General features: G+C 75.0%; 47 protein-coding genes and 1 riboswitch (1 of these 48 only partly in view). Of the genes, 10 read left to right on the top strand and 37 right to left on the bottom strand.

The features are described 5' to 3' along the window. From HCN08_RS12190 to HCN08_RS12175, 4 genes are all read right to left on the bottom strand, one after another. Nucleotides 1-673: the 5' portion of a nicotinamide mononucleotide transporter family protein gene (locus tag HCN08_RS12190; RefSeq protein ID WP_167983015.1), read on the bottom strand. 14 nt of this gene lie to the left of the window's left edge; 673 of the gene's 687 nt are visible here — the first part of the coding sequence; it begins with the start codon at nt 671-673; the stop codon falls past the left edge of the window. Then, entirely contained in the window at nt 670-1,290 is a 621-nt protein-coding gene (locus HCN08_RS12185) for a riboflavin synthase (RefSeq protein WP_167983014.1), read from the bottom strand. Before HCN08_RS12185 ends, HCN08_RS12190 begins: the two co-directional genes overlap by 4 nt. A gap of 1 nt (nt 1,291) precedes the next feature. Then, a complete protein-coding gene (gene ribD / locus HCN08_RS12180) occupies nt 1,292-2,359 on the bottom strand; it encodes a bifunctional diaminohydroxyphosphoribosylaminopyrimidine deaminase/5-amino-6-(5-phosphoribosylamino)uracil reductase RibD (protein ID WP_240970032.1) in 1,068 nt (355 codons plus the stop codon). A gap of 156 nt (nt 2,360-2,515) precedes the next feature. Next, a riboswitch (FMN riboswitch) is annotated at nt 2,516-2,646 on the bottom strand. Between the two features lie 137 nt (nt 2,647-2,783). Beyond that, on the bottom strand, nt 2,784-3,962 hold the full coding sequence (locus HCN08_RS12175; protein ID WP_167983012.1) for an ROK family transcriptional regulator: 1,179 nt from the start codon (nt 3,960-3,962) through the stop codon (nt 2,784-2,786). Nucleotides 3,963-4,058: 96 nt separating this feature from the next. Here HCN08_RS12175 and HCN08_RS12170 point away from each other — a divergent pair, with 96 nt between their 5' ends. Beyond that, nucleotides 4,059-5,279 carry an MFS transporter gene (locus HCN08_RS12170; RefSeq protein ID WP_167983011.1) on the top strand — a complete coding sequence of 407 codons (1,221 nt, stop codon included), beginning with the start codon at nt 4,059-4,061 and terminating at the stop codon, nt 5,277-5,279. A gap of 49 nt (nt 5,280-5,328) precedes the next feature. On the opposite strand, the gene HCN08_RS12165 is transcribed toward HCN08_RS12170, so the two are convergent. Both HCN08_RS12165 and HCN08_RS12160 read right to left on the bottom strand, forming a co-directional pair. Beyond that, nucleotides 5,329-6,756: a uracil-xanthine permease family protein gene (locus HCN08_RS12165; RefSeq protein WP_167983010.1), complete on the bottom strand. Its 1,428-nt coding sequence runs from the start codon at nt 6,754-6,756 to the stop codon at nt 5,329-5,331. A gap of 520 nt (nt 6,757-7,276) precedes the next feature. Then, entirely contained in the window at nt 7,277-8,119 is an 843-nt protein-coding gene (locus HCN08_RS12160) for a helix-turn-helix transcriptional regulator (protein ID WP_167983009.1), read from the bottom strand. Between the two features lie 136 nt (nt 8,120-8,255). Between HCN08_RS12160 and HCN08_RS12155 the strand changes: the two genes are divergently transcribed. Further along, nucleotides 8,256-9,137 carry an NAD-dependent epimerase/dehydratase family protein gene (locus tag HCN08_RS12155; RefSeq protein ID WP_167983008.1) on the top strand — a complete coding sequence of 294 codons (882 nt, stop codon included), beginning with the start codon at nt 8,256-8,258 and terminating at the stop codon, nt 9,135-9,137. A 48-nt stretch (nt 9,138-9,185) separates the two neighbouring features. Continuing rightward, complete coding sequence (locus HCN08_RS12150; protein WP_167983007.1) at nt 9,186-9,896, top strand: DUF5995 family protein; 711 nt, start codon at nt 9,186-9,188, stop codon at nt 9,894-9,896. Here HCN08_RS12150 and HCN08_RS12145 read toward each other — a convergent pair. The 5 genes from HCN08_RS12145 to HCN08_RS12125 form a co-directional block, all read right to left on the bottom strand. Then, on the bottom strand, nt 9,857-11,560 hold the full coding sequence (locus tag HCN08_RS12145; protein ID WP_167983006.1) for a flavin monoamine oxidase family protein: 1,704 nt from the start codon (nt 11,558-11,560) through the stop codon (nt 9,857-9,859). The two genes, HCN08_RS12150 and HCN08_RS12145, sit on opposite strands and share 40 nt — an antisense overlap. Continuing rightward, on the bottom strand, nt 11,557-12,342 hold the full coding sequence (locus tag HCN08_RS12140) for a carbon-nitrogen hydrolase family protein (RefSeq protein ID WP_240970017.1): 786 nt from the start codon (nt 12,340-12,342) through the stop codon (nt 11,557-11,559). Before HCN08_RS12140 ends, HCN08_RS12145 begins: the two co-directional genes overlap by 4 nt. A 687-nt stretch (nt 12,343-13,029) precedes the next feature. After that, entirely contained in the window at nt 13,030-13,977 is a 948-nt protein-coding gene (locus tag HCN08_RS12135) for a PRC and DUF2382 domain-containing protein (protein ID WP_167983004.1), read from the bottom strand. A gap of 131 nt (nt 13,978-14,108) precedes the next feature. Beyond that, nucleotides 14,109-14,564 carry an Lrp/AsnC family transcriptional regulator gene (locus HCN08_RS12130; RefSeq protein ID WP_167983003.1) on the bottom strand — a complete coding sequence of 152 codons (456 nt, stop codon included), beginning with the start codon at nt 14,562-14,564 and terminating at the stop codon, nt 14,109-14,111. 21 nt (nt 14,565-14,585) lie between these two features. Then, nucleotides 14,586-16,025, bottom strand: a complete 1,440-nt coding sequence (locus HCN08_RS12125) for a GuaB1 family IMP dehydrogenase-related protein (RefSeq protein WP_167983002.1) — start codon at nt 16,023-16,025, stop codon at nt 14,586-14,588. 332 nt (nt 16,026-16,357) lie between these two features. Here HCN08_RS12125 and HCN08_RS12120 point away from each other — a divergent pair, with 332 nt between their 5' ends. Then, complete coding sequence (locus tag HCN08_RS12120) at nt 16,358-18,895, top strand: CATRA conflict system CASPASE/TPR repeat-associated protein (RefSeq protein WP_167983001.1); 2,538 nt, start codon at nt 16,358-16,360, stop codon at nt 18,893-18,895. Between the two features lie 270 nt (nt 18,896-19,165). Next, a complete protein-coding gene (locus tag HCN08_RS12115) occupies nt 19,166-21,613 on the top strand; it encodes an ATP-binding protein (RefSeq protein ID WP_206318673.1) in 2,448 nt (815 codons plus the stop codon). A gap of 33 nt (nt 21,614-21,646) precedes the next feature. Here HCN08_RS12115 and HCN08_RS12110 read toward each other — a convergent pair whose 3' ends face one another. Next, a complete protein-coding gene (locus tag HCN08_RS12110; RefSeq protein WP_167983000.1) occupies nt 21,647-22,585 on the bottom strand; it encodes a helix-turn-helix domain-containing protein in 939 nt (312 codons plus the stop codon). Between the two features lie 261 nt (nt 22,586-22,846). Here HCN08_RS12110 and HCN08_RS12105 point away from each other — a divergent pair, with 261 nt between their 5' ends. From HCN08_RS12105 to HCN08_RS12095, 3 genes are read left to right on the top strand one after another with little or no spacing between them, the layout of a single operon-like run. Further along, nucleotides 22,847-23,566, top strand: a complete 720-nt coding sequence (locus HCN08_RS12105; RefSeq protein ID WP_167982999.1) for a hypothetical protein — start codon at nt 22,847-22,849, stop codon at nt 23,564-23,566. A 33-nt stretch (nt 23,567-23,599) separates the two neighbouring features. Beyond that, on the top strand, nt 23,600-23,773 hold the full coding sequence (locus HCN08_RS12100) for a hypothetical protein (protein ID WP_167982998.1): 174 nt from the start codon (nt 23,600-23,602) through the stop codon (nt 23,771-23,773). A gap of 49 nt (nt 23,774-23,822) precedes the next feature. Continuing rightward, nucleotides 23,823-24,206: a hypothetical protein gene (locus HCN08_RS12095; protein ID WP_167982997.1), complete on the top strand. Its 384-nt coding sequence runs from the start codon at nt 23,823-23,825 to the stop codon at nt 24,204-24,206. A gap of 140 nt (nt 24,207-24,346) precedes the next feature. Here HCN08_RS12095 and HCN08_RS12090 read toward each other — a convergent pair whose 3' ends face one another. The 8 genes from HCN08_RS12090 to rpe form a co-directional block, all read right to left on the bottom strand. Next, nucleotides 24,347-25,051 (bottom strand): hypothetical protein, encoded by a 705-nt coding sequence (locus HCN08_RS12090; RefSeq protein ID WP_167982996.1) that lies wholly within the window; start codon nt 25,049-25,051, stop codon nt 24,347-24,349. Between the two features lie 123 nt (nt 25,052-25,174). Next, complete coding sequence (locus HCN08_RS12085) at nt 25,175-25,561, bottom strand: CATRA system-associated protein (RefSeq protein ID WP_167982995.1); 387 nt, start codon at nt 25,559-25,561, stop codon at nt 25,175-25,177. Between the two features lie 55 nt (nt 25,562-25,616). After that, a complete protein-coding gene (locus HCN08_RS12080; protein WP_167982994.1) occupies nt 25,617-29,402 on the bottom strand; it encodes a CHAT domain-containing protein in 3,786 nt (1,261 codons plus the stop codon). Nucleotides 29,403-29,503: 101 nt separating this feature from the next. Further along, nucleotides 29,504-30,400: an alpha/beta fold hydrolase gene (locus HCN08_RS12075; protein ID WP_167982993.1), complete on the bottom strand. Its 897-nt coding sequence runs from the start codon at nt 30,398-30,400 to the stop codon at nt 29,504-29,506. 9 nt (nt 30,401-30,409) lie between these two features. Beyond that, nucleotides 30,410-30,808 (bottom strand): nuclear transport factor 2 family protein, encoded by a 399-nt coding sequence (locus tag HCN08_RS12070; RefSeq protein ID WP_167982992.1) that lies wholly within the window; start codon nt 30,806-30,808, stop codon nt 30,410-30,412. A 178-nt stretch (nt 30,809-30,986) separates the two neighbouring features. After that, nucleotides 30,987-31,307, bottom strand: a complete 321-nt coding sequence (locus HCN08_RS12065; protein WP_167982991.1) for a barstar family protein — start codon at nt 31,305-31,307, stop codon at nt 30,987-30,989. Between the two features lie 76 nt (nt 31,308-31,383). Continuing rightward, nucleotides 31,384-32,397, bottom strand: a complete 1,014-nt coding sequence (locus HCN08_RS12060) for a sugar-binding transcriptional regulator (RefSeq protein ID WP_167982990.1) — start codon at nt 32,395-32,397, stop codon at nt 31,384-31,386. A gap of 116 nt (nt 32,398-32,513) precedes the next feature. Continuing rightward, entirely contained in the window at nt 32,514-33,179 is a 666-nt protein-coding gene (rpe, locus tag HCN08_RS12055) for a ribulose-phosphate 3-epimerase (RefSeq protein WP_167982989.1), read from the bottom strand. Between the two features lie 134 nt (nt 33,180-33,313). Here rpe and HCN08_RS12050 point away from each other — a divergent pair, with 134 nt between their 5' ends. Continuing rightward, the gene (locus HCN08_RS12050; protein ID WP_167982988.1) at nt 33,314-35,419 is read left to right on the top strand and encodes an MMPL family transporter; all 2,106 of its coding nucleotides are present in this window, start codon (nt 33,314-33,316) and stop codon (nt 35,417-35,419) included. A 13-nt stretch (nt 35,420-35,432) separates the two neighbouring features. On the opposite strand, the gene HCN08_RS12045 is transcribed toward HCN08_RS12050, so the two are convergent. The 3 genes from HCN08_RS12045 to def form a co-directional block, all read right to left on the bottom strand. Then, on the bottom strand, nt 35,433-36,878 hold the full coding sequence (locus tag HCN08_RS12045; RefSeq protein WP_167983106.1) for an RsmB/NOP family class I SAM-dependent RNA methyltransferase: 1,446 nt from the start codon (nt 36,876-36,878) through the stop codon (nt 35,433-35,435). 137 nt (nt 36,879-37,015) lie between these two features. After that, on the bottom strand, nt 37,016-37,948 hold the full coding sequence (gene fmt / locus HCN08_RS12040) for a methionyl-tRNA formyltransferase (RefSeq protein WP_167982987.1): 933 nt from the start codon (nt 37,946-37,948) through the stop codon (nt 37,016-37,018). 28 nt (nt 37,949-37,976) lie between these two features. Further along, entirely contained in the window at nt 37,977-38,522 is a 546-nt protein-coding gene (gene def / locus HCN08_RS12035) for a peptide deformylase (RefSeq protein WP_167982986.1), read from the bottom strand. Between the two features lie 209 nt (nt 38,523-38,731). On the opposite strand from def, the gene HCN08_RS12030 reads away from it, so the two are divergent. Then, complete coding sequence (locus tag HCN08_RS12030; RefSeq protein ID WP_240970016.1) at nt 38,732-39,184, top strand: hypothetical protein; 453 nt, start codon at nt 38,732-38,734, stop codon at nt 39,182-39,184. Between the two features lie 59 nt (nt 39,185-39,243). Here HCN08_RS12030 and HCN08_RS12025 read toward each other — a convergent pair whose 3' ends face one another. From HCN08_RS12025 to pyrR, 14 genes are all read right to left on the bottom strand, one after another. Then, nucleotides 39,244-41,367, bottom strand: a complete 2,124-nt coding sequence (locus HCN08_RS12025; RefSeq protein WP_167982985.1) for a primosomal protein N' — start codon at nt 41,365-41,367, stop codon at nt 39,244-39,246. Nucleotides 41,368-42,053: 686 nt separating this feature from the next. Next, nucleotides 42,054-43,283, bottom strand: coding sequence for a methionine adenosyltransferase (metK, locus tag HCN08_RS12020; RefSeq protein ID WP_167982984.1), 1,230 nt, complete (start codon nt 43,281-43,283; stop codon nt 42,054-42,056). 268 nt (nt 43,284-43,551) lie between these two features. Then, nucleotides 43,552-44,820: a bifunctional phosphopantothenoylcysteine decarboxylase/phosphopantothenate--cysteine ligase CoaBC gene (gene coaBC, locus HCN08_RS12015; RefSeq protein WP_167982983.1), complete on the bottom strand. Its 1,269-nt coding sequence runs from the start codon at nt 44,818-44,820 to the stop codon at nt 43,552-43,554. A gap of 160 nt (nt 44,821-44,980) precedes the next feature. Then, nucleotides 44,981-45,256, bottom strand: coding sequence for a DNA-directed RNA polymerase subunit omega (gene rpoZ, locus HCN08_RS12010; protein WP_167982982.1), 276 nt, complete (start codon nt 45,254-45,256; stop codon nt 44,981-44,983). 45 nt (nt 45,257-45,301) lie between these two features. Then, nucleotides 45,302-45,925 (bottom strand): guanylate kinase, encoded by a 624-nt coding sequence (gene gmk, locus HCN08_RS12005; protein ID WP_167982981.1) that lies wholly within the window; start codon nt 45,923-45,925, stop codon nt 45,302-45,304. A gap of 37 nt (nt 45,926-45,962) precedes the next feature. Then, the gene (locus HCN08_RS12000; RefSeq protein WP_031515413.1) at nt 45,963-46,286 is read right to left on the bottom strand and encodes an integration host factor; all 324 of its coding nucleotides are present in this window, start codon (nt 46,284-46,286) and stop codon (nt 45,963-45,965) included. A gap of 337 nt (nt 46,287-46,623) precedes the next feature. After that, entirely contained in the window at nt 46,624-47,499 is an 876-nt protein-coding gene (gene pyrF / locus HCN08_RS11995) for an orotidine-5'-phosphate decarboxylase (protein WP_167982980.1), read from the bottom strand. Next, nucleotides 47,496-48,608 carry a quinone-dependent dihydroorotate dehydrogenase gene (locus tag HCN08_RS11990; RefSeq protein WP_167982979.1) on the bottom strand — a complete coding sequence of 371 codons (1,113 nt, stop codon included), beginning with the start codon at nt 48,606-48,608 and terminating at the stop codon, nt 47,496-47,498. Before HCN08_RS11990 ends, pyrF begins: the two co-directional genes overlap by 4 nt. A gap of 29 nt (nt 48,609-48,637) precedes the next feature. Continuing rightward, nucleotides 48,638-51,955: a carbamoyl-phosphate synthase large subunit gene (carB, locus tag HCN08_RS11985; RefSeq protein WP_167982978.1), complete on the bottom strand. Its 3,318-nt coding sequence runs from the start codon at nt 51,953-51,955 to the stop codon at nt 48,638-48,640. Continuing rightward, on the bottom strand, nt 51,948-53,084 hold the full coding sequence (gene carA, locus HCN08_RS11980) for a glutamine-hydrolyzing carbamoyl-phosphate synthase small subunit (RefSeq protein ID WP_167982977.1): 1,137 nt from the start codon (nt 53,082-53,084) through the stop codon (nt 51,948-51,950). The genes carB and carA overlap by 8 nt, the downstream gene beginning before the upstream one ends. Continuing rightward, the gene (locus HCN08_RS11975) at nt 53,081-53,740 is read right to left on the bottom strand and encodes a PH-like domain-containing protein (protein WP_167982976.1); all 660 of its coding nucleotides are present in this window, start codon (nt 53,738-53,740) and stop codon (nt 53,081-53,083) included. Before HCN08_RS11975 ends, carA begins: the two co-directional genes overlap by 4 nt. Next, the gene (locus tag HCN08_RS11970; protein WP_167982975.1) at nt 53,737-55,029 is read right to left on the bottom strand and encodes a dihydroorotase; all 1,293 of its coding nucleotides are present in this window, start codon (nt 55,027-55,029) and stop codon (nt 53,737-53,739) included. Before HCN08_RS11970 ends, HCN08_RS11975 begins: the two co-directional genes overlap by 4 nt. Before the next feature lie 2 nt (nt 55,030-55,031). Further along, a complete protein-coding gene (locus HCN08_RS11965; RefSeq protein ID WP_167982974.1) occupies nt 55,032-56,036 on the bottom strand; it encodes an aspartate carbamoyltransferase catalytic subunit in 1,005 nt (334 codons plus the stop codon). 96 nt (nt 56,037-56,132) lie between these two features. Beyond that, nucleotides 56,133-56,786 (bottom strand): bifunctional pyr operon transcriptional regulator/uracil phosphoribosyltransferase PyrR, encoded by a 654-nt coding sequence (gene pyrR, locus HCN08_RS11960; RefSeq protein WP_167982973.1) that lies wholly within the window; start codon nt 56,784-56,786, stop codon nt 56,133-56,135. Nucleotides 56,787-56,972 lie beyond the last annotated feature (186 nt).

Below are 56,972 nucleotides of genomic sequence, written 5' to 3'. Positions count from 1 at the left end.
CTTCCGCGACGGAGGTGCTTGGCTGGGCCTGCGGCTGCCGGTCCGCGCGAGCCGCTGCGGCTCGGCGGGTCTGCTGCCACCAGGCGTACATCCCGGCGATGACCAGGACGAAGTAGATGATGTAGACCAGGCCGGAGAAGGGCAGGCCGCTGTGGAAGTTCAGCGGCACCCCGACCAGGTCGACGGCGAGCCAGGCGAACCAGAACTCCACCCAGCCGCGCGCCTGGGCGTACATCGCGGCGAGCGTGCCGGTGAAGATGTACGCGTCCGGCCAGGGGTTCCACGACAGCGACGGGTAGGCCAGGAACAGCGCGGCGACGGCGGCGGTGCCGGCGCCGGTGGCGGCCACCAGGACGGCGCGCTCGCGCCAGGTGGCGAAGCGGACGGCGACCTGCCCGGCGTCGGCCCGGCCGCGCCGCCAGCGGTACCAGCCCCATACGGCGACGGTGATCACCACGAACTGCTTGCCGACGCCGCCGCCGAGGTCGGCCGACCAGAAGGCGGCGACGAGGACCACGCCGGACAGCAGCTGCACCGGCCAGGTCAGCAGCGCCCGCCGCCAGCCGAGCGCGAGCGCGGCCAGGCCCAGCAGGTTGCCGATCATGTCCGACCACATGACGTGCTGGTCGAAGGCGGTGAACGCCTCGCTGTCCAGCCAGTGCAGGGCGCTCATCGCCGGTCCCCGGGTGCCGGTACGGCCGCCCGGTCGCCGAGCATGCGCTCGACGTACTTGGCGATGACGTCCACCTCCAGGTTGACCGGGTCGCCGGGCTGCTTCAGGCCCAGCGTGGTCAGCTCCAACGTGGTGGGGATGAGGCTGACGGTGAAGTGGTCGGCGGCGGCATCCACGACGGTCAGGCTGATGCCGTCCACCGTGATGGAGCCCTTCCCGACGACGTAGCGGGACAGTTCCGCGGGCAGCGAGATCTTCACGATCTCCCAGTGCTCGCCGGGGACGCGCTCCAGCACCGTGCCGGTGCCGTCCACATGGCCCTGGACCAGGTGCCCGCCGAGCCGCCCGCCGAGCGCCATGGGGCGCTCCAGGTTGACCCGGGAGCCCGGGCGCAGGGCGCCGAGGCTGGAGCGCTTGAGGGTCTCGTCCATGACGTCGGCGGTGAAGCTGCCGTCGCCGAGCTCCACGACGGTCAGGCACACCCCGTTGACGGCGATCGAGTCGCCGTGCCCGGCTCCCTCGGTCACGACGGGCCCGCGCACGGTGAAGCGGGCGGAGTCCGACTGCTCCTCGATCGCGGTGATCTCACCCAGTTCTTCGACGATTCCGGTGAACACGTCACTTCTCCTGTAGGGCAGCGGGGACGGCGGTGACGCGCAGGTCGGGCCCGAGGCGGGCGACGTCGGTCACGTCGAGCCGCAACGCCTGCGCGATGGTGCTGATTCCTGCCGGGCCGAGGGCGCCTGGCCCGGCGCCGAGCAGCGCGGGGGCCAGGTAGCCGACGACGGTGTCGACGGCGCCGGCGGCGACGAACGCGCCGGCGAGCGTCGGTCCGCCCTCCAGCAGCACGGAGCGGACGCCGCGGGCGTGCAGTTCGGCGAGCAGCGCGGCGACGTCGAGTCCCGGGCGGCCGTCGGCGGCCGGGAGGCGGACGGTGTCCACGCCGGTGAGGTGGGAGGTGTCGGCGTCCTTGCCGACCGCGACCAGCGTCGGGGCCGCGTCGTCCAGGACCCGCGCGCCGGGGGCGGTACGGGCCCGGGAGTCGACGACCACCCGCAGCGGCTGGACGGCGCCGGGGATGCCGCGGACGGCGAGCTGCGGGTCGTCGGCGCGCAGCGTGCCGGAGCCGACGACGACGGCGTCGGCCTCGGCGCGCAGCCGGTGCACGTCGGCGCGGGAGTGCTCGGAGGTGATCCAGCGGCTGGTGCCGTCGGCGGCGGCGATCCGCCCGTCGAGGGTGGCCGCGTACTTCCAGCGCACGTACGGGCGCCCGCGGCGTACCGAGGTCAGCCAGGCGATGTTGACGGCCTCGGCCTCGGCGGCCAGCAGTCCGCTCTCGACGTCGACGCCCGCGGCGCGCAGGGTGGCGGCGCCGCCGGCGGCGGCCGGGCTGGGGTCGGCCACGGCGTGCACGACGCGGGCGACGCCGGCCTCGATGAGCGCCTGGGCGCAGGGGCCGGTCCTGCCGGTGTGGTTGCAGGGTTCGAGGGTGACGACGGCGGTGCCGCCGCGGGCGGCCGGTCCTGCCGCGCGCAGCGCGTGCACCTCGGCGTGCGGGCCGCCGGCCGTGTGGTGCCAGCCCTCGCCGGCGATCCCGCCGGCCGTGTCGAGGATCACACAGCCCACGACGGGGTTGGGGGCGGTCGCGCCGAGGGCGCGGGCGGAGAGCGCGATGGCTCGGCGCATCGCGTCGGTTTCCGTGGTGGTGGCCACCGGGTCCTCCTGCCGCATCGGGCACGGACTCCGGGGCGAGCGGGACACGCACGCCGGGGGCGCCTCGCACTGCGGCCGGCAGGTCCGGGGGGACCCGCCGCCATGGCGGCGCACCGTCGTGAACGCCCGCCGCGCACTGCCTCCCATCCGGACTTTCACCGTCGGTCCAGGAATTTCACCTGGTCAACCGGCCACTGGAGGTGGCCGGGTCGCGGACTGTAACCGCCGGTTCGGAATTACACCGACCCCGGAGTGCGCAAACGTCACTGGTACGGGATCTATTTTGCCACGCCTGCCGGGCGTGTCTCCAGGGGGTTTTCCGGCGGCGGGCTCCCGGGGCGCCGGAGCGGGTGCCGGTTCGGGCCGGTTGGGGCCAATTCGGGGCGGTTGGCGGGATTCAGGGCTGCGGGCTGAAGAGAGCGTCCTGGGCGCGGTCCATCGCCGTGATGACGGCCCCGCGCAGGATCGGCCCGGAGGGCACGGCGGTGGCGAGCACCCGGGTGCGCAGCGGCGACAGCAGCGCGAGGCGGCCGGCGACCCGCTCGGCGAGGTCGGTGCCGCCGGCCGCGCCGACCTCGCCGGCGAGCACGACGGTGCCGGGGTCGAGGACGGCGCAGATCGCCGCGGCGCCCACCGCGATCCGGCCGGCCAGCTCGTCGAGGAAGGCCGGGCTGCCGGCGCGTACGGCGTCGGCTGCCGCGGCGGCGTCGGCGAGCGGGCCGGCGGGGATGCCGTGGGCGCGGGCCAGGGCGCACACCGCGTGGCTGCCGGCCAGGCCGTGGAAGCCGTCGTCGCAGTTGGTGGCGGTGGGCAGCCGGCCGCCGGCGGCGACCGGCAGGAAGCCGACCTCGCCGGCGCCGCCGGAGGTGCCGCGGCGCAGCCGGCCCTCCAGCATGAGCGCGGCGCCGACGCCGCCGCCGATCCACAGCAGGACGAACGTCTCGTCGGGGGCGCCGCCGCGCAGCCGCTGCTCGGCGACCGCGGCGAGGTTGACCTCGTTCTCCAGCAGCACCGGCACACCGGTCCTGCGGCGTACCTCGTCGACGAGGTCGGCGTGCCAGGCGGGCAGTTCGCCGGTGGCGGCGAGCCGTCCGGTGCCGGGGTCGACCAGGCCGGGCGCGCCGCAGGCGACGGTGTGCAGCGGTTTGCCGCCGGCCGCGTCGAGCAGCAGCCGTACGCCGGACTCGATGGTGGCGGCGGGGTCGGCGCCGTCGGGGACGGTGAGCCCGGCGCGGGTCAGGGTGGTGCCGAGCAGGTCGGCGATCTCCACGCCGATGCTGTCGACGCGTACGTCGAGCCCGGCGACGTACGCGCGGCCGGCGACGATGCCGTAGACCCGGGCGTTGGGGCCGCGGCGGGCGGCGCCGGACTCGCCGACGACCTCGATCAGCCCGGACTCCTGGAGGCGCTCGACGAGGTCGGCGACGCTGGGCCGGGAAAGGCCGGTCAGCTCCTTGAGCTGGGCGGCGGTCAGGGGGCCTTCCCGGTGGAGCAGGTGCAGGGCCAGCCGGTCGTTGATGGCCCTGGCCGTACGCGGCGAGGCGTTCCGGCCGGGCTGCGGGCGGGTGGCGGTCATGCGGGCGATCCTTCCAGACCGGCGGGCGGGGTTCGGACGCCGTCGGTGATGCCGGGGGCTTAACTTTCAGGCAGGCTTCCTGATAGTTTACGCGCCATGACGACGCCCGCTTCCGACGCCGCCCCCTGGTCACCGGCCAGGGTCCGGCGCTTCCACCTGGCCATCGCCACGGTCTTCGCCGTGCACGGCGCGGTGGCCGGCACGTTCGCCACCCGCATCCCCTGGATCAAGGACCATCTGGGCCTGAGCGCGGGCGAGTTGGGCGCCGCCCTGATGTTCCCGGCGATCGGCTCGGTGCTGATGATGCCGCTGGCGGGCCGGCTGATGCACCGGCTGGGCTCGCGCACCGCGCTGCGGCTGCTGCTCGCGCTGTGGTGCGCGGTGCTCGCGCTGCCGCCGCTCGTACCGGGGCTGCCGTGGCTGTGCCTGGCGCTGCTGGCGTTCGGCGCGAGCGCCGGCATGGCGGATGTCGTGATGAATGCCGTCGGGGTGTCCGTCGAGGAGCACAAGGGCAAGTCGATCATGTCCGGGCTGCACGGCATGTGGAGCGTGGGCACCCTGGTCGGCGCCGCGATCGGCGTGCCGGCCGCGCACGCCGGCCTCGACGGGCGGATCCACCTCGGGGCGGTCGCCGGGGCGCTGGTGCTGGTCGCGCTCGTGCTGTGCTCGCAGGTGCCCGACATCCACCCGGCCGAGGACCAGGAGGCGCCGCCGCGGTTCGCGCTGCCGCCGCGCTCGGCGCTGGTGATCGGGGCGGTCGGCTTCTGCGGGGTCTTCGCCGAGGGCGGCACCGCCGACTGGTGCGCGGTCTTCCTGCGGGACATCGCGCACGCCTCGCCGGCGATAGCGGCGCTGGCCTACACCGCGTTCTCCTGCACGATGGCCGCCGCCCGGCTGATGGGCGACCTCGCGGTGCGCCGGCTCGGCGCGGTCACGGCGGTCAGGACCGGAGGTGTGGTGGCGACCGGGGGCGGGCTGCTGGTGGTGCTCGCGCACTCCCCCGCGCCGGCGATCGCCGGGTTCGCGCTCATCGGGATCGGCATCTCGGTCGTGGTGCCGCTGTGCTTCGCCGCCGCCGGCCGCAGCGGCTCCAACCCCAGCCAGACCATCGCCGGTGTCGCGACCGTCACGTACACCTCGGGGCTGGTGGCGCCGGCGGCGATCGGCGGCATCGCCAGTGCCACGTCGCTGACGGTGTCCTTCGCGCTGGTCACGGCGCTTACGCTGGGTCTGGTGGCCGGCGCCGGCGTCGTCAGGACGCGCGGCACCACGCAGGTCGGGGGCGCCGCCGCGCCCGCGCCGGTGGCCGCCGAATAAGCCCGCCGGGGGACGGGCGGCCCCGACCGGAGTGGGAGCCGGCCCGGTGTCACCCGTCCCCCGGCGCTTCCTTCTTCTCCCGCCTTACGTCCCCGGGTCCGCCCTCCTGCTCCACGTCCCCGGATCCGCCCCTGGGTGTGTCGGCGGCCTCGCGCAGGGCGGCGGGCGCGACCAGCCGCAGCCCGTGGTAGCCGGCCAGCACCACGATGGTGCCGAACGCGATGCCGCTGAGCGAGAAGCTGCCGGTGACGTCCAGCGTGACGTTGCCGATGCCGGCGACCACTCCGCCGGCGATCGGCACCAGGTTCAGCGGGTTGGCGAGGTCCACCCGGTTCTCCACCCAGATCCTGGCGCCGAGCAGCCCGATCATGCCGTAGAGGATGACCGTGATGCCGCCGAGCACCCCGCCGGGGATCGCCGCGACGACGGCGCCGAACTTGGGGCACAGGCCGAAGAGGATCGCGAAGCCGGCGGCGGCCCAGTAGGCGGCGGTGGAGTAGACCCGGGTCGCCGCCATCACCCCGATGTTCTCGGCGTACGTGGTGGTGGCCGGGCCGCCCAGCGCGCTGGACAGGACCGTGGTGCCGCCGTCGGCGGCGATCGCGGTGCCGAGCACCGAGTCCAGCCGGTCGCCGGTCATCTCGCCGACCGCCTTGACGTGCCCGGCGTTCTCCGCGATGAGCGCGATGACCACGGGCAGCGCCAGCACGACCGCGGACCCGTCGAAGGACGGCGCGTGCGTGGCCGGCCAGCCGAACCAGGCGGCGCCGCCCACCTCGTGCAGGTCCAGCCGCCAGTGCCCGCCGGTGTGCCCGGTGGGGGTGTGCTTGACGCCGAGCCGGCCGAAGACCCGGTCGAAGAGCCAGGAGACGCCGTAGCCGAACAGCAGCCCGAGGAAGATGGCGATCCGGCCCCAGAAGCCGCGCAGCGCCACCAGGGCGAAGCCGGTGAAGGCCAGGGTGAGCAGCGCCGTCCACTGGTCCTGCGGCCAGTACGTGCCGGCGGCGACCGGCGCGAGGTTGAAGCCGATCAGCAGCACCACCGCGCCGGTCACCGGCGGCGGCAGCACCGCGTGCACCACATGCGCGCCCAGGCCCCGTACCGCGAGCCCGCACGCGCACAGCACCGCGCCGGTCACCAGCAGCGCGCCGGTGAGCGTCGCGCTGTCGCCGCCCTGCGCGCGGACGGCCGCGGCCACGCCGACGAAGGACAGGCTGCTGCCGAGGTAGCTGGGCACCCGGCCGCCGGTGGCGAGCAGGAACAGCACGGTGGCCACCCCCGACATCAGCACCGCGAGGTTGGGGTCCAGGCCCATCAGGACCGGCGCGACGAAGGTGGCGCCGAACATCGCGACCACGTGCTGGGCGCCGAGCCCGGCGGTGCGGCCCCAGCTCAGCCGCTCGCCGGGGCGGACCACCGCGCCGGGCTGCGGGCTGCGGCCGTCCCCGTGCACCGTCCAGCCGACCCCGCGCACCATCAGCCCCGCTCCTCCCCGCCGTCCCGTGGGTTTTCACACCGTAGGTGGCCGCCGATGAGCCGCGGGGGCGCGCGGACCGGCCGGGCCGGGGGTTCACGCGGTCGGCGCACACGGGGCGGGGGGTGCCGGTGGAGAGGTCACATCACGGCAGGTGGGGGGGTTCGGCGGACGCGCACGGGGGAATCGCGCCCGCCGAACCGAGCATTACGTTACCGGCGCATGGCGCCCCGGCGGGAGGGCGCAACGGGCAATTCATTCCGCGGGATTACGCCATGGCACAGGCGCGCCCTCACCAACCGTGCGCTGTACGGCAGTTGGGCGGTCCCGGGACGGCGGGCGGGCGAACACGGGTGCGGTTCCGCTTGCGCTTGCGGCACGGGCGCCGGTAGGCAACCCGCGGGCGCCCGCGGCCGGTTCCGGCGCGGGCGGCGGTACGGGCGCGGTGCCGGCGCCAGTTGAGGTGCCGGTACGGGCGCCGGTGCGGGCGACGGTGCGGGCGGCGGTGCGGGTGCCGGCGCGATCAGCCGGCCGTCAGGTCCTGGAGCCCCACGACCCGCAGCAGTTGCAGCCGCTCGTACGCCTGGCTGCCGGGCCGGGCGGTGTAGACGATCAGCCGCTGGTCGTGCTCGGTGCTCAGCAGCACCTCGCAGTCCAGCGCCATCTCCCCCACCACCGGGTGCAGGAAGCGCTTGGCGTCCGAGCGCCGCACCGCGACCTCGTGCTCGTCCCACAGCCGGGCGAAGTGCGCGCTGGTGGAGCGCAGTTCGGCGACCAGCGCGGCCGGGCGCGGGTCGTCGGGGCGGGCGGCGAGGACCGCGCGCAGGTTCGCCACATGGCCGCGGGCCAGCGCCTCGCGGTCCTCGGCGGGGAAGATGGCGGCGGAGCCGGGGTCGGTGAACATCCGCCGCACCACGTTGCGCATCGCCGGCGGCCGGGCCGAGACGTCCCCGACCAGGGCGGCGGCCATCGCGTTCTGCGCCAGCACGTCGCCGAAGTCGCTCACGACCTGGGCGGGTGTGTCGTGCAGCCGGTCCAGGACCAGCAGCAGCCCGGGCCGTACGTGCCCGCTGCCGGACGCCTCGCGCGGCGGCTGCTCGCCGCCGAGGTGGAACAGGTGGTCGCGCTCGTCCGCGGTCAGCCGCAGCGCCCTGGCCAGCGCGCCCAGCATCTGCCGCGAGGGGCGCGGCCCGCGGGCCTGCTCCAGCCGGGCGTAGTAGTCCGGCGACATGCCCGCGAGCTGGGCGACCTCCTCCCGGCGCAGTCCGGGGGTGCGGCGCCGGGCGCCGCCGGTCAGGCCCACGTCGGCGGGGGCGAGCCGGGCGCGGCAGCGGCGCAGGAAGTCGGCCAGTTCGGGTCGGTTCACCCGTCAAGGATGCGGTGGGCCGGCGCGGCTATCCAGGCAGTGGCGGTCCCTGGATCGGAAGGTCTCTCCCGGTGGCCGGCCCGTCGCCCCAGGGTGGGGGGCGTATACGGTCCACGTCTTCGCAGGGGAGCTGTTCATGAGGATTCTGGTCACCGGGGCCACCGGTCAGGTCGGCCGCCGGTTCGTGCCGCGGCTGCTGCGGCGCGCGGCCGGCGCCGAAGCCGGCGCCGGCGCCAGCTCCGTACGGCTGCTGGTGCGCGACGCGGGGCGGGCCGAGCCGTTCGCGCGGGCGGGTGCGGAGGTCGTCGCCGGGGAGCTGGGGGCGGCCGGGGACGTCCGGGCGGCGGTGGCGGGGGTGGACGCGGTCGTCAACATCGCGGCGTCCTTCCGCGGGGTGCCGGACGAGGAGTCCTGGGCGGTCAACCGCGATGCCGCGATCGCGCTGGGCGAGGCCGCAGCGGCGGCGGGCGTGACCCGCTTCGTACAGGTCAGCACCAACCTCGTCTACGGCGCCGGGCGCGGCCGGCCGGCCGTCGAGGACGACGACACGCTGCCGGGCTCGCCGATGTGGGGCGCCTACCCGGCGGCGAAGAAGGAGGCCGAGCTGCGGCTGCTGGCGCTGCACCGGGAGAGCGGCATGGACGTCCGGGTGGCGCGGCTGGCCTTCGTCTACGGCGAGGGCGATCCGCACCTGGCGGACTCGCTGCGCTGGGCCGCGCACTGGCCGGCGCACAAGCGGCTGCAGACCGTGCACCACGCGGACGTCGCGCAGGGCCTGCTGCGGGTGCTGTACGCGCCGGGTGTCGCCGGCCGGGTCTACAACATCGCCGACGACGCGCCGGTCTCGGCGGTGGAGCTGCACTGGCTGAACGGCGTGCCCGTCCCGCAGGACAGCGCCGGCCGGCCCTTGGACGACCCGTGGGACGGCGTGGTCTCCACCACCCGTATCCGCGACGAGCTGGGCTACCGCCCGCTCTACCCGTCGGTGTGGACCGCCCGGGACGCCGGCGTGCTGTGACGGCGTGCCGCCCGCCGCGGGCGGGGCCGGGCGGCGAGACTGCCGGGCATGACGACGGATGTGGCGGGTGTGCTGGCGCGGATGCGGGGTGCCGAGGCGGGGCTGCCGTACGAGGACGGGGTCGCCGTCTTCACCCGGGTGTACGGCTCGGTGACCGAGGAGGTCGCGGCGCGGCTCGCGGGCGGCGGCTTCGCCGACCGGGTGCTGGCCGCCGACCTCGCGGTGCGGTTCGCCGGGCGCTTCCTCGCCGCGGTCGAGGACGACACGGCGGGGCGCCGCCCGCCGGCGTGCTGGCGCCCGCTGTTCGCGATGCGCGCCCACCCGGGCATCCGCCCGCTCCAGTTCGCGCTGGCCGGCATCAATGCGCATGTCGGCCACGACCTCGCGCTCGCCGTGGTCGACACCTGCCGGGCGGCCGGCTGCGGCCTCGGCGTCCTGGAGGGCGACTTCGACCGGGTCGGCGGGGTGCTGACCTCGATCGAGGAGCGGGTCAGGGAGGAGCTGATGCCCGGCCCCGACCTGCTGGAGGCCGCCGACCCGCTCACCCACCTCGTCGGCTCCTGGTCGCTGGCCCGGGCCAGGGACGCGGCCTGGGCGGCGGCCCGGCTGCTGTGGGCGCTGCGCGGCCTGCCCGACGCGTACGACGAGGCCGAGAGCCGGCTCGACGCGGGCGTGGGGCTGGTCGGCCGGCTGCTGCTGACGCCGGTCGGGCGCGGGCGTCAGTCCTCGGGCAGCGCCACCGGCGCGATGTCGTCGTAGACGTCGCCGGGCCCGGGGTTGAGCGGGTCGGTGCCGCCGCCGAGGTGGTGCATGACGCCCCACACCGCGTTGAGCGCGGTCTGCACCGCGCCCTCGGCCCAGCCGGCCGTCCACGAGATGTCGTCGCCGGCCAGGAACAGCCCGCGCCGGTCGGCGGGCAGCGCGTCCTGCATGAAGTGGGTGAACAGCCGCCGCTGGTAGCGGTAGTGGCCGGGCAGGTTCGCCTTGAACGCGCCCATGAAGTACGGCTCGTTCTCCCAGGAGACGGTCACCGGGTTGCCGATGACGTGCTTCCTGATGTCGACGCCGGGATATATCTCGCCGAGCGACTTGAGCATGACCTCCATGCGCTCGTGCGCGCTCAGCGGCAGCCATTTGAGGCTGTCGTCGCACCAGGTGTACGACAGGCAGATCGCGGCCGGCCGGTCCGGGCCGTCCTCCAGCAGGTAGGTGCCGCGGGTCATCCGGTCGGTGAGCGTCATCGACATCACGTCCCGGCCGGTGCGCGGGTCCTTGTCGCGCCAGAACGGCCGGTCGACGGGCACGAAGAGCTTGCTGGACTCCATGTAGTGGGTGCGCTCCATCGCCGTCCAGTGGTCGATCGGGAAGAGCGCGTCGTCGCAGGCGATCTTGGACAGCAGCAGCCAGCTCTGCGCGGTGAAGACCACCGCCTTGTACGAGCGGATGTCGCCGGTGGCGTCGGTGACGGTGATCCGGTTGCCGGCGGTGCGGTGCAGGCCGGTGACGGCGGGGCGGGGCGCGCCGCCGTGCAGTGAGGCGAGCGAGGTGCCGCGCGGCCAGTGCACGGCCTTGTCCGGTGCCCGCTCCCACAGCCGGCGCGGCAGCTGCTCGCTGCCGCCGACGATGCCGCGGTGGTCGTCGTCGGCGCCGGTGTAGACGACCCGCAGGATCTCCAGGATCGAGTTGGGGAAGTCGGTGTCCCAGCCGCCGGTGCCGAAGCCGACCTGGCCGAAGATCTCCCGGTGCCGGAAGGAGCGGAAGGCCGGTGAGTCGCACAGGAAGCCGTAGAAGGTCTGGTTGTCGAGCTTTTCCACCAGCGGGTGCCACAGGGCGCGGATCGCCGGGACGTCCCGCTCGCGCAGGGCGCGCTGCATCGCGGCGAAGTCCGCGCCGTCCTCCAGGCAGCGGTTCCAGGCGTCCATCACCTGGTGGTAGACCTCGGGCAGGTCGTCCAGCGTGGTGGCGTAGTGCGACTCGCCCTTGAGGTCGACGACGGTGGAGGGGGTGCCGGGGGCGAGCGGGTTGGGGAAGGGCGCGGAGTCCAGGCCGACGAGGTCGGCGTAGTGCCAGAAGGCGGTGGAGGACGGCGGGAAGCGCATCGCGCCGAGCTCGGCGGTCAGGGCCGGGTCGCAGCCGTCGAAGCCGACGGTACGCAGCCGGCCGCCGATCCGGTCGGCCTCGTAGACCACCGGGCGCAGGCCCATCTTGAGCAGTTCGTACGCCGTGACGATGCCGGACAGGCCGCCGCCGATCACCGCGACCTCGGTGCCGTGCTCGGTGGGCGGCACCGCGCCCAGGCCCGCGGGGTGGGCGAGGAAGTCGTCGTAGGCGAAGGGGAAGTCGGGGCCGAACATGGTGATGGGCGGTTCGGTCTGCGCCTCGATGTGCTGCTCGTCGTGGACGGCGGTGGGCACGGACGTCATGTGCGGGGGCTCCTGGCGAGGTCTGCGTAGAGGTCGGGGCGGCGGTCGGTGAGGTAAGGGGTGTCGGCGCGGGCGGCGGCGACGCTGTGCCGGTCGGCGTCGCCGAACAGCAGCGCGGGGCTCGCGCCGGCCCGGGCCCGCACCTCGCCGTCGGGCCCGGCGAGGCAGCTCAGGCCCGCGAAGTCCAGGCCGCCGTGCGGGCCGCAGTGGTTGGCGTAGGCGACATGGAGCCCGTTCTCGTACGCGCGGGCCGGCACGAGCACGCGCGGGACGTTCTCGTACGGGCGCGTCAGCGCGGTGGGGACGGCGAGCACGTCGGTGCCGGCGAGCGCGTGGGCGCGGGCGGGCTCAGGGAACTCGATGTCGTAGCAGACCAGCAGGCCGATCGTGAGGTCGTCGAGGCGGGCCTGCACGAGGAGGTCGCCGCCGGGGGCGAAGGCGGCGCGCTCTTCTTCGCCGTACAGGTGCGTCTTGCGGTACGTCGCGAGGGTCTCGCCGTCCGGGCCGACGAGGGCGGTGCTGTTGTAGACCGCCGTGCCGTCGCGCTCGGGCCAGCCGTACACCACGGCGACGCCGTACCTGCGGGCGAGCGCCGCCGCGCACTGGGCCGCGGGCCCGTCCGCGGGCTCGGCCACGCGCGCGGCCTCCCGGCCCAGCACGTAGCCCGTCCACGACAGCTCGGGCGCGACCACGAGCCGCGCCCCGCCCCTGGCCGCCCCCTCCACCACCGCGCCGAGCGCCTCCTCCCCGGGCGCGATGCCCTGAGCTACAGCGATCCGCAAGAGTTCCTTCTTTCCCCAAGCCAAGTCCCCCTCGACGCTACGACCCCACCCCCGCCCCCACCACCCCCATCCCTTGCGCACCTATGCGCCATCCGTTGCGCATTTCCCCCTCCCCCCACCGATCCATTGCGCCCCGGCCCCCCAGGAGCCCCGACCTGTTCACTTCGGAACACGCGGCTGCGCCGCGGGGTGCTTTTTTCAGGAGCGCGGGGCCGTTGTCGACCTGCGGCTACCGCCGCGCGGGCGCGACCGGCGGGGGGTTGCGGCTGCGCCGCGGGGTGCCTTTCAGGGGCGCGGGGAACTGCGCGACCAGCCACATGCGGCCCGCAGGTCGTCACCGACCCAAAGGGGCTGTTCGGTCCGATCCGGACCACCGGCCGGTGACCGGTTGCGCGCGCAGTTCCCCGCGCCCCTGGTGGTCGGCGTCCGACGTAGACGCAAGCCCCCGCCGAGCGCGCCCACGCGGCGCCAGCCGCACAACAAACACAGCCCCGCGCCCTGGTTGTCACCGTCCGGCGCAGCCGCAGCCCCTGGGTGGTCGCGCCCGCGCGGCGGTAGCCGCACAGAGAACACAGCCCCGCGCCCCTGGCTTGCCGGCCCGCGGCGCAGCCGCAGGCCGGCGTCCGGGCAGGGGGGAGGGCCCGGCTTCCCCGGGGGAGGGGGAGGGCGGGCCCTCGGGGAAAAGGGTTACGCTTCGTCGCCCGGGAGGGGATCGGTCGGGGCCTGCATGTCCGTTTCGATGCGCTCCTTGCGCACCCTGCCCCGAACCTTCTTCTCCTCCACCTGCTCCTCCACCCGCATCCGGACCCGCTCCTTGGCGACGACCTCCGTCTCGACGACGGGGCTCTCCTCGTGCAGGGTCACATAGCGGTCCGCCTCGCTGATCTGCGCACCGGTGCGCAGCGCCTCGCGGTCGGCGGGGCTGAGGGGCTCGCGTTCGAGCGTGACCTCCTCGTGCCGCAGCGGCACCGTCTGCTCGACGTCCTCGACCTCGACGTACTTGTGCAGCCTGGCCTTCCCCGCGGCGTGCCGCTCGACCTTGACGTGCATCTCCTCCTCGGAGCGCGTCAGGAACTCGCCGCCCTCCCCGGCGCCCGCGGCGGAGCGTTCGGGGGCCCCGGTGCGGCCGGCCATCGCGCCGGCTCCGGCGCCGGTGCCGGCCGCCGCGGCGGACTTGTCCATGCCGCCGGCCTCACCGCCGGCACCGGTCCGCGCGGAGCGCCCCGCAGCCGCCCCGGCCGCCGCGCCCCCGGCGCCCGCCGCCCCGGCCGTACCCGCCGCTGCGGACTTGTCCGGGGACATGCCCTTCTCACCGGTGCGCTCGATCCCGTAGTAGCGGTAGAGATGCTGCTCCTCCTCCACCGACAGGTGGCCGCCGGAGTCGACGTCCACATTGGGCGCACCCTTGATCTTCTCCTTGGGGTACGGCACCTCCAGGTGGTCCTGGACCAGCCGCGCGGAACGGGTCGGCACGAACGTCTCGTTGCTGCCGAAGAACCCGGTCTTCACCGTCACCCACTCGGGGTTGCCGGTGTTGTCGTCCAGATACATGTGCTTGGCGTCGCCGATCTTCTTCCCTTCGGCATCGTGGACCGGTTGGCCCACCACCTGGGGTATCTGCTCGCGGGTGATCATGCTCGCCTCCTCGGGGCTGCCGTGACCAGGGAACGGTCACTCATCGGATTACCCCCGGAGTGCTGGCAAAACCTGCCAATTCCGACATTTTGCCCAATCGCCCGCATGACCTGGCAAAACCCCAGGTCGGCTCATGCCGGGCTGCCCGCCCCGTAGCGCCGCAGCAGCGGCGAGAGGACCAGCACCGACTTGGTCCTGGTCACGAAGGGCTCGCCGGCGATCCGCTCCAGCACCTGCTCGAAGTGCCGCACGTCCGCCGCGAAGACCTGCACCACCGCGTCCGCCTCACCGGTCACGGTCGAGGCGGACGCCACCTCCGGGTAGCGGGCCAGGCCCCGCCTGATGTCGTCCGGCGAGGTGTTGTGGCGGCAGTAGAGCTCCACCAGCGCCTCGGTCTGCCAGCCGAGCGCGGCCGGGTCCACCCGTACGGTGAAGCCGGTGATCGCGCCCGCCGCCAGCAGCCGGTCGACCCGGCGTTTGACGGCGGGCGCCGACAGCCCCACCTCGGCGCCGACGTCGGCGTAGGTGCGGCGGGCGTCGGCGGCCAGCGCGTGGACGATGCGTTCGTCGAGTTCGTTCAGCGGCACATCCGCCGACGCTACCGCCGGCTACTGCCAGCTGGCGTGCAGGGGCTTGCCCTCGGCGTATCCCGCGGCGCTCTGGATGCCGACGATCGCGTTGCGCTCGAACTCCGCGAGCGAGCCGGCGCCGGCGTACGTGCAGGCGCTGCGCACCCCGGCGATGATCGAGTCGATCAGGTCCTCCACGCCCGGCCGCGCCGGGTCCAGGAACATCCGCGAGGTGGAGATGCCCTCCTCGAACAGCCCCTTGCGGGCCCGGTCGTACGCCGACTCCTCGCTCGTGCGGTTGCGCACCGCGCGGGCCGAGGCCATGCCGTAGGACTCCTTGTACAGCCGGCCGTCCGCGGCCTGCTGGAGGTCGCCGGGCGACTCGTACGTGCCCGCGAACCACGAGCCGATCATGACGTTGGACGCGCCGGCCGCGAGCGCCATGGCCACGTCCCGCGGATGCCGCACCCCGCCGTCGGCCCATACGTGCTTGCCGTGCCGGCGGGCCTCGGCGGCGCACTCCAGGACCGCGGAGAACTGCGGCCGGCCGACGCCGGTCATCATCCGGGTGGTGCACATCGCGCCGGGGCCGACGCCGACCTTGACGATGTCGGCGCCCGCCTCGATCAGGTCCCGGGTGCCCTCGGCGGACACCACGTTGCCGGCCACGACCGGCACCGCCGGGTCGAGGGCGCGTACCGCGCGGACCGCGGCGAGCATCGACTCCTGGTGGCCGTGCGCGGTGTCCACCACCAGGGTGTCCACACCCGCCTTGAGCAGCTGGGCGGCCTTGCCCGCCACGTCGCCGTTGATGCCGACCGCGGCGGCGATCCGCAGCCGGCCTTCGGCGTCCACCGCGGGCTGGTAGAGGGTGGCGCGCAGCGCCGCGGTCCTGGTCAGGATGCCGGCGAGCCGGCCGTCGGCGTCCACCGCCGGGGCGAGCTTGCGGTGCGCGTCCTCCAGCCGGTTGAAGGCGTCCCGCGGGTCGATCCCGGCGTCCAGCACCAGCAGGTCGGCGGACATCACCTCGGACAGCTGGGTGAAGCGGTCCACCCCGGTCAGGTCGGACTCGGTGACCACGCCGACCGGCCGGCCGTCCTCGACGACCACGCCCGCGCCGTGCGCCCGCTTGGGCAGCAGCGACAGCGCGTCGGCGACGGTCTGGCCGGGGGCCAGGGTGATCGGGGTGTCCAGCACCAGGTGCCGCTGCTTGACGTAGGCGACGACATCGGCGACGACGTCGATCGGGATGTCCTGCGGGATGACGACCAGGCCGCCGCGGCGGGCCACGGTCTCGGCCATCCGGCGCCCGGCGATGGCGGTCATGTTGGCCACCACCAGCGGGATCGTGGTGCCCGTCCCGTCGGGCGAGCTGAGGTCCACGCCCTGCCGGGAGCCCACCGCGCTGCGGCTCGGCACCATGAAGACGTCGTCGTACGTGAGGTCGTACGCGGGCCTGACATCGTTGAGGAATTTCACGCGGTAGCTCCCACCTGCGGCTTTGCCATGCTGGCCAGCCGGAGTCAGCACGGAACCAGCACGGTGGCGCTGGTCGGCGCCCCGTCCATCGCACGCTGCGGCTGGGCGCCGGCGCCCGGGGTCGGGCGGTCGTGGATGTCCGTGGCGACGTCAAGTGTAGATCCCGCTGGTCAGCGGGGGGCCTGCGACCGGCGTCCGGCCGCTCCCGGGGGTGTGCGGCCGGTACGCGAGCGAGTTGCGCCATCGGGACATATGTCGGGCGCCCCGCTCGTAGAATTCCCCCGACTGCGAGGACGAGAACCGGAAGACGGACGGCGGGGGTGAACTTCCGGATGCCCGAACCGCCCGCTGCGGCGCGAAGGACCGCGGGACGAGAGGTCCCGGAGCAGGAGATCACGGAGCGGGGCGCCGGCGGGCGGGCGCCCGCCGGCCGGGAGGCCGGGGAGCAGGCGATCGGGGAGCGGGAGGCCGGGGAGCAGAGAGTCGGGGAGCAGGAGATCGCCGCGCACGTCTTCGTGCCGCTGGACGCGCCGGACGCGGCAGCCGCGCAGGAGTCGCTGTGGGCGATGTGGGACCGCTTCGGCCGGCAGCAGGGCGCGGACCGGCCGGTGCGGGCGGCCACCCCGCACCGGCGGCCGGACGCGCTGCCGCAGGCCCCGGTGCACGGCTCGGTGGCGGTCGCCGCCGCGCAGAGCCACACCGGGCTGGACCAGATGCTCGTACGCCGTGACCGCGCGGTGCTGAACCTCTCGCTGCTGCTCGGCGCCGCCCCCGGGCGGGCCTGGCCGGACCTGGAGCGGCGGATGGCCGGCGTCCTCGGCGCGCCGGACGGGACGCTCGGCGGAGGGTGCCTGGGCGGCGCGGTGCTGGCGCTGGGCAAGAGCGCGGCGGGCGCGCCCGGCACGCTGGACCTCACCGAGGCGGACCGGTCGGACGAGCCGCGCAGCCTGCGGCGGCTGCGGCTGCTGGGGCGGCCCGGTGAGGACGGCCGGCTGTCGGCGTGGGCCTGGTCGGCGAACGGCAGCATGGCGATGCCGCCCTTCGTGCGCTACCTGATGCACATGGCGGCGCTGCGCCACCAGCTGCGGGCCCATCGGCGGCTCGCGGCCGGCGGGCCGCCGGGGGCCGCGGGGCCGCGGGCCGTACTGCGTGTGCCGTACGGCGAGCGCTTCGTCGACCTGGACTCCCCCGCGGAGCGGCTGGCGGCCGTGCGGACGGCTGTGGACACCGCCTGGGACAACGCGCGGCGGGCCCTGCGGCTGTGCGAGGAGTCGCCCGGCGCCGGCGCCCTGGCGGACCGCCGGGTGCTCGACGACGACCGGGACTTCGTGGCCTGGTTCCGCCAGGATCTCGCCGACCACGCGGCCCTGCTGCGATTCGCCCCGCCCACCCCCACCGACCGCCCCCCGCACCCCGCACCGGCCCCGCCGGCCGAGCCGCAGCCGGAACCCGTACGCCCCACGGACCCGCCGCCGGAGGCCGCCGGGCCCGGGCCCGCACCTCTCGCCGATCCGCCGCCGGAGGCCGCCACGCCCGTACGCCCCGCCGACTCGCCGTTGGAAGCCACCGGGCCCGTACGCCCCGCCGACCCGCCGTCCGAAGCCGCGCCCGTGGCGCGTACGGCGAGCGGTCCGCGGGCGGCTTCCGGCGTCGCGCCGCGCGGGCCCGTGCGCGTGCTCGCCGTCGTCGACGAGTGGCTGCCGGCGCACGGCGGGGTCAGCAACCTCAACCGGGCGCTGTGCCGGGCGCTCGCGGCGGCCGGCGCCGAGGTGTACGTGCTGCTGCCGGCGGCGGGCCCGGCCGAGCAGGCGGACGCCGCGGCGGCGGGGGTGCGGCTGGTGGAGGCCGCGCGGCCCGACCTGGCCGGCCCCGCGTCGCTGATGCGGCGGGCCCGGCTGCCGGCCGGCGTCGTACCCGACCTGGTCATCGGCCACGGCAGGCTGACCGGCCCGGCGGCCCGTGCGCAGACCGAGGACCACTTCGGGGGCGTACCGCGCCGGCTGCACTTCCTGCACGTCGAGCCGGACCGCAACGAGTGGTTCAAGGACGGCCGCGGCCACGACCTGGGGGCCCGCGCGGAGGAGCGCACCCTGCTGGAGCTGGAGCTGGCGCGCGGGGCCTGGCGCATCCTGCCGGTGGGGCCGCGCCTGGAGAGCATGGTCGAGCGTGAGCGCGGGGTGCCCGCCTACCAGGACCTGCCGCCCACGCTGCGGATCGACCCCGGGTTCGACACCGGCCGCCCGGGGCCGCACCCGCCGCCGGCCGGCGTGCCGCAGATCCTGCTGATGGGCCGGATGGCCGACGACGAGGGCAAGGGGCTGAACATCGCCTGCCGGGCGCTGGGCCGGGCGGTGCCCGAGCGGTCCGCGTTCGGGCGGTGGGAGCTGCTGGTACGGGGCGCGGCCGAGGGGACGTCGCAGGCGGTGCGCGCCGAGGTGGAGGCGCTGGTCGACAACCCCGCGGTCGAGGTCACGGTGCGGCCGTACACACCGGACCCGGCCCGGATCGCCGCCGACCTGGCCCGCGCGAGCCTGGTGCTGATGCCCTCGCGGGCGGAGTCCTTCGGCCTGGTGGGCGCCGAGGCCGTGGGCGACGCGGTGCCCGCGCTGGTCAGCGGGCGCAGCGGCCTGGGCATCATGCTGGCCGGGCTGCTGCCGGCGCGGTGGGCGGAGCAGGTGGTCGTCGACGTCGCGGGCCAGCCCGCCAGGATCGAGGAGGACGTGGCGCGCTGGGCGGCGCGGATCGGCCAGGTGATGTACGACCTGCCGACGTCCTTCCGGCGTGCCGCGGAGCTCCGCCGGCATCTGGTGGAGCAGGCGGTGACCTGGGCGGACGTGGCCCGGCGGGTGCTGGCGCTGGCGGACGGCTGAGCCCGCCGGTGCCGCCCTCCCCCGCGGGGCGGTACCGGCGGGCCGCGGGGCCGCCCCGGCCCGTGCGGCTGGGGGCGGTGGGGCGGCCCGTCCGGGTCGGGCGTGGGATCAGTGGGTCTGCACGGTGTTTCTCCTCCCCGCGGGACGGCACCGGCGCGAGCGGACGCCGGCGAGGTCCACGGGACCATCCGGGACGGCCGCGCCCGGGGCCGCTCTGGAAGACACTGGAGAAGTCCGGAAACCGCCGTGGGCGGTGGCTGAGGAGCACGAGTGGACGCAACACCTGCCGTGGGCGTCGCGGACGACGCCGGGGCGCTGCGCGAGCGGCTGGCCGCGGAGTTGACGGCGGCCGTGGTGCGGGCCGAGAAGCGGCTGGGCCGCGCGGTGGACCGCGCCGAGCTGGCGCGGCGGCTCAACGTGTCGCCGAGCAGCCTGTACGCGTACCTCAACGGCACGACGCTGGCCGGGACCGCGGTCTTCGACGAGCTGCTGGCCGCGCTCGGGGTGACCGGCGCGCAGGCCGGCCGGCTGGCGACCCTGCGGGACGCGGCGGAGACGGCCCGCCGGCTGCGGCACGGCCGCCGGGGCACAGCGGGGCGGGCCGGCGACGAGCCGCCCGCGGGCCCGGCACCGGCCGCCGTACCGCGCCAGTTACCGGCGGCCTACCCGCAGTTCGTCGGCCGGGAGGCCGAACTGCGGCGCCTGGACGCGCTGTCGGCGGCGGTCGCGGATGCCGCCGGCACCCGCCCGGTGACGGTGACCGTCATCGAGGGCACCGCGGGCGTGGGCAAGACCACGCTCGCGCTGCACTGGGCGCACCGGGTGAAGGACCGCTTCCCCGACGGCCAACTCCACGTCAATCTGCGGGGTTTCGACTCCGGGGCGCCGGTGGAGGCCGGGGAGGCGCTGTACGGCTTCCTGCTGGCCCTCGGGGTGGCGCCCGGGGCGGTGCCGGCGCACGAGCGGGTGGCCGCGGCCCTGCTGCGGACCCTGCTCACCGGGCGCCGGGTGCTGCTGGTGCTGGACAACGCCCGCTCGGCCGAGCAGGTCCGGCCGCTGCTGCCGGGCACCCCCGGCTGCCTGGCGATCGTCACCAGCCGCAACCGCCTGGACGGCCTGGTGGTCCGGGAGGGCGCGCTGCGCATCACCCTGGACGTGCTGCCGCGGTACGCCGCGCGGAGCCTGCTGGAGCGGCTGGTGGGCGCCGCGCGGCTGGCCCGCGAGCCGCGCGCGGCCGACGAACTGGTGGACCTGTGCGCGCGGTTGCCGCTGGCGCTGGCCGTCGCCGCGGCCCGGGTGGCCGCCGCCCCGACCGGCTCGATGAACTTCCTGGTGACCGAGCTGCGGCAGGCGCAAGGGGAGGCGGAGCAGGGGCAGTTGGACGTGCTCGGCCAGGCGGACGCCGATCTGGACCTGCGCAGTGTCTTCCACGGCTCCTACGCCCTGCTGCCGCCGCCGGCCGCGCGGCTCTTCCGGCTGCTGGGCTGCCATCCGGGGCCGGAGATCGACGACTTCGCGTGCGCGGCGCTGGCCGGCACCGCGGGTCCCCCGCGCGCCCAGCTCGACGCGCTCACCGCCGCGCACCTGCTGCGGCAGCAGGGCCCGGGCCGGTACGCGCTGCACGACCTGCTGCGGGCCTACGCACGGGAGTTGGCCGGCGGCGGCCCGCCGGGCGAGGCGCGGGCGGCGGTGCAGCGGCTGCTGCGGCACTACCTGGCCGCGGCCCGGCTCGCCGACCGGCACCTCGAACCGTGGCATCCGGCCGCGCCGGACGCCGGCCCCGGCGACCCGGCGGACCCGGCGGACCCGGCGGACACGGCGGACACGGCGGACACGGCGCCCGCCGCGCTGCCGCCGATCGACGGGCACGCCGCCGCCACGGCGTGGTTCGACGCCGAACTCACCACGTTGCAGGCGGTGATGGCGCAGGCCGCGGCCACCGGCGGCCTGGAGCCGTACGCATGGCGCCTCGCCCGTGCGTGCGCGCTCCATCTACGCAGGTCCGGGCGGCGTTTCCAGCGCGGCCTGGTGCACGGACTGGCCCGGGAGGCGGCCGGGCGGGCCGGTGACCGGGCGGCCTGGTGCACCGCGACCCGGCAGCTGGGGGACGCGGTGTCCCGGCTCGACCGGCCCGCCGAGGCACGGGAGTTGCTGCACGAGGCGCTGCGGGCCTGCCGGGAGCGGGGCGACGACGAGGGCGTACGGGAGGTGCGGTTGTCGCTGGTGCGGATGTACGCCTCGACCGGTCACCACGAACGGGCCCTCCCGCACGCCCGGTTGGCCCTGGCCAGGGCCGCGCGCACCGGCGACCCGCTCGCGCTGGCCGATGGCCTGACCGCGGTCTCGCAGACCGAGGAGAGCCTCGGCCGCCCCGCCGAGGCGCTGGAACACGCCCGCCGGGCCCTGGAGTTGTACGAGCGGCTGCGGCATCTGGACGGGCAGGCGGGCATCCTGCTCGGTATCGGGCGCTGCGAGCAGGCGCTCGGCCGGCCCGCCGAGGCGGTCGCCGTCTACGACCGCTCCCTCGCGCTGGACCGCTCGCTCGGCGACCACTACCGCGAGGCCCACGCCCTGGACCACCTGGCGGGCGCGCACGCCGCGCTCGGCCACCACGAGGAGTCCAGGGCGCTGCGCGCCCGGGCGCTGACGGTGCTGGAGGCGCTGCGCCACCCGGACGCGGCGGCGGTCCGCGCCAAGCTGGCGGCGACCGCGGGCTGACGCCGGCTCACCGGCGGCCGGGCGGCGCCGGTTTCAGGCGTCGCGCCAGCACAGCCCGTAGCCGTACCCCACCCGCATCCCCTCGAAGTCGGCGGCGACGCAGCCGTGCCGGTCGGGGCGCAGCAGGGCGTTGCCGGGGGTGCGCTGGTAGATGACGGCGGTGGGCACATGGGTGAGGGCCCACACCGCGCGCGGCAGCCGGGCCGGGTCGAACTGCACTTCCAGGCTGAAGCGTTGGCTGCGGGTGAGCGGTACGTGCACGAAGTGCGGCGCCATGGGCTGCTTGGGCGGTATCCGCAGCCGCAGCACGAACTCGTGCCGCTCGCCGGTGCGCAGCGGCGCGGGCAGCAGCAACTGGTGCCGGAAGAAGGTCTCGTAGGGCTGCTCGCCCGCCGTCAGCCGGCCGCCGCGGCGGACGGTGACGTCCAGGCCGTGCCGCGGGGCGGCGTCGGCGGAGTGCCGCGGCACGCTGAAGGCCAGCGGGATGCGGGTCAGGCCGTCGCAGGTGGCGACGACGACCCGGCGTTCGACGGCCTCGGGCGTGGCGGTGTCGAGGCTCAGCCGGGTGCGGACGGAGTCGGTGTACCAGCCGTGCGGCTCGGTGGAGGCGCAGTTCGGCGGGCACTGCTCGTTGTGCACGCCGCCCGGCGCGGCGGCGGGGTTGCCCCACGGCGGCGGGGTGATCTCGGCCGGTCCTACGGTGTGCGGGTCGACGGCCCGGCGCACCTGGCTGTGGAAGGCCGCCCAGCGCTCGGTGTCGCCGCCGCAGGCCGCGACGATCGCGAGGGTCACCGGCCGGCTGGGCAGGATCCGGCCGCCCAGGGCGTCGCTGAGCGTGGTCTTGGCGTAACCGGTGCGGCTGATCAGGGACTTGTTGGACATCCCCTTGTCGTCGCGCAGCTCGCGCAGCCAGTACGCGAGGAGCCGGACCGGTGATCCGTCGGGGGTGATCTCCTGCTCCGGACGACCCATGGTGGTGAACTCCCGCCCGTTCCCGGTGCCTTTACGTCAAGTGTTCCACAGCGCCCGGCGGACGCCGGCGTGTTTTCCGGCGCACGCCCGGCGGGGGCAATAGCGGGCCTGCGCGTTTTCCGTCGGCCGGGGCGGGTTTTCCGGTGATGGCCCGGTGCCGTCCGGGAGGCGTTGTGCTCTTTTCCGGCCCGCTGTTAGACCGGATGTCGCCGGCCGGTGCGCATATCCCGCCCGGAGCGATCCGGCGCAGTGTCAGGAGAGATGATGTCGTTTTCCCGCAGGGACCAGGGGGCGGCCCGGCTGCCGCGCGATGTCGTGCCGCGGATGGAGCAGTTCGGGCGGTTCGAGTTCGACCCGGCCGGGTCGGAGCTGGACGGCACCGTGGTGTGGGAGGTCCTGCAGGCGCCCTTCCTGGAGTTCGCCCAGTCCGAACCGGACCGGTTCGCCGCCGCGTTGGCCGAGGCGGTGCTGCCGGCCGGCGGCTTCGCCCTCTACGGCGCCGCGCGCACGGTGTGGAATCTGCTGGGCTCGGACTTCCGGCACCCGGCGTACGACACCGTCAGGCTTGCCGCGCTGGAGTTCTTCCGGGCCGCCGGTGTGCCCAAGAACCGCCTCACCGCGGGCGACTGGCAGTTCTGGCGGCGGCACCGCGGCGACACCTGGCTGGTCGGCCGGCCCCGGCCGGCCCGCGAGGCGGTGCGGATCGCGCCGCTGGTACCGGGCGAGGTCCGCCGGGTGGCGGTGCTCACCGCCGCGCCGGACTCCAACGTGCTGTCGGTGCGGGCCGCGGGCGGCGGCTTCCAGCTGCTCGTCGAGGCGCGGGCCAGCGACACCGACCCGACGCGCTCGGTCTTCGAGTGGTTCGGCGCGCCGACCCTCTACGACCTCTACGCCCGGCTCGGCGAAACCCTCCAGGTGCCGCCGTACTGGGCCGGCGCGGACCTCGCGCCGTTCATCCCGCTGCCCGCGCCGACCCTGTGACGCGGCCCGGGCCCGAGAAAGGAAAAACCGACGATGGCCAAAGGGCGAAGCTGCGACGTGTGCCGTCAGCGCATGTCCGTGACGAATGAGCGGCGTGAGCCGATGGGGAGCTGGGTCTATTACGAATGCCGTAATCCGGCCTGCGCGAACTACATCAACAGCGGGAAGCGGTACCGCTTCACCGCGAAGGAATTCGAAAGCAAGTGACCACGCGGGCGCCGTACACGCCGGCGCCCGCAGATCAGGAGTGACGCACATGGCCAGACAACCGGTGGAGATCACCACCACGCTTCCGATGGAGGATGTCGCCGCCCTGTTCCAGCGCGCCATGCGGGTGAGCTGGTGGAGCGAGTTCCGCGGCGCCGGGACCCAGTTCGAGGAGCCGCGCGGGTCGGTCTTCGACCGGCTCTCCGGCGACCAGCCCGACTTCGTGGTGATGGCCGTGCTCGGCGGCGGCGGCACCGAGATACAGAAGTCGGCCGTCCACATGAACATGTGGGACCGCGGCTCCCACCGGGAGATCATGCTGGGCGTCGGCAAGGCGCTGGGGGCCTTCGGCGTCAAGGCGAACCGCAAGATCCGCCGGTTCGTCAACGCGCTGGCCGCGGAGGACGGCTCGCTGCGGTACACGGGCATCTGACCCGGGGGGAGAGAGAGCGGGGGGCGATCGGGGGGCGAGGGGGGAGGGGCGGACGGTGCCCCTCCCCCCTCGGCGCCTCTCCCACTCGGCGCTCCTCGCCCCCCGGCACTCCTCGCCCCCCCGGCGCTTGTCCCGTGCGTTCAGGGCCGGGTGAACGCCTCGCGGGTGACGTCCCGTTCGATGGCGGTGCGGTGGTATCCGTACGTCCCGATGTCGGAGACCTTCAGCAGCAGGCAGAACCGCGTCACGGACTCCAGCAGCGCGGCGGCCTGGGCGTACTCGCGGCGCAGGAAGTGGATCGCGGCCTGGTTGGCCAGCGAGCTCTGCCCGCACACCAGCAGCACCGGGCGGCCGGCCTCGGTCGGGGTGAACTTCGCGACCAGCGCGTACTCCTGGCGGTCGTGGTCGAACAGGTAGCGCCGGCCGCCGACTGCGAGGGCGACCGAGTCGGGCCCGGTGCCGTACGGGTGGATGGTCACGCCCGGCAGGTACGCGGCCAGGTGCCCGCCGGTCCTGAGGTTCGCCCCGCCCAGCGGGCCGCCGACGCAGAATTCGGTACGGCCGCCGTTGCTGCCCCGGTAGGAGCCGGACTCCAGCTCCACGTCGCAGCCCAATTCCGCGGCGAGCATGGCGAGTTCGACGGTCGCGCGGACGTCGCTGCGCGGCGACGTGCCGGGGGCGTCGTGCTTGTCGCCGAGCACGATCAGGCAGGTCTCCCCGGGCCGCACGCCGAAGAACGCGGCCTTGCCGTTCGCCACCCGGGCCCGCTTGCCCCGCTCCCACAGCCACACCAGCACGCCGCCGACCAGGCTGGTCGCCAGCCCGACCGCGATGTTGCCCAGCACCGAAAGAATGGTGTCCCCCTTCCACCACGCTCGCGGAACCCCCGTCCGCGGCACGCCCCGCGGCCGGGTGCCCCTGACGGGCCCCGGCCGTGCCCGCGCCTTACGGCCGGCGCGGTGCGATGATCATCCCACTCCTGCGCCGGCCCCGGCCCCGGGCGTTCCGGGCCTCCCCGGCGCCCCGGTGGGCGGGCTGCCGGCCGGGGCGTCCGGTTCGAGCGCGTGCACCAGCGCCACCACCCGGTCCCGTACCGGCCCGGGCAGCGGCACCCGCCCGTCGGCGGGCTCCGGCTCCTGGCCGGCGACCCGGCTCACCCGCCAGCCCAGCGACTCCAGTTCGGCGGTCGCCTCGACGACCCGGGCGGTGTCCGCCTCGGCGACGGCCGCGGCCAGTTCGGCCAGCAGCTCCTCGGTCGCCCGCCAGTTCTCGGGCGTCAGCATCCAGGTCCGCACGATCTCCAGGGCGAACAGCAGGTCGTCGGCGGCGTGGCGCCCGATGCGCGAGGGGGTCATGTGCGGCTCCGGTCGTCTGGTGGGGATGGCGTTCGGCAGGGATGGCGTTCACCGGTCAGCGGCCGGTGTGGACGTACGCGGCCCACGTCGCGGGGGACGAGGCGTACCGCGCCCGCAGCTCGCGGACGTCCGCGGTGACCGCGCGGCCGGCCTGGGCCGGGTCGACGCCGCCGCCGAAGCGGCGCAGCCTGCCGTAGAGGCGGTCGGCGAAGCGTACCGACACCAGGTCGGTGGCCGCCCACAGCGTGCCCACGACCTGCGGGTAGCCGGCGGTGAGGAAGGCGGAGGCGATGTGGATCGCCTCGTCGGGCAGCCGGTCGGTGCGCGCGGTGTGGCAGGCCAGGAGCACGGCGAGCTGCGCGGTCCGCAGCCGCTGCCGGGCGATCGCCGGCACTTCCAGCGGGCCGTCGGCCAGCTCCAGCCGGCTGCGCGAGGGGTCGGCGGGGTCGCTGAGGCCGTGGCAGGCGAAGTGCGCGACCCCCGCCGACTCCAGCGCGGCCAGCACCGCCGCCGCCGTCGCCTCCCCGCCGTCCAGGATCCGCGTGTCCCCGAGCCGCCGGGCGACCATGGCGATCTCGTGCGCGGACGCGCCCGCCGAGCCGTCCGCGCCGGTGGGCTGGCCGACCGCCAGATGGGAGCGGCCGTCGCCGGCCGGCACCGGCGCCTGCCGGGCGTGCCGCAGCGCCCTGACGCTGGGCGTGTACGAGGAGGCGACCCGGTCCAGCACCGAGCGCCGCACGTCCAGCCGGCCCTTGCGCTGGTAGCCGGCGGCGTGCAGCGGCAGGTGCGCCAGCGGTCCGGAGGCCGACCACCATATCCGGGGGAAGTCCTGCCAGGGGGTGTCCGGCGGCAGCGGCCGGGTCAACCCGGCGGCCTCCAGGACCGGTTCGGCCAGCGCGTCCCACAGCCACTCCAGGGTGCGGAAGACCGTCTCGCGGGCCTCTTCGGCCCGGGTGCCGCGCCGGTCCTCGACCGCGGCGGCGGCGAGGAAGTCCCGCGCCATGCGCGCCACCAGCCCCTCGGTGACGTCCTTGAGGTGCACGGGCACGATCGCGTCCGGGGTGACGACGAGCGCGTCGCAGCGCAGCTTGTCCACGTTGATCAGGGCGATCGGCCCGTGCGCGGCCTCGGCGCGGATGGCGTCGGCGGTGGGCGGCGCGAGGAAGCCGGTGAAGCCGGGGCGGGAGCGGATCTCGGCGAGCAGCCCGCGCCACTGGGCGGCGGCTGCGTCCTGCTCGTCGACGAGGGGGCCGGCGCCGGCGCCCGCCGCCGCGGTCTCGGCGCGGCTCAGCCGCTCGGCGGCGGCCGTGAACCGGGCGGCGAGCCCGGGCTCGGCGGCGGCCAGGTCGGTGAGGTCGGCCCGTGCTTCGAGGTCCTGGTTCATCAGGACGGTGCGGCCCTGCTCCAGCAGCACGGCGGCCCGGTCCACGGCGCCGACGGACACCGCCGCCGCGCAGCCGGTCCGCCCCAGGCTCGTGCCCGAGAGCCGGTCGGGCAGGTCGGCGCGGTCGCCGCGGGCGTAGGCGTCAAACGCCCGGCCGCCCAGCAGCGCGGTGCGCAGCGCCTCCTGCCGGGCGTCGCGGTCCAGCGCCCGCGAGGTGAGCAGCGGCAGCACCTCCAGGGCGGCCTCGACGGCGTCGGCGACGCCCGCCATGTCCTTGTCCTCCATCGCCCGCTCCGCGGCGCCGCGCGCCTGCGCGAAGCGTGTCGCCGGCGGCAGGGCGGCCCCGGCGGCGCGGTCCCACGGGATCTTCCTGTCGTGCGCGTCGTGGATGTCGTGGCGCAGCTCGGCGTCGAGACCGCCGACGACCGCCGCCACCTGGTCGACCAGCACGCGCAGCCGCGTGACGACGGCGGCCTGCGGCGAGCCGGGCGGGAGGCCCTGCCCCAACCGGTCCAGCAGCTGCGACGCCTCGGCCAGCAGCGCGACGGCACGGCGTGCCGCGTCGGCGTCCCGGCGGAACCTGGCGACCCCGGCGAGCGCCATGCCGTAGGAGTAGGCGCACTGCACCCACAGCGTCGATCCGGCGGGCGCGTGCTCCAGGGCCCAGCGCAAGCCGTCCTGGGCCCGCACCATCGTCGGCAGGTCCTCGGTCAGGCCGCCGAGGGCGAGGCGCTGGGTCTCCACCACGTCGAGCAGCCCGACGTAGCGCGAGCCGGCCGGGGACAGCCCGGCCAGCGCCGTGTCGCCGGTCCGTACCGCCGCCAGCAGGCGCTCCTGGCCCGGGTCTGCGGCCAGCCGCGCCGCCAGGACGTTCATGAGGACGGTCGCCGTCCAGCCGCGCTGCCCCTCGGTCAGCCCCGGCTCGGCCAGCCGGGCCCGCAACTGCCGCTCGGCGGGCTCCAGCCGGCGCGGGTCGACGGGTACGCCGGTGGAGCCGTCGAGGGCGCCGAGCACGGCGGCGGCGTCGGGCGGCATCCCGGCCGTGTCGGCCTCCTGCGGCCACGCGGGAGCCGGCCCCGGGCCGGGCACGGGCGGCCAGCTCCACCCGCCACCGGGCGGCGCCCCGGGTACGGCGCCCGGTCCCGCCGGGGCCCGGCGGTACGCGGCGGCGTCGGGCGGGCCGGAGCCGAGGTCGCCGAAGCGCTCGCGGAAGTCCGCCGGGCCCGGGCCCGGGGAGCGGTAGCCGGGGCTGGGCAGCGGCGCGAGGATCTGGATCGGCGGCAGCGCGGTCGGGATCATCAGCAGGCGCGCGTGCGGGCGCAGCAGCCGCAGCAGCCCCGAGGTGTCGAACGGCACCCGCCGCATCAGGCCCGCCAGCTTCTCGCAGGCGGCACGCTTCTGGGCGACGGGCGCGACCAGCGGATGGCCGACCGGCAGGTCCTTCTCCAGCCGGCCGAGCAGGTCCGCGGCCCGGGCGAGGTCGCCCCGCGAGCGGGTCAGGAACCCGCGGGCGGCGAGCATCGAGGCCATGTTGCCGGCGTAGATCCCGCCGTCGTCGGGCGGTCCCGCCTCCCGGAAGGCCTCCAGGTGCTCGATCGCGGCGTCGACGGTCTCACGGCTGAGGTCCCACGAGGCACGGCACATCAGCGCCTGCGCCATCGTGGAGTGCGCCACCGCGAGGTCGTAGCCGACGTACGCGGCACCGTGGTCCTGGGCGTGCCGTACCGCGGCCAGCGCCGACCGGCCGGCGCGGACACCGAGTTCGGTGGCGGCTTCGTCGTCCATGTGGGCGCGGAACCAGGCGCCGGCCAGGTGGGCGACCGCGTTGGCCACCGTATGCGCCTCGATGTGGTCGACGGCCAGGCCCTCGTAGGCGTCCCTGGCCCGCTGCCAGGCGTCGGCGAGCGCCGCCGGGTCGCCGGACTCGTGGCGGTAGGCGGCGGTCAGCGCCAGCCGCACCAGGACGCTGCGGCGGCCGGGGTCGTCGGGCGGCAGCGTGCCGGCCAGCCGGAGCGCCGCCCGCTCCACCGGCGCCACCGGGTCCCCGTGGCGGGGCAGCGGCCCGTCCGGGTACACCGCCGCCACCGCGACCGGGTCGTCCGGGGAGCGCCCTTGCGTCTGGGCGCCGAAGGTGTGCTGGATGTCCTGCGAGAGCCGGTGGTCGCCGTAGCGGAAGGACAGGGTCCGCTCGGCCAGCCACAGGTGCAGGACCCAGCGGGGGCGCATCGGGTCGTCGCGTGCGCCGGTCTCCAGCGCGGTCTCCAGCAGCGCGACCGCGGCGACCGCCGCCGACCGGCCGCCCTCGTTCCAGGAGGCGCGCAGCGCGCCCGCAGCCGCCGGCAGCAGCCGGTCGGTCCCGCCGCCCTGGGCCGCGGCGACCGCGCGTTCCACGTCGGGGGTCCAGGGTGCCTCGCAGCGCGCCAGCATCCGTGTCACATCGGCTCGTATGTCCGCCATGCGCCCAGTCTTCTCCGCGGCGCCCGGCGGCACGCCGCTTCCGGCCGACAACACCGCCGATCCGGCCATTTCCCGGACAACTCCCCGGGTGCGGCGGGGGCTCAGGTGCGCAGGAAGCCGAGCAGTTCGGCGACGATCTCCTCGTGGGCGTCCTCCTGGAGGTAGTGGCCGGCGTCGGGGAGCCGCACCACGTCGGCGTCGGGGAAGGTCCGCAGCCACTGCCCTTCGAGGATGTCCGGGGTGAAGGCCACGTCCTTCATCGCCCACACGATCTTCACGGGCCGGTCCTTGAACTCGCGGGCGAGGCCGCTTTCGAGCGCGGTCAGCAGCGGCGCCACCGGGCTGACCGGCCCGGTGGGTATCTGCCGGGGGAATTCCAGCACCGCGGTGCGGCTCGACCACGTCGGGTGGGGTGCGAGGTAGGCGCGCCGCACGTCGGGGGTGAGCCGGTCGCGGCGCATCGTGCCGGCGCCGAAGAGGAAGAGGCGGTGGAAGAGGGACAGGCCCTTGACCATGACCTCGCCCACGCCGGGCAGCCGGAACAGCCGGAGGGCGAAGGGGACGTCGAACCGCTCGGGGTTGTGCGCGGTGGTGTTCAGCAGGAAGAGCCGGTCGGCGCGCTCGGGGCGGGCGACGGCCCAGCCGAGCGCCAGGCCGCCCCAGTCCTGGACGACGACCGTGGCGTGCCTGAGGTCGAGGGAGTCCAGCAGGTCGACGAGGCGGCGGGTGTGCGCGTCGGCGCGGTAGACGGCGCGGTCCTTTGGCTTGTCGGACCGGCCGAACCCGAGGAAGTCGGGGACGACGACCCGGTGGCCGGCGGCGGTCAGCGGGCCGACGAAGTTGCGGTAGAGGAAGCCCCAGGTGGGGTTGCCGTGGACGAGGACGACGGCGTCGGCGTCGCGGGGCCCTTCGTCGATGTAGTGCAGGCGGCCCTCGGGGGTGTCGAACCACCGCGGTTGGTAGGGCCACAGACCGCCGAACGTCCAGTCCGTAGTCATCGCGGCGCGCTATCCCGCTCTCAGGGTGCGGGCGATCTTGTGGGTGTCGACGAAGTGGTCGAACCGCACGACCAGGCCGTCGCGGAGCCTGACCACATGCGCGAAGGGGAACCGCTCCTCGGGGTTGCCGAACCCCTTGGCGACGCACTCCCCCATGACCGTGACCGTCTCCCCGCCGTCGATGAACACCTCGGGGCGGAAGAGCAGCTGCTCGTACGTCCTGGGGATGTGCGGGAAGACCAGCTCGCTGACCTTGTCCCGGCCCTTGGTGAGCCCGGCGTAGGGCAGGAACTCCAGGTCGGGCTCCGCCCATTCGATGGCCGGGTCGAGGACCGCGACCACCGCGTCGCTGTCCCCCCGGACGAAGAAGTCGTCGTACATCTTCCTGACGATCTCGACATTGGACATCGCTCGGTTTCCCTCCCGGCATCGGGGCAAGAGGACGCGCACACCGTCGATCGGTGAAATGGCGCGGGGAAATCAGGCACCCGTGTACGCAGCGCGTGATGTGCTGGATACTTTACAGCCTTGATTGGATCCACGGCAGCCGTCACCGCCCCCGCGGCCGGGTGCGGGCAGTGCTCGCCTAGGGTCGGGCGTCCGGGTCCGCGCCGTCGGCGAAGTCCACGGTCAGCGGGGTGTCGGTGTCCCGCCAGAAGATCTCGGCGTCGCGCAGGACGTCCCGGACGATCCGCCCCTCGCGCGGCAGCACCTGCGCGAAGCCCGGCCAGCCGCGTACGACCAGCCGCCGGCCGCCGGGCTCGGCGGGCCACCACGACAGGTCGGTGAGGCAGTCGGCGAGGGAGTCCCAGGTGCGGGCGAACCAGCCGGGCAGCTGCAGGTCGGCGGTGCACCGGTCCATGAACGCCTGCCGGTCGCCGACGCCGGTCAGGTCGAGCACGAGCATGCGCCGATGCTGCCACAGCGCCCCGCCCGCGCCGTGGCAGCGCGCCGTCCGGGCAGGTCGGACCGGTCGCCCGGGCTCAGGGCCCGTCGGGGTCGGCGCGCTCCAGGGCCGGCCGGCGGGCGGGCTCGGTGGTGGCGAGCAGCCGGCCGGCCGCGGCGGCGTCCGTGACCAGGCTGGTGACCAGCCCCGAGCGCAGCACCGCGTCGATCGCCGCGGCCTTGCGGGTGCCGCCGGCGATGGCCAGCACCTCCGGGATGCGGCGCAGCCGGTCCGCGTCGATGGTGATGCACCGCTCCCCGAGGTCCCGGCCGACCCGGCGGCCGGCCGCGTCGAACAGGTGCGAGGACATCTCGGCGGCGGCCCCGAGGCCGGCGTAGTGCTCCCGCTCGGCGTCGGACAGGGCGTCGTGGACGGTGGAGATCCCGGCCTCCCACGAGCCGACCGACACCACCGCGACGGTCACCTTGTCGTAGTAGCCCATGACGGCGGCGATACCGCTCTGGCCGCGCAGCGCCGCGGCGGTCGCCGGGTCGCCGAGCACCATCGGCGCGTAGAGCGGGTGCGCGTCGCCGCCGGAGACGGCCGCGGCGGTGCGTACCGCCTCGACCGAGCCGCGCTCGGCGGTGCCGACGTCGTACACCCCGGTGAGCTGGACGACGGTGCAGGGGGCGAGGCGTTCCAGCGCGTTGGCCATGGTGATGATGGAGCGGCCCCACGCCAGGCCCAGTACGTCCCCGTCGGTGACCAGCTCGCCGAGCAGGCCGGCGGCGACCGCGCCCAGGTTCTCCGGGTCGGGGGCGTCGGCCTGGTCCTGCGGGGTCTGCACGACCACCGCGTGCCGCAGCCCGTAGTGGGCGCGCAGCGCGTCGGAGCGCTCGGCGTCCAGCTCGGCGGGCACCCGGATCTCGATCCGCACCAGGTCCCGCTCCAGCGCCGTCTCCAGCACCCGCGCGACCTTGAAGCGGCTCACGCCGAACTCCTCGGCGATCTGGATCTTGGATCTGCCCTCCAGGTAGAAGCGACGTGCCATCGCCGCCGCCTGGACCATCTCTCCCGGGCCCATGCGCGCGTGTGCGCGGCCTGTGCTCACGTCCGTTCTCCCCAGTCGCCCGGCCGTTCCCGCTCCTTGCCCATCCTCTGCTCATCCTCGCAGACGTGCGATGTTACGGGCGCGTAGCTCCGGTGGCCGGGACGGAGCCCGCGCGGTCAGTGCCGGTGGGCCGCGACGGCCTGCTCGCGCAGCGCCCTGACGGCCTCGGCCGGGTCGCCGGCGCCGTAGACCGCGTTGCCGGCGACGAAGTTGTCGGCGCCGGCCTCGGCGCAGCGCTCGATGGTCTCGGCGGAGACCCCGCCGTCCACCTGGAGCCAGATCTGCAGCCCGTGCCGGTCGATCAGCTCACGGGTGCGGCGGATCTTGGGCAGCATGATGTCGAGGAACCGCTGCCCGCCGAAGCCCGGCTCCACGGTCATGATCAGCAGCATGTCGAGTTCCGGCAGCAGGTCCTCGTACGGCTCGACCGGCGTCGCCGGGCGCAGCGCCATCGAGGCCCGGGCGCCCTTGGCGCGGATCTCCCGGGCGATACGGACCGGGGCCGCGGCTGCCTCGACGTGGAAGGTCACCGAGGACGCACCGGCCTCGACGTAGGCGGGCGCCCAGCGGTCGGGGTCCTCGATCATCAGATGGCAGTCGAGCGGTGTGCCGGTCGCCTTGTGCAGCGACTCCACGACCGGCAGACCCAGCGTCAGGTTGGGCACGAAGTGGTTGTCCATCACGTCGACGTGGAGCCAGTCGGCCCCTTCGACGGCCCTGGCCTCGTCGGCGAGCCGGGCGAAGTCCGCGGACAGGATGCTGGGGCTGATCTGCACGCTCATGGGCCCAGCAAACCACACGTCCGCACCGGCCCGCGGGCGGGTGGCGGGCGGTGGTGCCATGCTGGCCGTGGCCCCGGCCGCGCCCGCAGGGAGCACCGGCGGCCACCACCGGGCCGGCGACGGGGGGAGCGCAGATGGCGGGCACAGCGGGACGCTTGGCGCACCTGCCGTGCGGGCGGCGCGGCAAGTGGGTCGTGCTGGTGCTGTGGGTGCTGGTGGTGCTGGCGCTCGCACCGCTGGCGACCAGGCTGAACGGCGCCGAGAAGAACGACGCGGCGAGCTGGCTGCCGGGCCAGGCCGAATCCACCAAGGTCACGCAGGAGCAGAAGGCCTTCGTCCCGGAGACCGCGCCGGCCGTCGTCCTCTACACCAGGGCCGGCGGCCTGACCCCGGCGGACCTGGCCGCCATCGGGCGCAAGACCGGGCAGATGCGCGCGATGACCGCGCACGGCATCGTCGGCTCCCGCACCGTCGGCCCGATCCCCGACCGCCCGAAGGACCCGCGGGCCGCGCAGGTCGTCGTGCCGATCGTGGTCGAGGAGAGCGGCTGGGACTCGGTCGAGGACGCCGTGACCGCGCTGCGTGACACCGCGACACAGGGCGACGGCGGCCTCCAGGTCCACATCACCGGGCCCGGCGGTTACGCCGCCGACTCCAACAAGGCCTTCTCCGGTATCGACGGCACCCTGCTGTACGCGGCGCTCGCCGTGGTCGTGGTGATCCTGCTGGTCACCTACCGCAGCCTCACCCTGCTGGTGCTGCCGGTGGTCTCGGTGGTGGTGGCGCTCTTCAGCGCGCAGGCGCTGATCTACCTGCTGGCCCGGCACGGCGGCCTGGTCGTCAACGCGCAGAGCGCCGGCATCCTCACCGTGCTGGTCTTCGGCGCCGGTACGGACTACGCGCTGCTGCTGGTGGCCCGCTACCGCGAGGAGCTGCGCCGGCACGAGGACCGGCACGAGGCGATGGCGCTGGCCCTGCACCGCGCGGGCCCCGCGGTGATCGCGAGCGCCGCGACGGTCGCGCTGAGCATGCTGTGCCTGCTGGCCGCCGACATGAACTCCACCTCGGGGCTGGGCCCGGTCGCCGCGATCGGGGTGGCGGTGGCGCTGATCTCGATGGTCACGCTCTTCCCCGCGCTGCTGGTGATCGCCGGGCGGTGGGTGTTCTGGCCGGCGGTCCCGCACGTCGGCAGCCCCGAGCCGACCGCGACCGGGGTGTGGGCGCGGATCGGGCGGCGGATCAGCCGCCGGCCCCGGCTGGTGTGGACCGGCACGGTCGTCGTCCTGGGCGCGCTCGGCTTCGGCCTGTTCGCGCTCCAGGCGAACGGGCTGGCCGGCGCCGACACCTTCACCGACTCCCCGGACTCCGTCGTCGGGCAGCGCATCCAGGACCGCTACTTCCCGGCCGGCAGCGGCCAGCCCATGGTCGTGATCGCCGACGAGGGCGCCGCCGCCGAGGTCACCGCGGCCCTGAAGTCGCTGCCCGGCGTCGTCCCGGCGAGCGTCGGCACACCGCCGGGCGTGGCCCCGCGCAAGGGCGGCCGGGTCTACCTGGAGGCCACCCTCACCGACCAGCCGGACTCGGACGCGGCCCGCGCCACCGTGGACCGGGCGCGTAAGGAACTGCACGCGCTCCCCGGCGCCGACGCCCGGGTGGGCGGGGCGACCGCGATCCAGCAGGACACCTCGCAGGCGTCCTCCCGGGACGACGAGCTGCTGATCCCGCTGATCCTGCTGGTGGTGCTGCTCATCCTCGGCGTGCTGCTGCGGGCGGTGGTGGCGCCGCTGGTGCTGATCGGCACGGTGGTGCTGTCCTTCGCGGCGGCGCTCGGCGTCAGCGCGGTCGTCTTCCGCTACGTCTTCGACTACGCCGGGCAGGACACCGCCTTCCCGCTGTTCGTCTTCGTCTTCCTGGTGGCGCTGGGCATCGACTACAACATCTTCCTGATGACCCGTATCCGCGAGGAGAGCGCCGCGCAGGGCACCCGCAAGGGCGTGCTGACCGGGCTCGCCGCGACCGGCGGCGTCATCACCTCCGCGGGGCTGGTGCTGGCGGGCACCTTCGCGGTGCTGGGCACGCTGCCGGTCGTGGGCTTCGCCGAGATCGGCTTCGCGGTGGCCTTCGGGGTGCTGCTGGACACCTTCGTCGTCCGCTCGGTCCTGGTGTCCGCGATCGCCCTGGACCTGGGCGACCGCATCTGGTGGCCGTCCCGCCTGAGCCGGTCGGCCTCGCGTACGTGACGCGGCGCAGGGCTCAGGCGATGCGGCGGATCAGCGCCAGGAACATCGCGTCCGTGCCGTGCAGATGCGGCCACAGCTGGACGGTGGGGCCGGGGCCGAGGTCGGGGACGCCGGGGAGGAAGGGGCGGGCGTCGACCAGCTCCAGGCCGGGGGCGCCGGCCAGCACGTCGTCGACGACCGCGCGGGTCTCGGCCAGGTGCGGGGAGCAGGTGGCGTAGCCGACGACACCGCCGACCCGGACCGCCCGGACCGCCTCGGCCAGCAGGCCGCGCTGGAGCGGCGCGAAGCCGGGCACGTCCTGCTCACGGCGCCGCCAGCGGGCCTCGGGGCGGCGGCGCAGGGCGCCCAGGCCCGTACAGGGCACGTCGACCAGGACCCGGTCGAAGGAGCCGGGCGCCCACGCCGGGCGGGTGCCGTCGGCCACGACCACCTGGTACGGAGCGGGGCTGCCGGCCAGCGAGCGGGCCACCAGGCGGGCCCGGTGCGGCTGCTTCTCCGCCGCCACGACCCGGGCGCCGCGGGGCGCCGCGAGCCCGGCCAGGAGCGCCGCCTTGCCGCCGGGGCCCGCGCAGCCGTCCAGCCAGCGCGCGTCGCGGCCCTCGACGGGCACCGCCGCGAGCGCCGCGGCCACCAGCTGGCTGCCCTCGTCCTGCACGCCGGCCCGGCCCTCGGCGACCGCCGGCACCGCGGCCGGGTCGCCGCCCTCGGCGAGCCGCACCGCGTACGGCGACCAGCGGCCCGGCTCGGTGGAGCCGGCCGGCAGCGACTGCGCGACCTCCGCGGCGGTGGACCTGCCGGGGCGGGCCACCAACGTGACCTCGGGGCGCTGGTTGTCGGCGGCCAGCAGCTCCTCGATACCGGCCCGGCCGCCGCCGAGCGCGTCCCACAGCGCCGAGACGATCCACCGCGGATGCGAGTGCACGACCGCCAGATGCCCCTCGGCGTCCTCGTCGTACGGCGGCGCGACGCGCTCCAGCCAGCGGTCCCGGTCGTGCGCGGCGACCCGGCGCAGCACGGCGTTGACGAACCGCGCCCGGCCCTCCCCCAGCACCACCCGCGCCAGGTCCACGGTCGCCGAGACCGCGGCGTGCGCGGGGATGCGGGTCGCGAGCAACTGGTGGGCGCCCAGCGACAGCACGTCCAGCACGGGCGGGTCCACCTCGCGCAGCGGCCGGTCCACGCAGGCCGCCAGCACCGCGTCGTACGTGCCCTGGTTGCGCAGGGTGCCGTAGACCAGCTCGGTGGCGAGCGCGGCGTCCCGCCGGTCAAAGCCGCGGCCCCGGTCCTCGGCCTCGCGCTCGGCGGCGCGCAGCAGCGAGGGCAGCACCAGGTTGGCGTACGCGTCGCGCTCGTCGACCGCGCGCAGCGCCTCGAAGGCCAGGACGCGCACCGGGTCGCGCTGCGGGCGCCGGGCGGGGGTGGCGCCCTGCGGGCGGCGCTGCTGGTGTCTGCCGTTCACTTCGCTCTGCTTCGTGGTCTGCTGCTGGGTCTGCTTGCCGGGTGGCTGCGTCACGGACGCGTCGTCTCGTCGCGGGCGTCGGCCCTGCGGGTCGCCGGACCTGCGGGCTGCTGGCCCGATCAGCCTACGTCGTGCGCTCAGCGGCCGAGCACCGTGCCGGCGGGCAGCTGGACGCCGCGGGACCAGTCGGCGGCCGGCATGCGCTTCTTGCCCTGCGGCTGGACGTCGCCGAGCCGCACCGCGTGGCTGCCGGTGCCGACGTGCACGGCGTTCTTGGCGACCGCGAGCTCGCCGGGCGCGAGGTCGGTGCGCTCGGGCGCGAGGACGACCGGGCCGAGCTTGAGGCGCTCCCCGCCGATCAGCGTCCACGCGCCGGGGGCCGGGGTGCAACCGCGGACCAGCCGGTCGACCCGCAGCGCGGGGGCGGTCCAGTCGACGGCGGCGTCCTCGACGGTGATCTTCGGCGCGAGCGTGACCCCGTCGTCGGGCTGCGGGCGGGCGCTGAGCCGGCCGTCCTCGATGCCGTCCATCGTGGCGACCAGCAGCCCGGCGCCGCTGACCGCGAGCCGGCCGAGCAGGTCGCCGCTGGTGTCGGTGGGGCGGATCTCCTCGGTGACGACGCCGTAGACGGGCCCGGAGTCCAGGCCCTGCTCGATCAGGAAGGTGGACGCGCCGGTGACCTCGTCGCCGGCCATCACCGCGTGCTGCACGGGGGCGGCGCCGCGCCAGGCGGGCAGCAGCGAGAAGTGCAGGTTGACCCACCCGCGGGCGGGCACGTCGAGGGCGGCCTTGGGCAGCAGGGCGCCGTAGGCGACGACGGGGCAGCAGTCCGGCGCGATCTCCCGCAGCCGCGCCAGGAAGTCCTCGTCGCGGGGCTTCGCCGGCTTGAGCACCTCGATCCCGGCCGCTTCGGCGCGCTGCGCGACGGGGCTGGCCGCCAGCCTGCGGCCCCGCCCGGCGACCGCGTCGGGCCGGGTCACGACGGCGGCGACCTCATGCCGCCCGGCGGCGATCAGCGCGTCGAGCGCGGGGACGGCGGCCTCGGGGGTACCGGCGAAGACGAGCTTCATCGTGCGGGGGATGCCTTTCTCGACGGGGTCACAGGGCGCGGCCGAGGGTGCCGTGCGGGGAGATCCGGATGTCCGGCGGGGCCTGGCCCGCCCATTCGGCCTCGCGGATCGCCTGCATCGCCGCCGCCTGCTGCTCGGCGTCGAGCCGGTCGACGAACAGGATGCCGTCGAGGTGGTCGGTCTCGTGCTGGATGCAGCGGGCCAGCCGCTGCGTGCCGTTGACCACCACGGGCTCGCCGTACATGTTCCAGCCGCGCGCCACCACCTCGTACGCCCGCCGGCAGTCGTACGTCAGGCCCGGGATCGACAGGCAGCCCTCGGGGCCGTCCTGCTGCTCCTCGCCCAGCGTCAGCTCGGGGTTGACCAGGTGGCCCAGCTCGCCCTCGACGAAGTAGGTGAACACCCGCAGCGGCACGCCCAGTTGCGGCGCGGCCAGGCCCGCGCCGGGCGCGGCCTGCATGGTCTCGGTCAAGTCCTTGACCAGGGTGCGCAGTTCCGCGTCGAAGTCGGTCACCGGCTGCGCCACCCTGCGCAGCACCGGGTCGCCGAACAGGCGGATGGGTCTCACGGCCACGCGGGTCTCTCCTGACCGTAGGGCGGCGGCTGCCGGGGGGCGGCGGCTCGGATGCGGCTGCCAATTCTAGGGGGTCCTGGGCGGTCGTCCGCAGCGCATGGCGGGGGTGCGGACCAGGCCGTACGCCCCCGGGGCGTGACTCCGAGGGGCGGTGCCGCGTTGGTCAAGGCAGTTTGACCCAAGTCACCGTCGGTTGGAGAGGCCTGCTGATGCCCGACCACGCAACCCCTGACGCCCAGGCGCGGGCCAGCCTGCACCTGCTGGTGCGGGACATCGAAAGGGTCCGCCGGCAGGCGGACGCGCTGCGGACCCTCACGGCGCAACTCGGCAATGTGTACCGTCCGCGGCGCGGCGGCCCCACCGCGGGCTTCGTCGTCTACGGCCGCGCGCCGGCCCCCACCGTGCGGCTCGCGCAGGAACTGCGGGACAGCGTCGAGACGCTGGTCACCGCCGCGGTGGAGTTCGACCGCTCGCTCGGCTTCTCCTGGGACGCGGTGGGCTCGGCCCTCGGCGTCACCAAGCAGGCCGTGCACCGCCGTTACGGGGGGCGCCGGCCGGCCGTGCCCCCGCAGTCCCCGGCGCCCGACACCGCGGTGCCGGCGGTGCCGGCCGCCCGGCAGGGCCCGGCCGACGCGGTGCTGCCGAGCCCGCGCGGCGGCTGATCCGGACGCGGGCCGGGCTCTACCGGGTCGGCCATGTCGCCCGGGCCGGCCATGTCGGCTCAGCCGATGTCCGTCGGGTCGAGGCGGACGGCGACCGGGTCGCCGCCGCCGCGGGTGGCGCGGGCGATCTGCGCGGACTTCAGGGCCGCGGCGAGCGCGGCCCCGCTGCCCGGCGGCACGCGCAGCAGCAGCCGCTCGGCGCCGTTCGGCGCCGGGACGGGGCCCAGCTGGTCGGTGCCCGGCGGCAGCCGCAGCAGGGCCAGCAGTTCGGCGACCGCCGCGGCCGGGCCGGTGACCGAGGCCATCCGCGACACCGGCGGGAAGCGCAGCTCCGCCCGCTCGGCCAGCTCCCGCACCGCGTGCCCGGCCGGGTCCCAGCGGACCAGGGCCTGGACCGGCCGCAGCGTCGGCTCGGCCAGCACCAGCACGCTGCCGCCCTCCTGGGCCGGCCGCACCAGCGCCGCCGCGGCGGCCCAGCGGCGCAGCGCCTCCTCGGCCGCCCGCAGGTCCGGCCGGTTCAGCAGCGCCCAGCCGTCCAGCAGCAGCGCGGCGGCGTAACCGGGCCCGTCCGCGACGGGCTCCGCGCCCGGTGTGGCGATGACCAGCGCGGGGGCCGCGCCGACCGAGGCCAGGACGGTGTCGCGGCCGGAGGTGCGCACCGGCACCTTCGGGAAGGCCCGGCCCAGCTCCTCGGCGGTGCGCCGGGCGCCCACCACCTGGGCGCGCAGCTTGAAGCCGCCGCATTCGGGGCAGTGCCAGTCGGCCGCGGGCCGCCCGCACCAGCCGCAGTGCGGCAGGCCGCCCTGCTCGCGCAGCTCCAGCGGTCCCGAGCAGGCCGCGCAGCGGGCGGCGGCCCGGCAGTTGCCGCAGGCCAGCCGGGGGACGTATCCGCGCCGCGGCACCTGCACCAGCACCGGCCCGCGGGCCAGCGCGTCCCGGGTGACCTGCCAGGCCAGCGACGGCAGCCGGGCCGCGCGGGCGGCGGCGTCCCGGGCCTGGTCGGCGTCGCCGACGGTACGGATCAGCGGCGCGGCGGCCCGTACCTGCTCGCGGGCCGCGGCCAGCGGCAGCGCCCAGCCGCTGTCGACGAGCTGCGCGCCCTCCACGGTGCTGGTCAGGCCGCCGAGCAGGAAGCCGGTGCGCTCCTCGGCGGCGCGCAGCATCAGCACGTCGCGGGCGTGCGGATAGGGGGCGTGCGGCTCGGCGTGGCTGGAGTCGCCGTCGTCCCACAGCGCGACCAGGCCGAGGTCGGCGACGGGGGCGAACATCGCGGCGCGGGTCCCGACGACGGCGCGGACCGCGCCGCGGCTGACCGCGAGCCAGCGGCGGTAGCGCTCCTCGGGCCCCGCGTCGGCGGTGAGCATGACGTGCCGGCCCTCCCCCAGCAGCTCGGTGAGGGCGGCGTCCGCGCGGGCGACGGCCCGGCCGTCGGGCAGCACGGCGAGGGCGCCGCGCCCGGAGGCGAGCGTCGCGGCGATCGCGCGGGCCAGCTCGGCGGGCCAGTGCGGTCCGGGCAGCGCGAGCCAGACCGCCCGCGGGGTGTCGCCGCGGGCCAGGGCCTGGAGATAGCCGGGGCCCGTGCCGTACCGCGCCCAGGTGCCCGGCGCGGGCGCCGGCGGGGGGGGCGCCGGCTCGGGCGACGGCTCACGCTCGGCGCGGGCCATCCGGGGCGGCACGGCGAGCGAGACGACGTCGGCGAGGGCGCCGGCGTACCGGTCGGCGACGAGCCGGCACAGGGCCAGCAGCCGCGGGGTGAGGACCCGCTCGGTGGACAGCACCTGGGCCAGCGGCGCGAGGGGGCCGGCGAAGTCGCTCTCGGCGAGCCGCTCGACGATGAAGCCGTCGTGGAGGGTGCCGCCCTCGCGCCGTCCCTTGACGACGCGGGCGCCGAACCGCACGCGTACCCTGACGCCCGGTTGGGCGTCGGCGTCCATGGCGGCGGGCACGGCGTAGTCGAAGAACTGGTCCAGGTGCAGAAGCCCTTTGTCGACCAGCACGCGCGCGACGGGCGTCCCCTCGGCCAGGGGGGCACCGCGCCACGTCCGCGGCTTCGCCCTGCGGGCGGCCTCCCGCACGAGGCTCAGCTGCTCACCGCTGTGCTCACTCACCCGCCAATCCTGCCACCCGCTTCGGACAGTCCCCCCGTCCTGCCCCACCCTGCCGCCGCGGGATCTTCCCGCCATCCCGGCTGGTCGCGCAGTTCCCCGCGCCCCTATGCCCCCCGGGGCTGCCCCACTCTGCCCTCGCGGGACCTCCCCACCGCTGTCGCTGGTCGCGCAGTTCCCCGCGCCCCTTCCCCTGGGGGTGCCCCGTTCTGTCGTTGCGGGGCCTTCCCGCCGCCGTGGCTTGCCGCGCAGTTCCCCGCGCCCCTGTGCCCTCCGGGCTGCCCCGCTCTGCCGTCGCGGGGCCTCCCCACCGCTGTCGCTGGTCGCGCAGTTCCCCGCGCCCCTGGTTTGTTGCCCCGCGCCGCAGAAACAGGGCCCATGCGGAAGGACCCGAACAAACACCGCTGCGGACGACCCGAGCCAACCCCGATGCGGACACCCCGAGCAACACCCTCGCGGAGGACCCGAGCGAACGCCGACGCGGACGACCCGAGCCAACAGGGGCGCGGGGAACTGCGCGACCAGCCGAGATGGCGGGAAGATCCCGCAACGACAGGTGGGGGCACCCCCAGGGGAAGGGGCGCGGGGAACTGCGCGCCAAGCCACAGCGGCGGGAAGATCCCGCGACGGCAGAACGGGGCAGCCCGGAGGGCAGGGGCGCGGGGAACCCACCGCCGGCGGACGGGTGCGGGGCCAGCCCCGAGGGCAGGGGCGCGGGGGAACCCCCGCGGCGGGGGCGGGGGCCGCCCGCCGCAGGGGGTGGCTCAGATACCCGCCGCGGAGCGGAGCGCGTCGACGCGGTCCGTGCGCTCCCAGGTGAATTCGGGCAGCTCACGACCGAAGTGACCGTACGCCGCCGTCGCGGCGTAAATGGGCCGCAGCAGGTCGAGGTCGCGGATGATCGCGGCCGGCCGCAGGTCGAAGACCTGCGTAATGGCCTGCTCGATCTTCTCGACGTCGACATTCTCCGTACCGAACGTCTCGACGAAGAGCCCCACGGGCTCCGCCTTGCCGATCGCGTAAGCGACCTGCACCTCGCACCGCGCCGCCAGCCCCGCGGCCACCACGTTCTTGGCGACCCACCGCATTGCGTACGCCGCCGAGCGGTCGACCTTGGACGGGTCCTTGCCGGAGAACGCGCCGCCGCCGTGCCGCGCCATACCCCCGTACGTGTCGATGATGATCTTGCGGCCGGTGAGCCCGGCGTCCCCCATGGGCCCGCCGATCTCGAACCGCCCGGTCGGGTTGACGAGCAGCTTGTAGCCCTCGGTGTCGAGCTTGATCCCGTCCTCGATGAGCGCCTTCAGCTCGACCTCGACGACGAACTCGCGGATGTCGGGCGCGAGCAGCGACTCCAGGTCGATGTCGGAGGCGTGCTGCGAGGACACCACGACGGTGTCGAGCCGGACCGCCTTGTCGCCGTCGTACTCGATGGTGACCTGCGTCTTGCCGTCGGGCCGCAGGTAGGGGATCGTGCCGTTCTTGCGGACCTCGGTGAGCCGGCGGGAGAGCCGGTGGGCCAGCGTGATCGGCAGCGGCATCAGCTCGGGCGTCTCGTCGGAGGCGTAGCCGAACATCAGGCCCTGGTCGCCGGCGCCCTGCTTGTCCAGGTCGTCGAGCTCGGCCTCGACCCGCCCGGCGGCGGCCTCGACGCGCTTCTCGTACGCGGTGTCGACGCCCTGCGCGATGTCCGGGGACTGCGCGCCGATGGACACCGACACGCCGCAGGAGGCGCCGTCGAAGCCCTTCTTGGACGAGTCGTAGCCGATGTCGAGGATCTTGTTGCGCACCAGGGTGGCGATGTCGGCGTAGGCCGTCGTCGTCACCTCGCCCGCGATATGCACCTGACCGGTGGTGATCAGCGTCTCGACGGCGACGCGCGACGCGGGGTCGGCGGTCAGCAGGGCGTCGAGAATGGTGTCGCTGATCTGGTCAGCGATCTTGTCCGGGTGGCCCTCGGTCACGGACTCTGAGGTGAACAGGCGGCGGGACACATCGCTCCCTGGGGTTGCAGCGGCTGCTGGCTGACATTTCGGCGGAGCGCGCAGGGCTGCGCCTGGCACTCCGGCGCCAGTTTATCGTTCGCACCGCCCGGACGGACACGACATCTCGCACCTTGGATATGCCATGACCTGCGTCACCTCACCGGCCGGTAGGACCATCGGCCCGGCGGGAGACGCTTTCCGGCTGATAGGTCCGTTTTATTCCACCCGTCCGGGGGATTTACGTTTCCCCGTCCCGCCCAGGTCGGCGCTCCGCCGCTCAGCGGCCCCGCAGCTCGCCGCCCAGCCGGGCCGCCACGAGGTCCCACACCCGGTCGGCAAGCGCTTCCTTCGGCCCGAGCGGTACCGGGGTCTCGGTGCCGTCGGCACCGAGAACGACGGCCTGGTTGTCGTCGGTGCCGAAGGCGGTGTGCTCCCCCACCTCGTTGACGACCAGCAGGTCACAGCCCTTGCGGGCGAGTTTCGCGCGGCCGTTGGCGAGCACGTCGTCGGTCTCGGCGGCGAAGCCCACCACGACCAGGCCCGGGTGCGGGCGCGCCGCGGAGAGCCCCGCGAGGACATCCGGGTTCTGCTCCAGGACGAGCGGCGCGGGCCCCTCGCCGTCTCGCTTCTTGATCTTGCTGTCCACATAGCGGGCGGGCCGGAAGTCGGCGACGGCCGCCGCCATCACCACCGCGTCGGCGTCCGCCGCCGCCGCGAGCACCGCCCGGCGCAGCTGCTCGGCGCTGCCCACGGCCACGACGTCGGCCCCTGCCGGATCGGGCAGCGCGGTGTTGGCGGCGACCAGCGTCACCCGGGCGCCGCGGGCGACCGCGGTACGGGCCAGCGCGTAGCCCTGCTTGCCGGACGAGCGGTTGCCGAGGTAGCGCACCGGGTCCAGCGGCTCGCGGGTGCCGCCGGCGCTCACCACGACATGCCGGCCGGCCAGGTCGCGCGGCAGGTCGCCGCCGCGGTCCAGCACCCGCCGGCAGACCTCGAAGATCTCCGCGGGGTCGGGCAGCCGCCCCTTGCCGGTGTCCACGCCGGTGAGCCGGCCGACCGCGGGCTCGATCACCACGCTGCCGCGGCGGCGCAGCGTCGCCACGTTCTCCCGGGTGGCGGGGTGCTCCCACATCTCGGTGTGCATGGCCGGTGCGAAGACGACCGGGCAGCGGGCGGTGAGCAGGGTGTTGGTGAGCAGGTCGTCGGCCAGGCCGTGGGCGGCCCGGGCGAGCAGGTCGGCGGTGGCCGGGGCGACGACCACCAGGTCGGCGTGCTGCCCGATCCTGACGTGCGGCACCTCGTGCACCCCGTCCCACACCCTCGTGGCCACCGGCCGGCCGGACAGCGCCGCCCAGGTGGCCTCGCCGACGAAGTGCAGCGCCGCCTCGGTCGGCACCACGGTGACGTCGTGGCCGGACTCGGTGAGCCGCCGCAGCAGCTCGCAGGACTTGTACGCGGCGATGCCGCCGCTGACCCCGAGCACCACCCGGGGCCCCCGCCGCTCCGCCGCCGTACCGTCCGTGCCGCCGTCGGCCTGCCGCGCCATCGCCACTCCCGTCCGTCCGCCCCCGCCGCCGGGCCGGCCGGCCCGGCCCGTCTGCTCCCATGACACACCACCGGCCCGGCGGTCGCGCCGCCGGGCCGGTGAACGCGACCGTGCCGCCACCCCTTGCGGGGCGGCGGCACGGGACGGCGTACGTGCGCGCTCAGTGCGTGGGCGGGGGCTCCACGGCCTCGGAGGTCAGCAGACCCGCGTTGATCTCGCGCAGCGCGATCGAGAGCGGCTTCTCGTGGACGTGGGTGTCCACCAGCGGGCCGACGTACTCCAGCAGGCCCTCGCCGAGCTGGGAGTAGTACGCGTTGATCTGGCGCGCCCGCTTGGCCGCGTAGATCACCAGGCTGTACTTGGAGTCGGTCGCCTCGAGCAGTTCGTCGATCGGCGGGTTGATGATGCCCTCGGGCGTGGCAATGGAAGAGGACACGCTCTACCTACCCCTACTGACGGAAACAAGTGGATGGTGCAGAAGTCAGTCAATCTGCATCAAGGCTAGCAGCTCACGCGCTACATCCTCGACGGAGGTGTTGACAAGGGTCCGGTCGAACTCGGACTCGGCGGCCAGCTCGATCCTGGCCACGGCCAGCCGCCGCTCGATGACCTCGGGCGACTCGGTGCCGCGGCCGGTGAGCCGGCGGACCAGCTCGTCCCAGCCGGGCGGGGCGAGGAAGACCAGATGGGCCTCCGGCATGGACTCGCGGACCAGCCGGGCGCCCTGGAGGTCGATCTCCAGCAGCACCGGTTCGCCGGCCCGCAACCGGTCCAGCACCGCCTGGCGCGGGGTGCCGTAGCGGTGGCCGGCGAATTCGGCCCACTCCAGCAGTTCGCCGTTGGCGACGAGTTTGTCGAACTCGTCGTCGTCGACGAAGAAATACTGCACACCGTCCTGTTCCCCGGGGCGGGGCTTTCTCGTGGTCGCCGAGACCGACAGCCACACCTCGGGGTGCATGGTGCGCAGGTGGGCGACGACCGTGCTCTTACCGACCCCGGAGGGGCCGGAGAGCACGGTCAGTCGCGGACGTCTGACCGGGGGGGCCGGGGCGGCCCCCTGCGAAGCGAGGGGGCGGTCGGCCCCCCGGGAGACAGCAGAGCTCATGGAGCGATTATCCCTGGTTCCCGGACGTGCCGGGACCTCAGGCGGCGGTACCGCCGAACTCGCGCTCCAGGGAAGCGATCTGGTTCGAGCCAAGACCGCGCACCCGGCGGCTCTCGGAGATGCCGAGCCGCTCCATGATCTGCTTGGCGCGCACTTTCCCGACGCCGGGAAGGGATTCGAGCAGGGCGGAGACCTTCATCTTGCCGATGACGTCGTTCTCCTGGCCTTGCTTGATGACCTCGTGCAGAGACGCGCCGGAGTGCTTGAGCCGGTTCTTGACCTCGGCGCGCTCCCGGCGAGCCGCGGCGGCCTTTTCGAGCGCGGCAGCGCGCTGTTCAGGGGTAAGGGGCGGAAGAGCCACGCCTACGTCACCTCGGAAGTAGAGCAATCGGATATGGACCGTGTCGGAACACGCTCACCCCGCACCTGCGGAGTGAAGAGCTGCGCGGGTGAACTGCGCGCTCCTGTCGGAGACTAGCGGTCCGGACGGCTCAAGTCAGCGAGAACAGTCGAAAAGTCCTGGTCAGCCTTGATCCGAGGGGATATTTGGGACAAAGCGGAACGCTGCGCGGGTCCAATCCCGCAGGTGGTTGAATCCGGCCCTTTTTCCGTTCGATATTCGACCGGATTACCCGCAGGTATTACCGCACTATTGCCCCGCCCGGCGGACGCCCCCGGCCGCGCCCGCCCGGGCCCCCTCACACCGCCGCGAGGGCGGCCCGCACCTCGTCCGCGTAACGTGCCGCCGCGGCCCGCAGCGCCGCCGCGTCCGGCCCGTGCCGCAGCACCGCGCGGCTCACACTCGGCAGCACATTGCGCAGCTCCTTGCCGAAGACGGCGGGCAGGTCCGCGGGCGTGGCTCCCTGCGCGCCCACCCCGGGCGCCAGCAGCGGGCCGTTGACCGCCAGGTCCGCCCCGGCCTCGCGCAGCGTCGCGCCGACGACCGCGCCGACCGAGCCGAACGGCGCCTCGCCGGCGTTCTCCACCATGATCGCGTCCAGCACCAGCTGCGCCACCGACCGCCCGCCGGCCGCGGTGGCCCGCTGCACCTGCGCGCCCTCCGGGTTGGACGTCAGCGCCAGCACGAAGACACCCGAGCCGGAGATACGGGCCGCGTCCAGGGCCGGCCGCAGCGACTCGAAGCCCAGGTACGGGCTGACGGTGACGGCGTCGCTGAACAGCGGCGAGGACGCGTCCAGATACGTGGCGGCGTACGCGGCCATGGTCGAGCCGATGTCGCCGCGCTTGGCGTCCATCAGCACCAGCGCGCCCGCCTCCCGGGCCGCCGCGACCGCCCGCTCCAGCACCGCGACCCCGCGCGAGCCGAAGCGCTCGAAGAAGGCCGACTGCGGCTTGAACACCGCGACCTGCTCGGCCAGCGCCTCCACCACGGTCATGGTGAAGCGCTCCAGGCCCGGTACGTCGTCGGCCAGCCCCCAGCCCTCCAGCAGCGAGCCGTGCGGGTCGATGCCGACGCACAGCTGCCCGCGGGTGTCCATGGCCCGGCGCAGCCGCGCCCCGAAGGGCTCCGGCGCTCCGGTCCGCGCGTCCTGCGGCGTCCCTTGCGTGCTCATGCGGTGGTGGCCTTCCTGGTGTCGGCGCCGACCGCGTCGGCGAGGGTGGCGTACGGGCTCGCGGCCAGCCGTGCGGCCAGGCCCTGGTGGACCGCGCGCATCCAGAACGGCCCGCGGTAGACGAAGGCGCTGTAGCCCTGGACCAGCGTCGCCCCGGCCAGGATGCGCCGCCAGGCGTCCTCTGCGTCCTGCACCCCGCCGACGCCGACGAGGGTCAGCCGGTCGCCGACCCGGGCGTACAGCCGGCGCAGCACCTCCAGCGAGCGGTCGGCCAGCGGCGCCCCGGACAGGCCGCCGGTCTGCGCGACGGTCCGCGGGTCGCCGGTCAGGCCCAGGCCCTCGCGGGCGACGGTGGTGTTGGTGGCGATGATGCCGTCCAGGCCCAGGTCCAGGGCGAGGTCGGCGACGGCGTCCACGTCCTCGTCGGCCAGGTCGGGGGCGATCTTCACCAGCAGCGGCACCCGGCGCCCCGGCACCGCCCGGTCGGCCGCCGCCCTGACCCCTTCGAGCAGCGGGCGCAGCGCCGCGGTGGCCTGAAGGCTGCGCAGCCCCGGAGTGTTCGGCGACGACACATTGACAACGAGGTAGTCCGCATGGGCGGCCAGCCGCTCGGCGGAGGTGACGTAATCGCGTACGGCCTCCCCCTCGGGGACGACCTTGGTCTTGCCGATGTTGACGCCGACGGTGACCGGGAAGACCGCCCGCCGGGCCGCCAGCCGGGCGGCGACGGCGGCGCTGCCGTCGTTGTTGAAGCCCATCCGGTTGATCAGCGCCCGGTCCGGCACCAGCCGGAACAGCCGCGGCGCGGGGTTGCCCGGCTGCGGCTGCGCGGTGACGGTGCCGATCTCGACATGGTCGAAGCCCAGCATGGCCATGCCGTCGATCGCGACGGCGTTCTTGTCGAACCCGGCGGCCAGCCCGAACGGGCCGGGCATGGTCCGCCCGAACGCCGTCGTCGCCAGCCCGGCCCGGCGCGGCGCCAGCACCCGCGCGACCGCGCCGCGCACCCCGGGGATCCGGGCCGCGGCCCGGATCCACCGGAAGGCCAGGTGGTGCGCCTGCTCGGCGTCCATCCGCCGGAAGACCACCCGGAAGAACAGCTCGTACATCTCGTGCTCCCCGCCGTGCCCCGGCGCCCTCAGCCCCGGCTCTCGGCGAGCCGGGCGGCGTGCTCCTGCAGGGAGCTCACCCCGATGTCGCCGCGGCCGAGCGCGTCGATGCCCTGGACGGCGGCGGCCAGGGCCTGGACGGTGGTCAGGCACGGGATGCCGCGGGCGACCGCCGCGGTACGGATGTCGTAGCCGTCCAGCCGGCCGCCGGTGCCGAACGGGGTGTTGACGATGAGGTCGATCTCTCCCTCGTGGATGAGGGTGACGACGGTGGGCTCGCCCTCGGGGCCGACGCCCTCGCTCTGCTTGCGCACCACCCGCGCCGGGATGCCGTTGCGGCGCAGCACCTCGGCGGTGCCGGAGGTGGCCAGCAGCTCGAAGCCGTGGTCGATCAGCGCCCGCGCCGGGAAGATCAGGGCGCGCTTGTCGCGGTTGGCGACCGAGACGAAGGCGCGGCCCTTGCTGGGCAGCGCCCCGTACGCGCCGGCCTGCGACTTGGCGTAGGCGGTGCCGAAGACCGCGTCGATGCCCATGACCTCGCCGGTGGAGCGCATCTCCGGGCCGAGGATGGTGTCGACGCCGCGGCCCTGCACGTCGCGGAAGCGGCTCCAGGGCAGCACGGCCTCCTTGACCGAGATCGGCGCGTCCAGCGGCAGCGTGCCGCCGTCCCCGGAGACCGGCAGCAGCCCCTCGGCGCGCAGTTCGGCGACCGTCGCGCCGAGCGAGATCCGGGCGGCGGCCTTGGCGAGCGGGACCGCGGTGGCCTTGGAGGTGAAGGGGACGGTACGGGAGGCGCGCGGGTTGGCCTCCAGGACGTAGAGGATGTCGCCGGCGAGCGCGAACTGGATGTTGATCAGGCCGCGCACCCCGACACCGCGGGCGATGGCCTCGGTGGAGGCCCGCAGCCGCTTGATGTCGTGGCCGCCCAGCGTGATGGGGGGCAGTGCGCACGCGGAGTCGCCGGAGTGGATGCCGGCCTCCTCGATGTGCTCCATGACGCCGCCGAGGTAGAGCTCCTGGCCGTCGAAGAGCGCGTCGACGTCGATCTCGATGGCGTCGTCGAGGAAGCGGTCGACGAGGACCGGGCGGTCCGGGCCGATCTCGGTGGACTCCGCGATGTACGCCGCCAGCCGCGTCTCGTCGTAGACGATCTCCATGCCGCGCCCGCCGAGCACGTAGCTGGGCCGGACCAGGACCGGGTAGCCGATCTCGTCGGCGATGGCCTTGGCGCCGGGGAAGGAGGTCGCGGTGCCGTGCTTGGGCGCGGGCAGGCCCGCCTCGGCCAGGACCCGGCCGAAGGCGCCGCGGTCCTCGGCGAGGTGGATGGCCTCGGGCGAGGTGCCGACGACGGGCACGCCGTTGTCCTTGAGGGCCTGCGCCAGTCCCAGCGGGGTCTGGCCGCCGAGCTGCACGACGACCCCGGCGACCGGGCCCGCCTGCTGCTCGGCGTGCACGATCTCCAGCACGTCCTCCAGGGTGAGCGGCTCGAAGTAGAGCCGGTCGGAGGTGTCGTAGTCGGTGGAGACGGTCTCGGGGTTGCAGTTGACCATCACCGTCTCGTACCCGGCGTCGTGCAGCGCGAAGGAGGCGTGCACGCACGAGTAGTCGAACTCGATGCCCTGGCCGATGCGGTTGGGCCCGGAGCCGAGGATGATCACCGCCGGCCTGGTGCGCGGCGCGACCTCGCTCTCCTCGTCGTAGGAGGAGTAGAAGTACGGGGTGGCGGCGGCGAACTCGGCGGCGCAGGTGTCGACGGTCTTGTAGACCGGGCGGATGCCCAGCGCGTGCCGGACCTCGCGGACGACGTCCTCGCGCAGGCCCCGGATGCCGGCGATCTGCGCGTCGGAGAAGCCGTGCCGCTTGGCCTCGGCGAGCAGTGCGGGGTCGAGGCGGTCGGCGGCGGCGAGTTCGAGGGCGTACTCGTGGATGAGGAAGAGCTGGTCGACGAACCACGGGTCGATGCGGGTGGCGGTGAAGACCTCCGCGGGGGTGGCGCCGGCCCGGATGGCGGCCATGACGGTGTTGATCCGGCCGTCGGTGGGCACGGCGGCGCGGGCCAGCAGGTCGTCCTTGGCGCCGAGGGCGGCGGTGTCGGTGGTGAAGTCGAACTGCGAGCCCTTCTTCTCCAGCGAGCGCAGCGCCTTGTTGAGCGCCTCGGTGAAGTTGCGGCCGATGGCCATGGCCTCGCCGACGGACTTCATGGTGGTGGTGAGCGTCGGGTCGGCGGCCGGGAACTTCTCGAAGGCGAAGCGCGGCACCTTGACCACGACGTAGTCGAGGGTGGGCTCGAAGGACGCCGGGGTCTTCTCGGTGATGTCGTTGGGGATCTCGTCGAGGGTGTAGCCGACGGCGAGCCGGGCGGCGATCTTGGCGATCGGGAAGCCGGTGGCCTTGGAGGCCAGCGCCGAGGAGCGGGAGACCCGGGGGTTCATCTCGATGACGATGACCCGGCCGTCCTCGGGGTTGACGGCGAACTGGATGTTGCAGCCGCCGGTGTCCACGCCGACCTCGCGGATCACGGCGATGCCGATGTCGCGGAGGATCTGGTACTCGCGGTCGGTGAGGGTCATCGCGGGCGCGACGGTGATGGAGTCGCCGGTGTGCACGCCCATGGGGTCAAAGTTCTCGATGGAGCAGACGACCACGACGTTGTCGTGCTTGTCGCGCATCAGCTCCAGCTCGTACTCCTTCCAGCCCAGGATGGACTCCTCCAGCAGCACCTCGGTGGTGGGCGAGAGGGCCAGGCCCTGGCCGGCGATGCGGCGCAGTTCGTCCTCGTCGTGGGCGAAGCCGGAGCCGGCGCCGCCCATGGTGAAGGAGGGGCGGACGACGACGGGATAGCCGCCGAGGGCGCCGACGCCGGCGAGCACGTCGTCCATGGTGTGGCAGATGACCGAGCGGGCGGACTCGCCGTGCCCGATCTTGCCGCGGACGGCCTCGACGACGCCCTTGAACTGGTCGCGGTCCTCGCCCTTGTGGATGGCCTCGACGTTGGCGCCGATGAGCTCGACGCCGTATTCGGTCAGGGTGCCGTTGTCGTGCAGCGCGATCGCGGTGTTGAGCGCGGTCTGGCCGCCGAGGGTGGGCAGCAGGGCGTCGGGGCGCTCCTTGGCGATGATCTTCTCGACGTATTCCGGGGTGATCGGCTCGACGTACGTGGCGTCGGCGATCTCCGGGTCGGTCATGATCGTGGCGGGGTTGGAGTTGACCAGGATCACCCGCAGGCCCTCGGCCTTCAGGACGCGGCAGGCCTGGGTGCCGGAGTAGTCGAACTCGGCGGCCTGGCCGATGACGATCGGACCCGAGCCGATGACCAGAACGGACCGGATGTCGGTGCGCTTAGGCACGCTGGGCCTCCATGAGCGAAGTGAAGCGGTCGAACAGGTACGCGGCGTCGTGCGGGCCGGCGGCGGCCTCGGGGTGGTACTGCACGCTGAAGGCGGGGCGGTCCAGCAGCCGCAGGCCCTCCACGACGTTGTCGTTGAGGCACACATGGCTGACCTCGGCGCGGCCGAAGGGGGTGTCGCTGACCTCGTCGAGCGGGGCGTCCACGGCGAAGCCGTGGTTGTGCGCGGTGACCTCGACCTTGCCGGTGGCGCGGTCCTGCACCGGCTGGTTGATGCCGCGGTGGCCGTACTTGAGCTTGTAGGTGCCGAAGCCGAGGGCGCGGCCGAGGAGCTGGTTGCCGAAGCAGATGCCGAACAGCGGGGTGCCGCGGCCCAGCACCTCCTGGATGACGGTGAGGTCGGCGGTGGCGGGGTCGCCGGGGCCGTTGGACAGGAACACCCCGTCGGGGGCGAGGGCGTAGACGTCCTCGGCGGTGGCGCTCGCGGGCAGCACGTGCACCTCGATGCCGCGCTGGGCCATGCGGTGCGGGGTCATGCCCTTGATGCCGAGGTCGAGGGCGGCGACGGTGAAGCGCTTGCCGCCGAGGGCCGGGACGACGTACGGCTGCTCGGTGGCGACCTCGCCGGCGAGGTCGGCGCCGGCCATCTCGGGCGCCCGGCGGACCTTCGCGAGCAGGGTGTCGTCGTCGGCGCCGGCGGCGGGGCCGGAGAAGATGCCGACCCGCATCGCGCCGCGTTCGCGCAGGTGCCGGGTCAGGGCGCGGGTGTCGATGCCGCTGATGCCGACCACGCCCTGCGCGGCCAGCTCCTCGTCGAGGGAGCGGCGCGAGCGCCAGTTGGACGGCATACGGGCCGGGTCGCGCACGACGTAGCCGGCCACCCAGATGCGGCGGGACTCCGGGTCCTCGTCGTTGACGCCGGTGTTGCCGACGTGCGGGGCGGTCATGACGACCACCTGGCGGTGGTAGGAGGGGTCGGTGAGGGTCTCCTGGTAGCCGGTCATCCCGGTGGAGAACACGGCCTCGCCGAAGGTCTCCCCCACCGCGCCGTAGGCACGGCCGCGGAAGGTGCGGCCGTCCTCCAGGACGAGGACGGCGGGCGTGCGGTCCGCCCGGGTGGAGGTCGTCATTTCGCGCCTTCCTTCTCGTGCTGCCGGGTGTCCGGCGTGCCGGCCGGCTCGGTGGCCGGCTTGGTGTCCGTGAAGGCGACGACGCTGTCGCCACTGAGCTCGTCGATCCGGGCCACCCACGCCGGGTGCTCGGCGGCGTGGTCGAAGCGGAATCCGGAGTCGAGCAGGGTGCCGCCGTGCTCCCAGGTGACGACCAGCAGGCCGCCCTCGGTGAGGACCTTGCCGGCGATGCCCTTGTCCAGCCGGGCGCCGCGCAGCGCGGCGACGGGGACGAAGAAGCCGGGGGCGCCGGTGCGCCGCACGTCCAGGCCCTGCGCGGTGAGGGTGAGGGCGGCGCGGCTGCGTACGCCCAGGCCGTGCGCGACGATGCGGTCCAGCCACTGCCCGGCGGTGGTGCTGCCGTGGTAGCGGCCCTCGGCGCTGAGCAGCGGCTCGCCGGGGGTCTCGGGGGCCTGCGGGAGGGCAGGCAGGCCGCCCTGGAGGGTGCGGCGCCACTGCCAGCCCTGCCGCATCAGCCAGTAGACCAGGGTGACGAACAGCAGCAGGCCCACGATCCAGCCGATCCGGTCACCCCAGTGGGTGACGTGCGCCGAGTGCTTCCCCTCGGCCGGCCCGGCGGCCAGCGCGGCGCTGAACCGTGCGGTGAGGTGCGTCATACGAGCTTCCCGTCCATGACCGTCGCGCGGCCCCGCAGGAAGGTGGCGACGACGCGGCCCGGCAGCTCGCGGCCCGCGTAGGGGGTGTTGCGGCTGCGGGAGGCGAACCCCGCGGGGTTGACGGTCCCACGGTATGCGGGATCGAGCAGCACCAGGTTCGCGGGCTCGCCGGGGGCGACGGGGCGGCCGTGGCCGGCGAGCCGGCCGATCGCGGCGGGACGGGCGGACATCCGGTCGGCGACGCCGGTCCAGTCCAGCAGGCCGGTGTCGACCATGGTGTGCTGCACCACCGACAGCGCGGTCTCCAGGCCGACCATGCCCATGGCCGCCGCGGCCCACTCGCAGTCCTTGTCCTCGTGCGGGTGGGGCGCGTGGTCGGTGGCGACGCAGTCGATGGTGCCGTCGGCCAGCGCCTCGCGCAGCGCCAGCACGTCGGCCTCGGTGCGCAGCGGCGGGTTGACCTTGTAGACCGGGTCGTACGAGCGCACCAGCTCGTCGGTCAGCAGCAGGTGGTGCGGGGTGACCTCGGCGGTGACCGCCCAGCCCTTGGACTTCGCCCAGCGGACGATCTCCACCGAGCCGGCCGTCGACAGGTGGCAGATGTGCACCCGGGAGCCGACGTGCGCGGCGAGCAGCACGTCACGGGCGATGATCGACTCCTCGGCGACCGCGGGCCAGCCGGTCAGGCCCAGCTCGCCGGAGACGGCGCCCTCGTTCATCTGGGCGCCCTCGGTCAGCCGCGGCTCCTGCGCGTGCTGGGCGACGACGCCGTCGAAGGCCTTCACGTACTCCAGCGCCCTGCGCATGATGACGGCGTCGTCCACGCACTTGCCGTCGTCGGAGAAGACCCGCACCTGCGCGGCGGAGTCGGCCATCGCGCCGAGCTCGGCGAGCTGCTTGCCCTCCAGGCCCACGGTGACCGCGCCGACCGGCTGGACGTCGCAGTAGCCGGACTCCTTGCCCAGCCGCCACACCTGCTCGACGACGCCGGCGGTGTCGGCGACGGGGAAGGTGTTGGCCATGGCGTGCACGGCGGTGTAGCCGCCCGCCGCGGCGGCGCGGGTGCCGGTCAGCACGGTCTCGGAGTCCTCGCGGCCGGGCTCGCGCAGATGGGTGTGCAGGTCGACCAGGCCGGGCAGCAGCACATGGCCCGCCGCCTCGATCACCGTGGCCCCCCGCGGGGCCTCCAGGCCCCCGCCGACCGCGGTCACGGTGCCGCCGTCGATCGTCACGTCCTGCGCCGGGCCGCCGAGGATCCGTGCGCCGCGGATCAGGGTGGTGTCGCTCATGGTCACTTGCTCTCCTCGGGGCGGGCGGCGCCCGCGGTGTCGGCGGCGGGGACTTCTGCGGGGGTGCTCAGGGCCGGCTCGGACCCGCCGAGCAGCAGGTAGAGCACCGCCATACGGGTGCTGACGCCGTTGGCGACCTGCTCGACGGCGGTGCAGCGCGGCGAGTCGGCGACCTCGGCGGTGATCTCCATGCCGCGGTTCATCGGCCCGGGGTGCATGACGACGGCGTGCTCGGGCAGCGCCGCCATCCGCAGCCCGTCCAGGCCGTAGCGGCGGGCGTACTCGCGCTCGGTGGGGAAGTAGGCGGCGTTCATCCGCTCCCGCTGCACCCGCAGCATCATCACCGCGTCGCTGGTCTTGAGCACCGCGTCGAGGTCGTACGACACCTCGCACGGCCACTGCCCGACGCCGATCGGCAGCAGGGTGGGCGGGGCGACCAGGGTGACGCGGGCGCCGAGCGTGGTCAGCAGCAGGACGTTGGAGCGGGCGACCCGGCTGTGCAGGATGTCGCCGACGATCGTGACGTGCCGGCCCTCCAGGTCGCGTCCGACGCCCGACAGGTGGCGGCGCATCGTGAAGGCGTCCAGCAGCGCCTGCGTGGGGTGCTCGTGGGTGCCGTCGCCGGCGTTGAGGACCGAGGCGCTGATCCAGTCGGACGTGGCGAGCCGGTGCGGGGCGCCGGAGGAGTGGTGGCGCAGCACGACGGCGTCGGCGCCCATCGCCTCCAGGGTCAGCGCGGTGTCCTTGAGCGATTCGCCCTTGGAGACCGAGGAGCCCTTGGCGGAGAAGTTGATGACGTCGGCGGACAGCCGCTTGGCCGCCGCCTCGAAGGAGATGCGGGTGCGGGTGGAGTCCTCGAAGAACAGGTTGACGACGGTGCGTCCGCGCAGGGTGGGGAGCTTCTTGATGGGCCGGTCGGCGACCCGGGCCATCTCCTCGGCGGTGTCGAGGATCAGCAGGGCGTCGTCGCGGGTGAGGTCGGCGGCCGAGATCAGGTGGCGCTTCATCGGGGTCTCTCCGGGTGTGCTGGGGCGTGGCGGGGCGGCTTCGGGCATGCGGCGGCGCAGGTCCCCCGCGTCGGCGGGGTCCTGCGCGGGGCGGCGCTAGGCCTCTGCTGCCGTGCCGTCGCGCGGTCCGGGGTCGCGCTGGCCGAGCAGGACGCTGTCGCGTCCGTCCTGCTCGGTGAGCAGCACCCGTACGGTCTCGCGCTGCGAGGTCGGGAGGTTCTTGCCGACGTAGTCGGCCCTGATCGGCAGCTCGCGGTGGCCGCGGTCGACCAGGACGGCGAGCTGCACGGCGCGCGGGCGCCCGATGTCGTTGAGGGCGTCGAGGGCGGCGCGGATGGTGCGGCCGGAGAAGAGGACGTCGTCGACGAGGACGACGAGCTTGCCGTCGATGCCGTCGCCGGGGATCTCGGTGGCGGCCAGCGCGCGCGGCGGGCGCATCCGCAGGTCGTCGCGGTACATGGTGGTGTCCAGCGAGCCCACGGCGGCCTCGCGGCCGGTGATCCCGGCGAGCTTGCCGGCGAGCCGGCGGGCCAGGAACACGCCGCGGGTGGGGATGCCGAGCAGCACCACGTCGTCGGCGCCCTTGGCGCGTTCGACGATCTCGTGGGCGATGCGGGTGAGGACGCGGGCGATGTCGGGGGCTTCCAGGACGGGGCGGTCCTGGGCGCTTGCTTCTCCTGGTGCGGCTGCTTTTGCTGCGCCTGCCGGTCCTGCGCCTGCTGGTTCTGGTGTCGTGCGGTCGTCGACCATGGGTCGGGGACCTCCTTCCCCGCCTCACGGGACGGGCGTTAAAGGACGTCGGGGGTACCTCCTCACGGTATCAGGTGACGTTTTGCGGACGTCGCGGGGCGGGTCTCGGGGCACGTCGCAGGACAGGTCGTTGGGCACGCTGTAGGGCAGGTCGTTGGGCACGCTGTAGGGCAGGTCGTCAGGGGT

The sequence above is a fragment of the Actinacidiphila epipremni genome, assembly GCF_012034175.1.
GTDB lineage: Bacteria > Actinomycetota > Actinomycetes > Streptomycetales > Streptomycetaceae > Actinacidiphila > Actinacidiphila epipremni.
Note: the sequence above shows the minus strand (reverse complement) of the source record. Positions and strands in the feature narration are given on the sequence as shown.

Coding starts and splice junctions, on each gene's coding strand:
- ribD (WP_240970032.1), bottom strand. CDS start 2,359: ATGCGCCGAGCCATCGCGCTCTCCGCCCGCGCCCTCGGCGCGACCGCC.
- HCN08_RS12175 (WP_167983012.1), bottom strand. CDS start 3,962: ATGACCGCCACCCGCCCGCAGCCCGGCCGGAACGCCTCGCCGCGTACG.
- HCN08_RS12170 (WP_167983011.1), top strand. CDS start 4,059: ATGACGACGCCCGCTTCCGACGCCGCCCCCTGGTCACCGGCCAGGGTC.
- HCN08_RS12165 (WP_167983010.1), bottom strand. CDS start 6,756: ATGGTGCGCGGGGTCGGCTGGACGGTGCACGGGGACGGCCGCAGCCCG.
- HCN08_RS12155 (WP_167983008.1), top strand. CDS start 8,256: ATGAGGATTCTGGTCACCGGGGCCACCGGTCAGGTCGGCCGCCGGTTC.
- HCN08_RS12150 (WP_167983007.1), top strand. CDS start 9,186: ATGACGACGGATGTGGCGGGTGTGCTGGCGCGGATGCGGGGTGCCGAG.
- HCN08_RS12145 (WP_167983006.1), bottom strand. CDS start 11,560: ATGACGTCCGTGCCCACCGCCGTCCACGACGAGCAGCACATCGAGGCG.
- HCN08_RS12135 (WP_167983004.1), bottom strand. CDS start 13,977: ATGATCACCCGCGAGCAGATACCCCAGGTGGTGGGCCAACCGGTCCAC.
- HCN08_RS12120 (WP_167983001.1), top strand. CDS start 16,358: ATGCCCGAACCGCCCGCTGCGGCGCGAAGGACCGCGGGACGAGAGGTC.
- HCN08_RS12110 (WP_167983000.1), bottom strand. CDS start 22,585: ATGGGTCGTCCGGAGCAGGAGATCACCCCCGACGGATCACCGGTCCGG.
- HCN08_RS12105 (WP_167982999.1), top strand. CDS start 22,847: ATGATGTCGTTTTCCCGCAGGGACCAGGGGGCGGCCCGGCTGCCGCGC.
- HCN08_RS12100 (WP_167982998.1), top strand. CDS start 23,600: ATGGCCAAAGGGCGAAGCTGCGACGTGTGCCGTCAGCGCATGTCCGTG.
- HCN08_RS12095 (WP_167982997.1), top strand. CDS start 23,823: ATGGCCAGACAACCGGTGGAGATCACCACCACGCTTCCGATGGAGGAT.
- HCN08_RS12085 (WP_167982995.1), bottom strand. CDS start 25,561: ATGACCCCCTCGCGCATCGGGCGCCACGCCGCCGACGACCTGCTGTTC.
- HCN08_RS12080 (WP_167982994.1), bottom strand. CDS start 29,402: ATGGCGGACATACGAGCCGATGTGACACGGATGCTGGCGCGCTGCGAG.
- HCN08_RS12075 (WP_167982993.1), bottom strand. CDS start 30,400: ATGACTACGGACTGGACGTTCGGCGGTCTGTGGCCCTACCAACCGCGG.
- HCN08_RS12070 (WP_167982992.1), bottom strand. CDS start 30,808: ATGTCCAATGTCGAGATCGTCAGGAAGATGTACGACGACTTCTTCGTC.
- HCN08_RS12065 (WP_167982991.1), bottom strand. CDS start 31,307: ATGCTCGTGCTCGACCTGACCGGCGTCGGCGACCGGCAGGCGTTCATG.
- rpe (WP_167982989.1), bottom strand. CDS start 33,179: ATGAGCGTGCAGATCAGCCCCAGCATCCTGTCCGCGGACTTCGCCCGG.
- HCN08_RS12050 (WP_167982988.1), top strand. CDS start 33,314: ATGGCGGGCACAGCGGGACGCTTGGCGCACCTGCCGTGCGGGCGGCGC.
- fmt (WP_167982987.1), bottom strand. CDS start 37,948: ATGAAGCTCGTCTTCGCCGGTACCCCCGAGGCCGCCGTCCCCGCGCTC.
- HCN08_RS12030 (WP_240970016.1), top strand. CDS start 38,732: ATGCCCGACCACGCAACCCCTGACGCCCAGGCGCGGGCCAGCCTGCAC.
- HCN08_RS12025 (WP_167982985.1), bottom strand. CDS start 41,367: ATGGCGGGAAGATCCCGCGGCGGCAGGGTGGGGCAGGACGGGGGGACT.
- coaBC (WP_167982983.1), bottom strand. CDS start 44,820: ATGGCGCGGCAGGCCGACGGCGGCACGGACGGTACGGCGGCGGAGCGG.
- gmk (WP_167982981.1), bottom strand. CDS start 45,925: ATGAGCTCTGCTGTCTCCCGGGGGGCCGACCGCCCCCTCGCTTCGCAG.
- pyrF (WP_167982980.1), bottom strand. CDS start 47,499: ATGAGCACGCAAGGGACGCCGCAGGACGCGCGGACCGGAGCGCCGGAG.
- HCN08_RS11990 (WP_167982979.1), bottom strand. CDS start 48,608: ATGTACGAGCTGTTCTTCCGGGTGGTCTTCCGGCGGATGGACGCCGAG.
- carA (WP_167982977.1), bottom strand. CDS start 53,084: ATGACGACCTCCACCCGGGCGGACCGCACGCCCGCCGTCCTCGTCCTG.
- HCN08_RS11975 (WP_167982976.1), bottom strand. CDS start 53,740: ATGACGCACCTCACCGCACGGTTCAGCGCCGCGCTGGCCGCCGGGCCG.
- HCN08_RS11970 (WP_167982975.1), bottom strand. CDS start 55,029: ATGAGCGACACCACCCTGATCCGCGGCGCACGGATCCTCGGCGGCCCG.
- HCN08_RS11965 (WP_167982974.1), bottom strand. CDS start 56,036: ATGAAGCGCCACCTGATCTCGGCCGCCGACCTCACCCGCGACGACGCC.
- pyrR (WP_167982973.1), bottom strand. CDS start 56,786: ATGGTCGACGACCGCACGACACCAGAACCAGCAGGCGCAGGACCGGCA.